The organism is Nocardiopsis sp. NPDC006198 (genome assembly GCF_040613895.1).
Classification (GTDB): Bacteria; Actinomycetota; Actinomycetes; order Streptosporangiales; family Streptosporangiaceae; genus Nocardiopsis; species Nocardiopsis tropica.
The window spans coordinates 57,244-113,672 of record NZ_JBEXSY010000014.1; the positions used below are offsets into that span (position 1 = coordinate 57,244).

49 protein-coding genes, 2 tRNA genes and 1 pseudogene (2 of these 52 only partly in view) are annotated in these 56,429 nt (G+C 73.5%); 22 read left to right on the forward strand and 30 right to left on the reverse strand.

Annotation, left to right across the window (positions count from 1 at the left end):
* The 3 genes from ABZ234_RS12355 to ABZ234_RS12365 all read right to left on the reverse strand — a co-directional run.
* Positions 1–99: the 5' portion of a Trm112 family protein gene (locus ABZ234_RS12355; protein WP_082376097.1), read on the reverse strand. The gene continues 78 nt to the left of window position 1, outside the view; 99 of the gene's 177 nt are visible here — the first part of the coding sequence; it begins with the start codon at positions 97–99; its stop codon lies beyond the left edge, outside the window.
* An 88-nt stretch (positions 100–187) separates the two neighbouring features.
* Positions 188–1,540, reverse strand: coding sequence for a phosphomannomutase/phosphoglucomutase (locus ABZ234_RS12360; RefSeq protein WP_355012043.1), 1,353 nt, complete (start codon positions 1,538–1,540; stop codon positions 188–190).
* A gap of 109 nt (positions 1,541–1,649) precedes the next feature.
* Positions 1,650–2,081 carry a DUF3499 domain-containing protein gene (locus ABZ234_RS12365; RefSeq protein WP_267948298.1) on the reverse strand — a complete coding sequence of 144 codons (432 nt, stop codon included), beginning with the start codon at positions 2,079–2,081 and terminating at the stop codon, positions 1,650–1,652.
* Between the two features lie 236 nt (positions 2,082–2,317).
* Here ABZ234_RS12365 and ABZ234_RS12370 point away from each other — a divergent pair, with 236 nt between their 5' ends.
* Positions 2,318–2,713: a metallopeptidase family protein gene (locus ABZ234_RS12370; protein ID WP_267948297.1), complete on the forward strand. Its 396-nt coding sequence runs from the start codon at positions 2,318–2,320 to the stop codon at positions 2,711–2,713.
* A 320-nt stretch (positions 2,714–3,033) separates the two neighbouring features.
* On the opposite strand, the gene ABZ234_RS12375 is transcribed toward ABZ234_RS12370, so the two are convergent.
* The 4 genes from ABZ234_RS12375 to ABZ234_RS12390 form a co-directional block, all read right to left on the reverse strand.
* The gene (locus tag ABZ234_RS12375; protein WP_355012044.1) at positions 3,034–4,602 is read right to left on the reverse strand and encodes a DUF5719 family protein; all 1,569 of its coding nucleotides are present in this window, start codon (positions 4,600–4,602) and stop codon (positions 3,034–3,036) included.
* 3 nt (positions 4,603–4,605) lie between these two features.
* Positions 4,606–8,049 carry a glycosyltransferase gene (locus tag ABZ234_RS12380; RefSeq protein WP_355012045.1) on the reverse strand — a complete coding sequence of 1,148 codons (3,444 nt, stop codon included), beginning with the start codon at positions 8,047–8,049 and terminating at the stop codon, positions 4,606–4,608.
* Between the two features lie 302 nt (positions 8,050–8,351).
* Complete coding sequence (locus ABZ234_RS12385) at positions 8,352–8,639, reverse strand: WhiB family transcriptional regulator (RefSeq protein ID WP_014908913.1); 288 nt, start codon at positions 8,637–8,639, stop codon at positions 8,352–8,354.
* Between the two features lie 239 nt (positions 8,640–8,878).
* Positions 8,879–10,246, reverse strand: coding sequence for a hypothetical protein (locus ABZ234_RS12390; RefSeq protein WP_267948294.1), 1,368 nt, complete (start codon positions 10,244–10,246; stop codon positions 8,879–8,881).
* A gap of 248 nt (positions 10,247–10,494) precedes the next feature.
* On the opposite strand from ABZ234_RS12390, the gene cofD reads away from it, so the two are divergent.
* The 4 genes from cofD (at position 10,495) to ABZ234_RS12410 (ending at position 16,120) form a co-directional block, all read left to right on the forward strand.
* Positions 10,495–11,496, forward strand: coding sequence for a 2-phospho-L-lactate transferase (cofD, locus tag ABZ234_RS12395; protein ID WP_355012046.1), 1,002 nt, complete (start codon positions 10,495–10,497; stop codon positions 11,494–11,496).
* Positions 11,493–12,788, forward strand: coding sequence for a coenzyme F420-0:L-glutamate ligase (locus ABZ234_RS12400; protein WP_355012047.1), 1,296 nt, complete (start codon positions 11,493–11,495; stop codon positions 12,786–12,788). Before cofD ends, ABZ234_RS12400 begins: the two co-directional genes overlap by 4 nt.
* Before the next feature lie 229 nt (positions 12,789–13,017).
* The gene (locus ABZ234_RS12405; RefSeq protein ID WP_355012048.1) at positions 13,018–14,601 is read left to right on the forward strand and encodes a Na+/H+ antiporter; all 1,584 of its coding nucleotides are present in this window, start codon (positions 13,018–13,020) and stop codon (positions 14,599–14,601) included.
* 247 nt (positions 14,602–14,848) lie between these two features.
* Positions 14,849–16,120 carry a glycosyl hydrolase family 18 protein gene (locus tag ABZ234_RS12410; protein ID WP_355012049.1) on the forward strand — a complete coding sequence of 424 codons (1,272 nt, stop codon included), beginning with the start codon at positions 14,849–14,851 and terminating at the stop codon, positions 16,118–16,120.
* Positions 16,121–16,295: 175 nt separating this feature from the next.
* Here the strand turns inward: ABZ234_RS12410 and ABZ234_RS12415 are convergent, their stop codons facing one another.
* Positions 16,296–18,944: a bifunctional FO biosynthesis protein CofGH gene (locus tag ABZ234_RS12415; RefSeq protein ID WP_355012050.1), complete on the reverse strand. Its 2,649-nt coding sequence runs from the start codon at positions 18,942–18,944 to the stop codon at positions 16,296–16,298.
* A 306-nt stretch (positions 18,945–19,250) separates the two neighbouring features.
* On the opposite strand from ABZ234_RS12415, the gene ABZ234_RS12420 reads away from it, so the two are divergent.
* Positions 19,251–20,216, forward strand: a complete 966-nt coding sequence (locus tag ABZ234_RS12420; RefSeq protein WP_355012051.1) for a lysylphosphatidylglycerol synthase domain-containing protein — start codon at positions 19,251–19,253, stop codon at positions 20,214–20,216.
* Between the two features lie 138 nt (positions 20,217–20,354).
* Here ABZ234_RS12420 and ABZ234_RS12425 read toward each other — a convergent pair whose 3' ends face one another.
* From ABZ234_RS12425 to ABZ234_RS12435, 3 genes are all read right to left on the reverse strand, one after another.
* Positions 20,355–21,482, reverse strand: coding sequence for a glycosyltransferase family 4 protein (locus ABZ234_RS12425; RefSeq protein WP_355012052.1), 1,128 nt, complete (start codon positions 21,480–21,482; stop codon positions 20,355–20,357).
* Positions 21,479–22,411 (reverse strand): glycosyltransferase family 2 protein, encoded by a 933-nt coding sequence (locus tag ABZ234_RS12430; RefSeq protein ID WP_267948286.1) that lies wholly within the window; start codon positions 22,409–22,411, stop codon positions 21,479–21,481. The genes ABZ234_RS12425 and ABZ234_RS12430 overlap by 4 nt, the downstream gene beginning before the upstream one ends.
* Before the next feature lie 64 nt (positions 22,412–22,475).
* A complete protein-coding gene (locus ABZ234_RS12435; protein WP_355012053.1) occupies positions 22,476–24,530 on the reverse strand; it encodes a hypothetical protein in 2,055 nt (684 codons plus the stop codon).
* A gap of 246 nt (positions 24,531–24,776) precedes the next feature.
* Here ABZ234_RS12435 and ABZ234_RS12440 point away from each other — a divergent pair, with 246 nt between their 5' ends.
* Positions 24,777–25,589 carry a TIGR03089 family protein gene (locus ABZ234_RS12440; protein WP_344186269.1) on the forward strand — a complete coding sequence of 271 codons (813 nt, stop codon included), beginning with the start codon at positions 24,777–24,779 and terminating at the stop codon, positions 25,587–25,589.
* 54 nt (positions 25,590–25,643) lie between these two features.
* Here the strand turns inward: ABZ234_RS12440 and ABZ234_RS12445 are convergent, their stop codons facing one another.
* The 3 genes from ABZ234_RS12445 to ABZ234_RS12455 form a co-directional block, all read right to left on the reverse strand.
* Positions 25,644–25,835 (reverse strand): hypothetical protein, encoded by a 192-nt coding sequence (locus ABZ234_RS12445; protein WP_267948283.1) that lies wholly within the window; start codon positions 25,833–25,835, stop codon positions 25,644–25,646.
* Positions 25,836–26,091: 256 nt separating this feature from the next.
* On the reverse strand, positions 26,092–27,306 hold the full coding sequence (locus ABZ234_RS12450) for an amidohydrolase (RefSeq protein ID WP_267948282.1): 1,215 nt from the start codon (positions 27,304–27,306) through the stop codon (positions 26,092–26,094).
* Positions 27,307–27,362: 56 nt separating this feature from the next.
* The gene (locus ABZ234_RS12455; protein WP_267948281.1) at positions 27,363–28,181 is read right to left on the reverse strand and encodes a helix-turn-helix transcriptional regulator; all 819 of its coding nucleotides are present in this window, start codon (positions 28,179–28,181) and stop codon (positions 27,363–27,365) included.
* 192 nt (positions 28,182–28,373) lie between these two features.
* On the opposite strand from ABZ234_RS12455, the gene ABZ234_RS12460 reads away from it, so the two are divergent.
* Together ABZ234_RS12460 and ABZ234_RS12465 are read left to right on the forward strand one after the other, a co-directional pair.
* Positions 28,374–28,802, forward strand: coding sequence for a PLD nuclease N-terminal domain-containing protein (locus ABZ234_RS12460; RefSeq protein WP_355012054.1), 429 nt, complete (start codon positions 28,374–28,376; stop codon positions 28,800–28,802).
* Positions 28,803–28,933: 131 nt separating this feature from the next.
* Positions 28,934–29,620: a peptidylprolyl isomerase gene (locus ABZ234_RS12465; protein ID WP_267948279.1), complete on the forward strand. Its 687-nt coding sequence runs from the start codon at positions 28,934–28,936 to the stop codon at positions 29,618–29,620.
* A gap of 128 nt (positions 29,621–29,748) precedes the next feature.
* Here ABZ234_RS12465 and ABZ234_RS12470 read toward each other — a convergent pair whose 3' ends face one another.
* On the reverse strand, positions 29,749–30,921 hold the full coding sequence (locus ABZ234_RS12470) for a cysteine desulfurase family protein (RefSeq protein WP_267948278.1): 1,173 nt from the start codon (positions 30,919–30,921) through the stop codon (positions 29,749–29,751).
* A 160-nt stretch (positions 30,922–31,081) separates the two neighbouring features.
* On the opposite strand from ABZ234_RS12470, the gene aroA reads away from it, so the two are divergent.
* Both aroA and rsgA read left to right on the forward strand, forming a co-directional pair.
* Positions 31,082–32,410 carry a 3-phosphoshikimate 1-carboxyvinyltransferase gene (aroA, locus tag ABZ234_RS12475; RefSeq protein WP_355012055.1) on the forward strand — a complete coding sequence of 443 codons (1,329 nt, stop codon included), beginning with the start codon at positions 31,082–31,084 and terminating at the stop codon, positions 32,408–32,410.
* The gene (gene rsgA, locus ABZ234_RS12480) at positions 32,407–33,414 is read left to right on the forward strand and encodes a ribosome small subunit-dependent GTPase A (protein ID WP_344180112.1); all 1,008 of its coding nucleotides are present in this window, start codon (positions 32,407–32,409) and stop codon (positions 33,412–33,414) included. Before aroA ends, rsgA begins: the two co-directional genes overlap by 4 nt.
* Positions 33,415–33,479: 65 nt before the next feature.
* On the opposite strand, the gene ABZ234_RS12485 is transcribed toward rsgA, so the two are convergent.
* A complete protein-coding gene (locus ABZ234_RS12485; RefSeq protein ID WP_355012056.1) occupies positions 33,480–33,860 on the reverse strand; it encodes a helix-turn-helix domain-containing protein in 381 nt (126 codons plus the stop codon).
* A gap of 169 nt (positions 33,861–34,029) precedes the next feature.
* Between ABZ234_RS12485 and ABZ234_RS12490 the strand changes: the two are divergent.
* Positions 34,030–34,868 (forward strand): annotated as a pseudogene (locus tag ABZ234_RS12490) (NAD(P)-binding domain-containing protein).
* Positions 34,869–34,920: 52 nt separating this feature from the next.
* Here the strand turns inward: ABZ234_RS12490 and ABZ234_RS12495 are convergent.
* Together ABZ234_RS12495 and ABZ234_RS12500 are read right to left on the reverse strand one after the other, a co-directional pair.
* Positions 34,921–35,211, reverse strand: coding sequence for a DUF2087 domain-containing protein (locus ABZ234_RS12495; RefSeq protein ID WP_355012057.1), 291 nt, complete (start codon positions 35,209–35,211; stop codon positions 34,921–34,923).
* A 14-nt stretch (positions 35,212–35,225) separates the two neighbouring features.
* Complete coding sequence (locus tag ABZ234_RS12500; protein WP_355012058.1) at positions 35,226–35,810, reverse strand: TetR family transcriptional regulator; 585 nt, start codon at positions 35,808–35,810, stop codon at positions 35,226–35,228.
* Between the two features lie 161 nt (positions 35,811–35,971).
* On the opposite strand from ABZ234_RS12500, the gene hisN reads away from it, so the two are divergent.
* The 5 genes from hisN (at position 35,972) to ABZ234_RS12525 (ending at position 40,566) form a co-directional block, all read left to right on the forward strand.
* Positions 35,972–36,778, forward strand: coding sequence for a histidinol-phosphatase (hisN, locus tag ABZ234_RS12505; RefSeq protein WP_267948271.1), 807 nt, complete (start codon positions 35,972–35,974; stop codon positions 36,776–36,778).
* A gap of 83 nt (positions 36,779–36,861) precedes the next feature.
* A complete protein-coding gene (locus ABZ234_RS12510) occupies positions 36,862–37,365 on the forward strand; it encodes a hypothetical protein (protein ID WP_355012074.1) in 504 nt (167 codons plus the stop codon).
* A 192-nt stretch (positions 37,366–37,557) separates the two neighbouring features.
* On the forward strand, positions 37,558–38,820 hold the full coding sequence (locus ABZ234_RS12515) for an ABC transporter permease (protein WP_355012059.1): 1,263 nt from the start codon (positions 37,558–37,560) through the stop codon (positions 38,818–38,820).
* A gap of 9 nt (positions 38,821–38,829) precedes the next feature.
* Positions 38,830–39,846 (forward strand): efflux RND transporter periplasmic adaptor subunit, encoded by a 1,017-nt coding sequence (locus ABZ234_RS12520; RefSeq protein ID WP_355012060.1) that lies wholly within the window; start codon positions 38,830–38,832, stop codon positions 39,844–39,846.
* Positions 39,847–40,566 carry an ABC transporter ATP-binding protein gene (locus tag ABZ234_RS12525; protein ID WP_267948268.1) on the forward strand — a complete coding sequence of 240 codons (720 nt, stop codon included), beginning with the start codon at positions 39,847–39,849 and terminating at the stop codon, positions 40,564–40,566.
* Positions 40,567–40,670: 104 nt separating this feature from the next.
* Here ABZ234_RS12525 and ABZ234_RS12530 read toward each other — a convergent pair.
* The 3 genes from ABZ234_RS12530 to ABZ234_RS12540 form a co-directional block, all read right to left on the reverse strand.
* Positions 40,671–40,744 (reverse strand) — tRNA-Met (locus tag ABZ234_RS12530).
* A 240-nt stretch (positions 40,745–40,984) separates the two neighbouring features.
* Positions 40,985–41,061: transfer RNA gene (locus ABZ234_RS12535), tRNA-Met, on the reverse strand.
* Between the two features lie 168 nt (positions 41,062–41,229).
* Positions 41,230–44,223, reverse strand: a complete 2,994-nt coding sequence (locus tag ABZ234_RS12540) for a UPF0182 family protein (protein WP_352984351.1) — start codon at positions 44,221–44,223, stop codon at positions 41,230–41,232.
* Positions 44,224–44,477: 254 nt separating this feature from the next.
* Between ABZ234_RS12540 and ABZ234_RS12545 the strand changes: the two genes are divergently transcribed.
* On the forward strand, positions 44,478–44,999 hold the full coding sequence (locus tag ABZ234_RS12545) for a PPA1309 family protein (protein ID WP_267948266.1): 522 nt from the start codon (positions 44,478–44,480) through the stop codon (positions 44,997–44,999).
* 133 nt (positions 45,000–45,132) lie between these two features.
* On the opposite strand, the gene ABZ234_RS12550 is transcribed toward ABZ234_RS12545, so the two are convergent.
* From ABZ234_RS12550 to ABZ234_RS12560, 3 genes are all read right to left on the reverse strand, one after another.
* Positions 45,133–46,194: a S16 family serine protease gene (locus ABZ234_RS12550; protein ID WP_355012075.1), complete on the reverse strand. Its 1,062-nt coding sequence runs from the start codon at positions 46,192–46,194 to the stop codon at positions 45,133–45,135.
* A 166-nt stretch (positions 46,195–46,360) separates the two neighbouring features.
* The gene (locus ABZ234_RS12555; protein WP_355012061.1) at positions 46,361–46,804 is read right to left on the reverse strand and encodes a molybdenum cofactor biosynthesis protein MoaE; all 444 of its coding nucleotides are present in this window, start codon (positions 46,802–46,804) and stop codon (positions 46,361–46,363) included.
* Between the two features lie 89 nt (positions 46,805–46,893).
* Positions 46,894–47,961: an NAD-dependent epimerase/dehydratase family protein gene (locus tag ABZ234_RS12560; RefSeq protein ID WP_355012062.1), complete on the reverse strand. Its 1,068-nt coding sequence runs from the start codon at positions 47,959–47,961 to the stop codon at positions 46,894–46,896.
* Positions 47,962–48,083: 122 nt separating this feature from the next.
* On the opposite strand from ABZ234_RS12560, the gene ABZ234_RS12565 reads away from it, so the two are divergent.
* Entirely contained in the window at positions 48,084–49,541 is a 1,458-nt protein-coding gene (locus tag ABZ234_RS12565; protein ID WP_355012063.1) for a zinc-dependent metalloprotease, read from the forward strand.
* Positions 49,542–50,114 (forward strand): NUDIX hydrolase, encoded by a 573-nt coding sequence (locus ABZ234_RS12570; protein ID WP_267948262.1) that lies wholly within the window; start codon positions 49,542–49,544, stop codon positions 50,112–50,114. It abuts the gene before it with no gap.
* 169 nt (positions 50,115–50,283) lie between these two features.
* Here ABZ234_RS12570 and ABZ234_RS12575 read toward each other — a convergent pair whose 3' ends face one another.
* From ABZ234_RS12575 to ABZ234_RS12600, 6 genes are all read right to left on the reverse strand, one after another.
* Positions 50,284–50,865, reverse strand: coding sequence for a M48 family metallopeptidase (locus ABZ234_RS12575; protein WP_267948261.1), 582 nt, complete (start codon positions 50,863–50,865; stop codon positions 50,284–50,286).
* Positions 50,866–51,180: 315 nt separating this feature from the next.
* On the reverse strand, positions 51,181–51,342 hold the full coding sequence (locus tag ABZ234_RS12580) for a hypothetical protein (protein ID WP_330160711.1): 162 nt from the start codon (positions 51,340–51,342) through the stop codon (positions 51,181–51,183).
* A 54-nt stretch (positions 51,343–51,396) separates the two neighbouring features.
* Positions 51,397–51,675, reverse strand: a complete 279-nt coding sequence (locus tag ABZ234_RS12585) for a WhiB family transcriptional regulator (protein WP_267948260.1) — start codon at positions 51,673–51,675, stop codon at positions 51,397–51,399.
* A gap of 205 nt (positions 51,676–51,880) precedes the next feature.
* The gene (locus ABZ234_RS12590) at positions 51,881–52,249 is read right to left on the reverse strand and encodes a hypothetical protein (RefSeq protein WP_267948259.1); all 369 of its coding nucleotides are present in this window, start codon (positions 52,247–52,249) and stop codon (positions 51,881–51,883) included.
* 279 nt (positions 52,250–52,528) lie between these two features.
* Complete coding sequence (gene tesB / locus ABZ234_RS12595) at positions 52,529–53,437, reverse strand: acyl-CoA thioesterase II (RefSeq protein WP_267948258.1); 909 nt, start codon at positions 53,435–53,437, stop codon at positions 52,529–52,531.
* Positions 53,430–55,556 (reverse strand): ATP-dependent DNA helicase UvrD2, encoded by a 2,127-nt coding sequence (locus tag ABZ234_RS12600; RefSeq protein WP_355012064.1) that lies wholly within the window; start codon positions 55,554–55,556, stop codon positions 53,430–53,432. Before ABZ234_RS12600 ends, tesB begins: the two co-directional genes overlap by 8 nt.
* A gap of 266 nt (positions 55,557–55,822) precedes the next feature.
* On the opposite strand from ABZ234_RS12600, the gene ABZ234_RS12605 reads away from it, so the two are divergent.
* Together ABZ234_RS12605 and ABZ234_RS12610 are read left to right on the forward strand one after the other, a co-directional pair.
* Positions 55,823–56,083: a mycoredoxin gene (locus tag ABZ234_RS12605; RefSeq protein WP_267950259.1), complete on the forward strand. Its 261-nt coding sequence runs from the start codon at positions 55,823–55,825 to the stop codon at positions 56,081–56,083.
* Positions 56,084–56,235: 152 nt separating this feature from the next.
* Positions 56,236–56,429: the start of an ANTAR domain-containing protein gene (locus ABZ234_RS12610; RefSeq protein ID WP_330161767.1), read on the forward strand. 262 nt of this gene lie beyond the right edge of the window; 194 of the gene's 456 nt are visible here — the first part of the coding sequence; the start codon lies at positions 56,236–56,238; the stop codon falls past the right edge of the window.

The following is a 56,429-nucleotide window of genomic DNA, read 5'->3' on the forward strand; positions in this document are numbered from 1 at the left end:
GCAGACCAGCTCGTCCGTCTCGGGGTCGTGGCGCAGCGGGGCCTGGCTCTGGGGGCAGGCCAGGATCTCCAGCAGCCAGTCGTCGATCTTCGTGCTCATGGTCCTCGTTCCTCGTGTGTGTGCGGGGGCGGGGCGGCCGCCGCGCCGGACGGCGGTGCGGCCGGCCCCTCCCCACCATGATGCCTGTTCAGGCGCGGATGACGGCCAGCACCTCGTCGCGGAGCCCGGCCATGGACGCCTCGTCGGGGGCCTCGACGTTGAGCCGCAGCAGCGGTTCGGTGTTGGAGGCGCGCACGTTGAACCACGATCCGCCGGGGAGGGAGACGGTCAGTCCGTCGAGCTCGTCGACGGTGGCGCCGTCCCTGCCTGCGAACTCGGCGCGCACGGCCGCCAGGCGCCCGGGTGCGTCGGCGACCTTCGAGTTGACCTCGCCCGATCCGGCGTAGCGGGAGTACTCCTCGGTGATCCGGGAGAGCGGACGGTCGTCCGTCCCCAGGACCCGCAGGACGTGCATCGCCGCGAGCATACCGGTGTCGGCCCGCCAGAAGTCGCGGAAGTAGTAGTGGGCGGAGTGCTCCCCGCCGAAGATCGCGTCGGTCTCGGCCATGGTGGCCTTGATGAAGGAGTGCCCGACCCGGGTGCGGACGGGGACGCCGCCCCGTTCGCGCACGATCTCGGGGACGGCCTGCGAGGTGATCAGGTTGTGGATGATCGTGGACCCGGGCTCGCGCGCGAGCTCCTCGCCCGCGACCAGCGCGGTGACGGCGGAGGGCGGCACCGCGTCGCCCCGCTCGTCGACGACGAAGCAGCGGTCGGCGTCGCCGTCGAAGGCCAGGCCGATGTCGGCGCCCGTCTCGCGCACCTTGGCCTGGAGGTCGACCAGGTTGGCCGGGTCGAGGGGGTTGGCGGGGTGGTTGGGGAAGGTGCCGTCCAGCTCGAAGTAGAGGGGCACGATCTCCAGCGGGAGGCCCTGTTCGAGGACGGCGGGGACGGTGTGGCCGCCCATGCCGTTGCCCGCGTCCACGACGACCTTCAGCGGGCGGATGCCCGACAGGTCCACGAGGCCGCGGAGGTAGTCGGCGTAGCCGGGGAGGAGGTCCTGCTCGGTGACGTTCCCGGAGGGCCCGCCGTGGGCGGGGACGCCCTCCTCGGCCAGGCGCCGGACCTCGTCCAGGCCCGTGTCGGCGCTGATGGGCGCGGCCCCGGCCCGGCACATCTTGATGCCGTTGTACTCGGCGGGGTTGTGGCTGGCCGTGAACATGGCGCCGGGCAGGCCGAGGTGGCCCGAACCGTAGTAGAGCAGGTCGGTGGAGCCCAGCCCGGTGAACACCACGTCGAGCCCCTGGCCGGTGACCCCTTCCGCGAAGGCGGCGGCCAGTTCCGGCGAGGAGGGGCGCATGTCGTGCGCGACGACGACGGCCTCACCGCCGACGACACGGGCGAAGGCCGCGCCGATCGCGCGCGCGATGTCCGCGTTCAGGGTGTCCGGGATCACACCGCGCACATCGTATGCCTTGAAGATGCTTCCGAGATCAGCCACGTCTTCTCCGGACGGTCGGTCCTGCTCCACGTTCGTTCCCGCGCGTGTCCTTCCGCGCGGTACCAAGCTAGCAAGCGGCGGCGCGGCGACCCCACCGGCACCGCGGTGTCTAGCGGGGTTCGGACGGACCCGTGTACGGCCGGCCGGCGGGGCCGCCCGGCCGCTGCTGGTCGCCCCGGCCGGGGTCGGACCTGACCACGCGCAGATGACCTCTGCGCAGCGTCTCGGCGCCCTCGCCGACCTCGTCGGGGGGTGTGCTCCGGGCAGGGGGGCGGGCCGCCTCACGCACGGCGTCGGCGAGGGCCTCCAGGTCGTCGCTGCCGGGGCCGCCTCCCGCCGTCTCGACGGGGAGTCGGACGACCTCCCAGCCGCGCGGCGCCGTCAGGCGGTCGGCGTGCATGGCGCAGAGGTCGTAGCAGTGCGGTTCCACGTAGGCGGCGAGAGGACCGAGGACGGCCGTCGAGTCGGCGTAGACGTACGTGAGCGTGAAGACGGCAGGCTGCCGGCAGGCGGTACGGGAGCAGCGGCGAACAGGGCTCACAGCGTTCGACTGTATGCCTTTACTGAGGGACACGCCAGCATCGTTCCACGAGCTGGTCTGTTCGCGCTCCATCCACGGCCCCGCGCGCCGCCCCGGGCGGTCCACGGGAGGGGCCGGGAGGCCCGGGATCCGGGAGTCGGCCACCTTCGCCGCGGAGGGGACTACGCGCGGGGCCCCTGATGGCTTAGTCTCGAAGTGTGCGACGAGTGCGCCTTTCCAGTGGCCAACCAGACCGAATGCGGCGCCGGGACCGCCGCGGCCGAGGCATCCGCGGTCCTCTCGTGCCCTCTGACCTGCCGGTGTTCCGCAGCCGGGCGCAGGCTTTCGACGATCTCGTCCTGGACGCCGTCGAACGCCTCGAACGTCTGTGGGCGCGCGAGCTGGCCAATGTCGACTTCCTCGTGGAGGACGTCCCGCCCATCCCGCGCCACGGGCCCCTCTCCGAGGCAATCCCCTTCTCCCGCCTGGAGACCGACCCCTCGGGCCGGTCCCGCATCGTGGTGTACCGGCGCCCGGTGGAGATCCGGACCAAGGATCCCGAGGAGATGGCCCTCCTGGTCCACGAGACGGTGGTCGAGGAGGTCGCCAACCTGCTCGGCGTCGAACCGGAGTCGGTCGACCCCGAGAGCTGACGCCCCGTGCCCGCGGGGCGCCGCCGGCGTCCGTGCGGTCCGCGAGCCCCGGCCGGACCCGCGACGGGGACGGGGCCACGGCGAAGCGGCCATCCGTCCTCGACCATGCGGCAGGCCGGCGCCAGGCGCCCGGCGGGTTCGGCGTCGGCGTGGGCGGTGGTGGAGCGGGCGTGCACGTCCAGTCCGACGGTCGTAGGCTCGAAAGACACCGGGACCTCCCACACATGTGGGCACTACCTTCCAGGTTCTACCTGGTCGGCAACCCACGGCGACGTGTGAGCGAGGTCCCGGCCTTTCAGCGAACCCTCCCTGCACACCGTCTAGGGGACGATCCCCACCATGCTGTCGCGCACCACCGGGAGCGGGATCTCGACCGGGGCGGGGCGTACCGGCAGCACGCTCACGCCGTCCCCGTCGCGCAGCACACGGGCGACGTGGAGGGAGGAGCCCTCCACGAGTTCCAGGCGGACCGCGTACCCGTCCTCCGGGTCGGCGCCCGGCGGGGCCTCCCACGGGTCCTCCTCCGCGCCGAAGACGACGGTGGTCCCCGCGGCGACCGCGACGCGCACGGCGTCCCCCTGGGTGCCGTCGGCGGTGACCGGCGTGGCCATCAGCGAGGCGTCGCCCTCCACGGCGCTCAGGACGAGCTCCGTGTCCGTGCCCTCGGGGACGTCGGGCAGGACGGCCGTGGCGTCCAGCGGCGGGCCGAGCGGCGGCACGGCGGACGTGTAGGCGGTCTCGACGACGTCGTCGCCGTCCATCGCCTCGGCGGCCACGCCCGCGACCACGGGCACGTCCGACTCCACGACGACCGCCCCCGCCTCGCCCCCCAGGACGCTCTCCAGGGTCACCCAGGCGGCTGCGGCCGGGGGCACGGCGACGACAAGCGGGTCCTCCGCCGTCCCGGAGCCGCCGACGCCGGAGGCGTCCTCCTCCCCGCCGTCCCCGGACGGGGCGACCGCGTGGACGCGCACCTCGGCGGGCTCGTCCCCCGGGGCGGCCAGGACCAGGTGGCGGCGCCCGTCCCCGCCGAGGATCCCCGGCACGACGTGGTGCACGGCGGGCGCCGCCGTGGGCGGCACCCAGTCGGCCCCGCCGGAGGCGTGCTCGGCGAGGAGGGACGCGGCGACCCGGCCGGTGCTGGTGCGGACGTGGACGCCGACGGCCCCCGTGCTCCGGACCAGCTCGGTCAGGTCGAGCTCGGTCGACTCCCCGGCCGACAGGGAGATGCCCCGGCTCTCGGAGGAGTAGGAGGGGCCGCCCTCGGTGTAGACGTCCACGCTGACCGTCGCCCGGGAGTCCTCGGGGTTGGCCAGGAGGGCGGTGATCGCGTCGACCTCCACGGCCTCGCCCCCGCCGGCGCCGGGCAGGGCGAACCACGTGCCGATGGAGGGCTCGACGCAGCGCACCTCGGTGACGGAGCCGCCGGAGAGGGTGGTCTGGGCGGCGTCGAGGCCCGATGCCAGGGAGCCCTCGGCCCGGACCGCGGTGGGGTCGGAGGCGTCGGAGGCGTCGGCGCTCCACACCCGGCCGGGCTCGGTCAGCTCGTCGCCGAGGAGGTCGCGTCCCGCGGCGTCCTCCGAGTCCCCGGAACCGCTCCCGCCCTCCTCGTCCCCGTCCTCCTCGGGGGCGGCCGGAACGGACTCCGCCCACAGCTCCCCCTCGTCGTCGCGGCCCACCCGGGGGGCGAACGCGGCGACGGTGCTGTCGCCCTCCTCGTGCGGGGCCGGACAGACCCGCACCGCGTGGTCGGGGCGCACGGCGCCCGGCTCGGTGACCCCCAGTTCGGCGGTCACGGGCCGGGTGGCGAAGGCCACGCCGAACAGCGCGGCCAGGGCCAGCGCGACCAGGCCGAACAGCGCGAAACGGTTCTCCACGATCAGTCGCACGGACTACTCCTCCCGCTCGGTCCGGGACGCTCCGGCGCCCCCGTCGTCGGCCCCGCGCCGGCCGCCCGCGCGGCGCCTGCCGGGGGCCTTCCTCCGGACCCCGCGGGCGCCACGCGTCCCACGGCGGTGTCCCCCCTCGGGGGTGACGGGCACGGAGCCCGTGCCCGGTCCGGCTCCGGGCTCCGGCGCGGACGCGGCCGCGCCCTCCTCCGGCCCGTCGGCGTCCTCCGTCCCGGCCGGGGGGCGTCCCGGGCCCGGGACGGGGCCTCCGCGCCGGGAGCGCCCCCTCCGGCGCGAGTTCACGCGCAGCCGCTCCGGCCGGCGCGGGCGCGGGGCCGGGGTCGACTCGATCAGGCGCACCTCCTCCTCCGTGCGCACGCCCGGCGCGGCGAGGACCGCGGCCGCCAGGAGCAGGATCCCCTGGGTGGCCAGCCAGGCGACGTGGACGGGGTCGGTGTGCCACACGCGCAGCTCGCCGCCGTCCACCGGGAGCTCCCACGCCTGGGTCCCGCCCTCGGTCGCGACCGGGGGCAGTTCGGCCCCGTCGAGGGTGGCGTGCCAGCCGGGGTCCGCGGCCTCGGCGAGGGCGAGGCGCCGCCCGGTGCGGCCCTGGGGCACCTCCGCGGTCCGCTCGTCCCCCGAGCCGCTCACCCGGAGCGGCTCGGAGCCGGCGCCGTCCTCGGAGACGACGCGCAGGGTGCCGGTGGGGACTCCCACCTCCCAGAGCGCGTAGTGCTGGGACAGCGACTGCCTGCCGAGCCCCGGGGTGCCGTCCAGGGTGTCGACCATGGTCGCGTCGGCGGGGCCGCTCACCTCCGGGCGCGGGTAGAGCACGTACTGGACGCCGTGGTCGGCCAGGGTGTGGACCTGGTCGCTGCCCTGGCCCGCGGCGAGCCCGGCGACGGCGCGGTCCATGGCCGCGCGCGCCCCGGCCGGGGGGACGATGCGCTCCTCTCCGAGGCGGGGCTCGCGCCCGCGCACCACGACGTAGTCCACACCGCCCTCCCCGTCCGGGGTGACCACGAGGGTGCGCGGCTCGGTGCCGCCGCCGTCGGCGCCGGTCAGCGTCCCGGGGACGACGGGGGTCGCGCGGGCGGTGAGCGGCCCCTCCACCCCGTTCCACATCCACAGGGCGGCCGCGGAGGCGGGAGTGGCCAGGGCGAGCACCGCCACGGCCACGGCGAAGACCCGGCGCGCGCCGCCCAGGCGCACCATGTCGCCGAAGGAGCGGGCGGCGGTCGCCGCCGACAGCAGGACCGCCGTCGCGGCGAAGGCGAGGGCGACGCCGGGCCAGACCGGGGCGGGCGGCCCCCCGTAGTAGGGCTCGATGACGACGCGGGCGGTCAGGACGGCCACGAGGACGCCGAAGAGCGCCAGCGACCACCCCGCGGCGACCAGGACGCGGTTGCGGAGCAGGAGCAGTGAGCACAGGGCGGCGACGACCAGCCCCGCCGTCACCCAGAACGGAGGGGTGCCGGGGCCGCCCGGGGAGAGCAGGAGGAGCTCCTGCGGGGCGGCGCCCGGGGCGGACAGCTCGGGGCGGTGCAGCCCGGCCTCCAGCAGCCACAGGGTGGGGTGCAGGAACAGTTCGAGCGACCACGGGAGCAGGACCACGACGGGGAGCCCGAGGCCGATCGCGATGCTGACGTAGACGCGGCGGCCCAGGTGCCCGAAGGCCAGGGCCACGAGGACCCCGGTCACCAGGGACAGCAGCCACACCATGGGCACGAACGCGGTCGCGGCCGCCAGGACCAGGCCGAGGGCCCACGCGGCCCGGCGCGAGGGCCGCGGGGGCATGGCGACGAGCCGCACCAGCAGCAGGCCGAGCACGGGCATCAGGACGTGGACCAGGGCGGTCCCGATCCGGCCCTGGGCGACGGCGCCGGTTGCGACCGGCAGCAGGGCGTACGCGGCCGCCATCCACAGGCGGGCCGGGCGGAAGCCCAGCACCTGCCGGGCGAGGGCGTACGCGGTCGCGCCCGCCAGGGGCACACAGCCCAGGAGGACGACGGTGACGGCCAGCCACGGCTTGCCGAGGGTGACGGTGGACAGCAGGGCGAGGAGCCCGACATAGGGCGGGACGGGCCCGTCGGAGCCCAGTCCGCTGTCGGGGCTGCCGGACAGGTAGAGGGCCCACATGTCGCCGGCGGTGCCCGCGACCGGGGGCAGCGCGCCTCCGGCGAGGAGGTCGCCGAACAGCAGGGAGCGCTCGGCGACGAGCGTGACCGCGGTGAGCCCGAGGAACAGCAGCGCCCCCGGCCGGAGGAGGACCCTGCGCACGAAGCCGTTGCTGTCGGTCGGGGCCTCGTCCTCGTCCTCGGCCGCGGGCGGCGCGGTGACGGCCTGGTGGCGGCCGGGGGTGTTGCGGACGGGCTCACCGGACAGCAGGCCGGTGACGACGTCGTAGAACTGGCGCACCGCCACCCCGTGCGCGAGGAACGGGCGGATGGCGCTGTAGGTGCGGCGGCGGTCGCGGCGGCGCCGGAAGCGGGCCCGCGCGAGCTGGAGGGGCCGCACGTACACCAGTGTGATCGCCGCGGCCTCGTCCAGCGCGTTGGCGGGCTGCTTGATGAGCAGGTAGGTCACGACGCGCAGCAGCGACGCCACGGAGTTGCGGACCAGGGCGCCCACCATGCCGCCGAAGGGCAGGTTGGCCAGGAGGACGAAGACCGCGTGGCGGCGGTCCACCCTGCGCGGGTGGTTGCGTGTGGCGGTGATGGGTCTGCGCCTGCGCGCGGAGGCCTCGGCGTGGTAGGCCACCGCGTCCGTGACGAGCAGGGCGCGCAGTCCGGCCCCGCCCACCCTCCAGCAGAAGTCGATGTCGTCGCGGAACAGGGGGAGCGCCGGGTCGAAGCCCCCGAGCCGGTCCCACACGTCGCGGCGGATGAGCATGCCCGCGCTGGAGACGGCGAGGACCTGGCGGTTGCCGTCGTGCTGCCCGTGGTCGAACTCGCGCTGTTCGAGGCCTGTCTCGCGGCGGCCGGCCCCGTCGATGGTGACGCCGACCTCCACGAGGAGGCGGCGGTCGAACCAGTCGCGGAGCTTGGGCCCGAGGACAGCGGCGCGCGGGTCCCGGTCGGCGGCGGCCAGCAGGTGCGCGAGGGTGTCCTCCTCCGGGGTGAGGTCGTCGTGGACGAGCCAGATCCACTCCGTGGCGTCCTCGTCGGCCCCGCGCACGGCGGTGCTCGCGCGGGGCAGCTCCAGTGCGGCGCGGACGGCGTCGCCGTACCCGGTGCGCGCGGGCAGGTCGACGACCGCGCCGGACGGCAGGTGCTCACCGAGGATGTCGGCGCTGCCGTCCGCGCTTCCGGTGTCGGCGGCCACGACGCGCTGGACGGGGCGGGACTGGGCGCGCAGGGCCGACAGCGTCTCGGGCAGCCAGCGGGCGCCGTCGTGGGACACGATGACCGCGGTGACGACGTGTCGGTCGGAATCGGGGTCGAGCACGGCTGTGGTGGGATCTCTCCGGGAGAAGGGGGCAGAACCCCGTTCGGGTCCGCGTGGGTCCGGCCGTGGGGCCGGCGGGCGCGTGGGTGCGCCGGGGGCGGCTCGCGCGCGCGGGACATCACGATACGCCACCCGGCGCCATTACGGGTCTATTCGTCTCGCCCCGCCCCGGACCGCCATATCGGCTTATTCACTACCCGGGGGTGTGCGCGGCAATCGTCACCCGGTCGCCCGGAACGGCCGGGAACACGAAAGACGCGCGCCCGGGCCCGTGGCCCGGACGCGCGTCGTGGACGCGTGCCCTAGAGCATGTCCGCCAGGAAATCGAAATCTCCCCCGGCGGCTTTCTTCAGCCTACGGCGCTCGCGTTCGGAGAGTCCCCCCCAGATGCCGAAGCGCTCATCGTGCTCCAGCGCGTATTCCAGGCACTCCGCACGTACCTCGCACGACTGGCAGACCTTCTTGGCCTCCCGTGTCGAGCCGCCCTTCTCGGGGAAGAACGCCTCCGGGTCCGTCTGCGCGCACAGGGCACGTTCCTGCCAGCCCAGATCTTCGTCCGAGCCGTGCGCCAGCGGGATGACCTCGCTCATGCGCACCTCCTGTTGCCCCCCATAGATGTCCCCGACCCATTTTCGTCCCCCGGGCCGGGTGGAATCCCACCTTGAAATTACACGCGCGCCGCTTGCTTCGAGTCAAGCGCCCTGCGTGGTAATCCACTGAATATCATGTAACGAACCGCCAACGGCGACTCGGAGATGTCCGTTCTGTGGATTACCACGCAATTCACGGCCTTCCAGGGCGGTGGAGTGCGTGGAGCCCCGCTCGGGGATCAGCGCTTGTCCTCGCTGCCGTACCAGCCCTGCTGGCCACCGGTACCGCCCTGTCCTTGCTGGTCAGAGCCGTATCCGGCGCCGGAGCCGTACTGGCCTCCGTACGATCCGCCGCCCTGTCCGGACGCGTCCGTACCGTTGTTCTCGCCCGAGTTAAAGAATGGATCAACTTTACCCTCGGACTGGGCGTCCTGCGCGGGCCGGCCCTGGTCGGCGCCCTGGTACCAGCCGTACTGGATGGCGTCCTGGGCGGCCTGCTCGCCGACGACGGGCATCTGCTCGGTGCTCTGCGGGGCGTACTGGGCCGGGTCGTAGGCCTGGCCGTACTCGGCCTGCTGGGCGGCGGCGTCGGCCTGCTGGCCGTACTGCTGCGAGGCGTCGTACCCCTGCTGGGCGTAGCCCTGCTGCGCGCCGGTCCCGTACTGCTGCTGGGCGGCGTCGGCCGCGTACTGCTGACCGTACTGCTGCGAGGCGTCGTAGGCCTGCTGCTGCCCGGAGGCGTCCGCCTGCTGGCCGTACTGCTGCGAGGCGTCGTACCCCTGTTGGGCGTAGCCCTGCTGCGCGCCGGTCCCGTACTGCTGCTGGGCGGCGTCGGCCGCGTACTGCTGACCGTACTGCTGGGAAGCGTCGTAGGCCTGCTGCTGCCCGGAGGCGTCCGCCTGCTGGCCGTACTGGGCGTAGCCCTGCTGCGCACCCGTCCCGTACTGCTGCTGGGCGGCGTCGGCCGCGTACTGCTGACCGTACTGCTGCGAGGCGTCGTACCCCTGCTGGATCCCGGACCCGGTCTGCGCGGGGTCGGCCGCGGCCGGGAAGCCCGCGTCCTGCACCGGGTACGCGGGCTGCGCGAAGGACTGCTGCGCGCCGGTCGCGGGCGGGTACTGCTGCGGCGGGTACTGGTACTGCTGCTGCGGCGCGGGCCGGGGCACCAGCGTCGGGTCCCCGAAGACCTTGAGCAGGGCGAAGCCGACGATGCCGAGCACCGCGGCGGAGCCGAGCGTGGACACGAAGCCCGCGAAGCCCAGGCCGATGTTCCCGGCGTCGGCCGCGCCGACGAACTCGGTGATGAGGTTGACCGCGGCGAACAGCAGGCCGACCGCGCTCATGATCATGCCGATGAGCACGATCGGCGACGCCGCCTGGCGCGTGCGCTCGCTCGTCAGCACGAGTGCGGCCGCGGCGGCCAGCAGCAGCGGGACGTGGAGGCCGAAGAACGACCCGCTCGCCCCGCCCATCGCGCCGGTGAAGGTGCCCGGGAAGACGGAGCCCGCGATCAGTCGGATGAGGCCCGAGAGCATGGACGCTCCCACCGCGCCGACCAGGACCCAGGCCCCGGGAAGGCGCAGGCGTTCTAGTGTTTCGTTGTTCAAGAGAGGTTCCCCTCTGCTGCTTCTTCGCCGTCGCGTCGGTGGAAGCTTGGCATATCGTCGGACTGTCGGGTGAATCGGCCGCGTCCAGGTGGAGGTGCGGGGGACACCGGAGCGGACCGAAGGGGTGAGACGGCGACCTTCGCCCCGGGGTTCACGGACTCCCGGTACCGGAACGGTCACACGAGGGGCGCGAGCCCACGGCGGGGCAGACGACCCATACACGCCCCCAGCCTGCCAGACTTGGACGCATGCGGATAGTCGTACCGGCCGGCGGTATCGGCGGTGCGCGTTTCCTCCGCGGCCTCAAGGCCGCGCTCGGAATCGGCGCACCGGCCACCGACGAGCAGACCACGGTCAACACCATCACCGTCATCGGGAACACCGGTGACGACATCACCCTCTTCGGTCTGAGGATCTGTCCGGACCTGGACACCGTGATGTACACCCTCGGCGGGGGGATCGACGAGGAACAGGGCTGGGGCAGGGCCGACGAGACCTTCACCGTCAAGGAGGAGCTCGCCGCCTACGGGATGAAGCCCACCTGGTTCGGCCTGGGCGACCGGGACACCGCCACCCACATCGTGCGCGCCCAGATGATCGCGGCCGGGTACCCCCTCTCCGCGATCACCGAGGCGCTCTGCGACCGCTGGCGGCCGGGCGTACGCCTGATCCCCATGACCGACGACCAGGTCGAGACGCACGTGGTCGTCGACGACGGCGGCGGGCGCCGGGCGATCCACTTCCAGGAGTGGTGGATCAGGCACCGGGCCGCCCTGCCCGCCGAGCAGATCATCAGCGTCGGCGCCGACGCGGCCGAGCCCGCCCCCGGTGTGCTGGCCGCCGTCGCCGAGGCCGACGCCGTCATCATCCCCCCGTCCAACCCCGTGGTCAGCGTCGGGTCGATCCTCAACGTGCCCGGCATCCGCGAGGCCATGGTCGGCAAGACCGTCGTGGGCGTCTCCCCCATCATCGGCGGGGCGCCGGTGCGCGGCATGGCCGACGCCTGCCTGACCGCGATCGGTGTGGAGACCGGCGCGGGCGCGGTCGCCGAGCACCTGGGCCCCGACCTCCTGGACGGCTGGCTGGTGGACGACGCCGACGCCGGCACCGTGGTCGAGGGCGTGGAGGTGCGCTCGCGCCCCCTGTACATGAGCGATCCCGCCGCCACCGAGGCCATCGCCCGGGCCGCGGTCGACCTGGCCGTGGAGCTGGCGGGGCGCGGCACCGCGGACGGGGGGACCGGGGGTTGAGCGCCGAACTGCGGGTGCGCGGCCTCGGCGGCATCCCCGAGGTGCGCGAGGGCGACGACCTGGCCGCCCTGGTCGCCGAGGCGGCGGAGGCCTCCGGGACCCCCCTGGCCGACGGCGACATCGTCGTGGTCACCTCCAAGGTGGTCAGCAAGGCCGAGGGGCGCTCCCGGCGGATGGGCCGGGACGAGGCCGTGGACGCCGAGACCGTCCGGGTGGTCGCCCGCGCGGGCCGCACCCGGATCGTGCAGACGCGGCAGGGCCTGGTCATGGCCGCGGCCGGGGTGGACGCCTCCAACGTCGAGCCCGGCACCGTCCTGCTGCTGCCCGAGGACTCCGACGCCTCCGCCCGGGCGATCCGCGCCGGTCTGCGCGCGCGCCGGGGTGTGAACGTGGGCGTGATCGTCTCCGACACCTTCGGGCGCCCGTGGCGGGTCGGTCAGACCGACGTCGCCATCGGCGCGGCCGGGCTCCCGGCCGTCCAGGACCTGCGCGGCACCGAGGACACCCACGGCAACCTGATGGAGGCGACCGTCAACGCGGTCGCCGACGAGATCGCCGCGGCGGGCGAACTGGTCAAGGGCAAGACGAGCGGCGTCCCGGTCGCGGTCGTCACCGGCCTGGGCGCGCTGGTCACCGAGGAGGACGGGCCGGGTGCGGCCACGCTGGTCCGCGCCGCCGACGACGACCTCTTCCGGTACGGGTCGCGGGACGTGGTCCCGGCCCGGCGGACGGTGCGCTCGTTCACCGACGAGCCCGTGGACCCCGCCGCCGTGCGGCGCGCGGTGGCCACGGCGGTGACGGCCCCCGCTCCCCACCACACGACCCCGTGGCGGTTCGTGCTGGTGGAGTCGGCGCAGACGAGGAAGAAGCTGCTCGACGCCATGCTGCAGGCGTGGGTGGCCGACCTGCGCGGCGACGGTTTCACCGAGGAGCAGATCGCCCGGCGGACGCGGCGCGGCGACGTGCTGCGCGGTGCGCCGTACCTGGTGGTGCCCTTCCTGGTGGCCGACGGCGCGCACCCCTACCCCGACGCGCGCCGGGCGGACGCCGAGCGGTCGATGTTCCAGGTGGCGATGGGCGCCGGGGTGCAGAGCCTGCTGGTGGGGCTGGCCATGGAGGGGCTGGGCTCGGCCTGGATCTCCTCGACCATGTTCTGCGCGGACGTGGTACGCGAGGTGCTGGACGTGCCCCGGGACTGGCAGCCGATGGGGTCGGTGGCCGTGGGGCACGCGGCCGAGCCCCCGCGGGACCGCCCGCCGCGCGACCCGGAGGACTTCGTCACGGTGCGGTAGGGGGCGCGGCGGCCCCGGGCGGGGCCCGTGTCCACCGCCCCAGGACGCCGGCTCCCGCACCGCGGGGCCGGCGTCCGTCCTTTCCGGGACCCGCCCGCGGCGAAGGCCCCGCGGCGGACGGCGCGGGCCCGGGTCCGGCTCCTCCCGTCGGTCCCCCGGCGCGTCCGGAGGCGCCGGGGGACCGACGGCGCGATCCTGGTCCGGCCGGGAGTCGAGCGGGGGGCGCGGGATGGACGTCGAGGAGTACGTGGTCGCCACGCTGGTGATCGTGGTCGCGGTGATCTGCGGCCGACTGGTCGCGGGACGGCTCCGGGTGCCGGGCGCGGTCGTGCTGGTGCTGCTCGGCATGGCCCTGGGGGTCGTGCCGTGGATGCACTCGCTGTCGGTCTCCCCCGAGGTCATCCTCCTCGTGTTCCTGCCGCCGCTGATCTACAACGCGGCGTTCTTCTCCTCGCCCCGCGACATGCGCGACCTGATGCGGCCCATCGCCGTGATGGCGGTGGGGGTGACCCTGGCCACCGCGTTCGGCCTGGCCGCGGTCCTCCACCTGCTGCTGCCCTCGGTGGGGTGGCCCGCCGCGATCGCCCTGGGCGCGGCGATCGCGCCGACGGACGCCGTGGCCGCGTCGGCCATCCTCAAGCGGGTGGGCACCCCGCGCAGGGTGCTGACGATCCTGGAGGGCGAGTCCCTGATCAACGACGGGGTGGCGCTGACCCTGTTCAGCCTGGCCGTCACCGCGATGGCGCGTCCGCTCACGCCGCAGGAGGGCGTGGTGGAGCTGGTGAAGGTCGTGGTGGGCGGCCTCCTCTACGGGGCCGTGGTGGCCGCGGCGGTCGCGTGGTCGCGTACGCGCATGCGGGACCCGTCCCTCCAGCTGATGGTGGTGCTGGTCACGCCGTTCGTCGCGTACATCCCGGCGGAGATGGCCGGGTTCTCCGGCGTTCTGGCAGCGGTGGTCGCCGGTTTCTACCTGGGCACGCGGGGCGAGGGCCTGCTGCCGCCGAGGGTGCGGGTGAACGGGCAGACGATCTGGTCGACGCTGGTGAGCCTGCTGGAGTCGATGCTGTTCGTGGTGCTGGGGCTCCAGCTGGACGCGGTGGCGGCGGCCGTGCGGGACCACTTCGCCCTCCTGGGGCTGCTCGGGGTCGCCCTGGCGACGACGGCCGCGGCGGTCGTCCTGCGCATGGCGCTGATGCTGGCCGTCATCCCGGTGCAGCGGGTGGTGCGGCTCCTCAACCTGGAGGTCTCGTCCTTCCGGGAGCGGATCGTCATCGGGTGGAGCGGGATGCGCGGGGCGGTGTCGCTGGCGATCGCCCTGTCCCTGCCCGCCACTCTGGGCGGGGAGCCCTTCACCGACCGGGGCGCGCTGGTGTTCGTGGCGGGCGCGGTGGTGCTGGGGACACTGGTGGGCCAGGGGATGACGCTGCCGCTGGTGCTGCGGCGGCTGGGCCTCGCCGAGGAGGGCGCGCGGCAGCGGGAGTTCCTGCGGGCGGACGAGCAGATGAGCTGTGCGGCGCTGGGCAAGGTGGACGAGCTCCTCCGCGAGGGGGAGCTGGACGAGAGGACCGCCGACTCCCTGCGCGGCGTGTACGTCCGCCGGGTGAGCCAGGTGCGGGGGCTGCTCGACGCGGGGGACGGCCGGGCCCGGCAGCGGGTGGACAGCGGCAAGGCGGTGCACGCCCAGATCACGCAGGCGCGGCGGGACATGCTGATGTCGATGTACCGGGAGGGCGACATCGACCACGAGGTGTTCCGGGCGATGAGCCGCGACCTGGACATCCGGGACACGGGGACCGGTCCGTACGGCGCGTGAGCGGGGCCGCGCCCGGAGCGCCGCGGAGCCGGCGGGGCCGCCGCGCGGACGCCCGAACGGCGACGCCCCGGGCCGTCGCGCGGTACGCGGCCCCGAAGAGAGTGGTACGCGATCCCAAAGAAAACTGCAAACTTTCCTTACCATTTCCATTGACGGGACCGGAAGCCAACTTTAAAGTTTCCTAACAATTAAGCGGCTCCCCCGGGAGCCCCCTTCGTCTCCCCCGCTCGACGAAAGGAGCACCCCCATGCTCAGGACTCATCGCCACAGCCGGTCCAAGGGACGCAAAGCCGCTCTCGCCGGTACCTTCGCGGTTCTGGCGGCCGCACTCGTGGCGGGCTTCACCCAGATCGCCCCCTCTCCCACCGAGGCGGAGACCGTGGCCGACGGCGAAACCGTCCAGACCCAGCAGACCGGGCAGTGGCTCACCGGTTACTGGCACAACTTCGAGAACGGCTCCGGGGTGATGCCGCTGACGGAGATCCCCGCCGAGTACAACATGGTGGCCGTCGCCTTCGCCGACAACCACGCCACCCTCGACGGCGGCATCACCTTCAACCTCGCGAGCAGCGAACTGGGCGGCTACACCGACGCGCAGTTCCGGAGCGACATCGCGGCCGTCCAGGCCCAGGGGCGCAAGGTCATCATCTCCGTGGGCGGCGAGCTCGGCCACGTGAACGTCACCAACCCGACCCAGGCGCGGAACTTCGCCGACACCGCCCACCAGCTGATGCAGGACTACGGGTTCGACGGGGTCGACATCGACCTGGAGCACGGCATCAACGCCCAGCACATGTCCGACGCCCTGCACGACCTCGGCTCCCGGGTCGGTCCGGGCCTGATCGTCACCATGGCCCCGCAGACCATCGACTTCCAGAGCCCCGACCGCGAGTACTACAAGCTCGCGACGGACATCGCCGACATCCTCACCATCGTGAACATGCAGTACTACAACTCCGGGTCGATGCTCGGCTGCGACGGCCAGGTGTACAGCCAGGGCACCCCGGACTTCGTCGCGGCGCTCGCCTGCATCCAGCTGGAGATGGGACTGCGCCCCGACCAGGTCGGCCTGGGCCTGCCCGCGGTGCGGTCCGCGGCCGGCGGCGGCTACATGGCGCCGAGCCAGGTGGTGCGCGCACTCGACTGCCTGGAGACCGGCGCCAACTGCGGCTCGTTCTCCCCCCAGACGCCGTACGGTCCCATCGGCGGCGTGATGACCTGGTCGATCAACTGGGACGCCACCAGCGGTTACGCCTTCGCGAACACCGTCTCCGCCCGCCTGGACAACCCGGGCGGCGGCGGACAGCCGACGGAGCAGCCCACCGAGCAGCCGACGGAGCAGCCCACCCAGCAGCCCGGCGAGTGCACCGCCTCCGCCTGGTCGTCCGGCTCCACCTACACCCAGGGCGACCGCGTGGCCCACGGCGGCCGCGAGTACCAGGCCCGCTGGTGGACCCGGGGCGAGGAGCCGGGCACGACCGGCGAGTGGGGCGTCTGGACCGACGTCGGCGCCTGCTAGGGCCATAGCCGCGCGGAGCCCCTCCCCTCCCGCTGCGCGCGGTTCCCGCGGACCCCCTCCCACCACTCCCATCCCGGTGGGGGTCCGCCTCCCAGGAGAAGGGGCGGAGCGCCATCACCCGGCGTTCCGCCCCTTCGTGCTCCCCCGGTCCCGGGCGCGCCCGCCGGCGGACCCCTCAGACCAGGGGGAGGGACGGGCGCAGGACGCTCGGCGCCACGCCGTCGCTGGCCTCCGCGACGCGCTGCCGCTCCCGCGGCACCTCCCCGTAGAGGGTGGTGCGCTGCCGGACCGGCCGGCCGGTCGGCTCGACCATGGAGCGGATGTCGGTGATCGTCTTGTACGACCCCTGCCCCGAGCCGGCCATGCGGCTGATGGTCTCCTCCATCAGGGTGCCGCCCACGTCGTTCACGCCGCCCGCCAGCAGTTGGCGGCAGGTGTCCTCCTCCAGCTTCACCCACGAGCACTGGATGTTGTCGATGTGGCCGTGCAGCAGCAGGCGGGCCAGGGCGTGCACCGCGCGGTTCTCCCTGACGGTCGGCCCCGTGCGGGCCAGCCCGGCCAGGTAGATGGGCGAGTTGGTGTGCACGAACGGCAGCGGCACGAACTCGGTGAACCCGCGGCGCCCGTTGCGCTCCACCGACCGCTCCTGGAGGGAGCGCAGCAGCTTGATGTGCGCCACCCAGTGCCTCGGCGAGTCCACGTGGCCGTACATCATCGTCGACGTGGTCGGGATGCCCAGGTCGTGCGCGGCCGTGATCACGTCGATCCACTCGCTCGCGGGCAGCTTGCCCTTGGTGAGGATCCAGCGGACCTCGTCGTCGAGGATCTCCGCGGCCGTGCCGGGGAGGGACCCCAGCCCCGCCTCGCGGGCCCGGGTCAGCCACTCGCGCACCGGCAGGTCGGTGCGGGCGGCCCCGTTGACCACCTCCATCGGGCTGAACGCGTGGACGTGCATGTCCGGGACGCGCTCGCGCACGGCCGACGCGATGTCGAAGTAGGCGGTGCCGGGCAGGTCCGGGTGGATGCCGCCCTGCATGCACACCTCGGTCGCCCCGGCCTTCCAGGCCTCCTCGGCCCGGTCGGCCACCTGGTCGAGCGAGAGCGTGTACGCGTCGGCGTCGGTGCGGCGCTGCGCGAACGCGCAGAACCGGCAGCCGGTGTAGCAGACGTTGGTGAAGTTGATGTTCCTGGTCACGACGTACGTGACGTCGTCACCGACGACGTCGCGCCGTACGCGGTCGGCCAGGTCCGCGAGGGCTTCGAGCTCGGGGCCGTCCGCGTGCAGCAGGGCGAGCGCCTCGTCGTCGTCCAGCCCGGCGGGGTCGGCCTCCGCGCTGCGCAGCGCCGCGGCGATGTCCGGGTCGAACCTGCGGGGCACCGCGCCTTCCCGGTCCACTCCGGAGCGCAGTTCGTCCCAGTCGCCGTAGACGGAGTCGAAGTCGCTCCGGCGGTCGCCGGTGCGCCCCTCGGTGTCGATGCCCGTGTGCAGGTCGGTGCGGCCGGAGGAGACCAGGACGGCCTCGCGCTCCTGCCAGGGCCGCCCCTCGATGACCGCGTCCTCGCGGGCCAGGCCGGTCTCCGGGTCGGCGAGCGCGGCGACGTGCCCGGCCAGGCGGGGGTCGAGCCACGGCTCACCCGCGCGGATGTACTCGGGGTAGACGGTGAGCCGCTCGCGGAGCGTGAACCCCTGGCCGGCGGTGCGCGCGGCCAGGTCGTCGATCTGGGGCCAGGGGCGCTCGGGGTTGACGTGGTCGGCGGTGAGCGGCGAGACGCCGCCCCAGTCGTCGATGCCCGCGCGCAGCATCAGCGCGTACTCGTCCACGCCGCCCGACTCCGCCCCGATGAGGTTCGGGGGCGCCTGGATGTGCGCCTTGGGGCCCATGACCAGGCGGGTGACCGCGATCGTGGCGGCCATCTCCTCGCGTTCGGCGTCGGGCCGGTGCATCATCGCGGTGCCGGGCTTGGCGCGGAAGTTCTGCACGATGACCTCCTGGACGCCGCCGTGGCGGCGGGAGACCCCGCGTATCGCGAAGACGGACTCGGCGCGGTCGGCGACCGTCTCGCCGATGCCCAGGAGGATGCCGGTGGTGAAGGGGACGCTGGAGCGGCCCGCGTCCTCCAGCGCCCGCAGCCGCACCGCGGGGTCCTTGTCGGGACTGCCGTAGTGCGCCTGGCCCTTCTCGGTGAAGAGCCGGGTGGAGGTGGTCTCCAGCATCATCCCCATCGACGGGGAGACCGGCTTGAGCCGCTGGAAGTCCGACCAGGTCATGACGCCCGGGTTGAGGTGCGGGAGGAGCCCTGTCTCCTCCAGGACCATGATCGCCACGGCCCGCACGTAGGACAGGGTGTCGTCGTAGCCGTGCGCGTCGAGCCACTCTGCGGCCTGCTTCCACCGGTCCTCGGGCCGGTCCCCGAGGGTGATGAGCACCTCCTTGCAGCCCGCCTCGGCGCCCTTGCGGGCGATCTCCAGGACCTCGTCGGGCGACATGAAGGGCGAGTCCAGGCGGCCGGGGACCGTCGCGAACGTGCAGTAGTGGCAGCGGTCGCGGCACAGGCGGCTCAGGGGGACGAACACCTTGCGGCTGTAGGTGATGACGCCGGGGCGGCCCGCGGCCTCCAGCCCGGCGTCGCGCACCCTGCCGGCGTGTTCGAGCAGGGTCTCCAGGTCCTCCCCCCTCGCGTGCAGGAGGACCTCCGCCTCGGCGACGTCGAGCGTCTTGCCGTCCCGGGCCCTCGCCAGGGCCCGGCGCATCGCGGAGGGGGTCGGCGGCCGGGAGGCCGGGGCCTGGGAGGACACGGGGAAGGGGTCGTTCGCACCACTCATAGAGCGCACCCTACGCCCCGGCCGTTCCGCCCACGCGGACGCATCGCCGCTCGCGGAGGGGCCGGGGCCGCGCCGGCGGTGACCGGGCCCCGGCCCCTCCCCCGCCGCCCGTGCCGCCCGTGCGGGGACACGGGCGCGGCCCCGGGCGGGCCGGACCACCGGTGCGACCCCGGACCTACCGGACCACCGGCGCGACCCCGGGCGGGCCGGACCACCGGTGCGACCCCGGGCGGGGCGGACCACCGGTGCGACCCAGGGCGGGTCGGAAGAGACATAGGGTCGGCAGGTGAGCGAAGGAGGAGTTGCGTGCTGAGTCGGCTGCGCGGCAACCCGTGGGTCCGGTTGGCGCTCTTCCTCGCGGTGTGCGCGTGCGCGGGCGCGGCCCTGCACGCGAACTGGGCGCAGGCCCGGGACGCCGCCGCCGAGCTCCCGCTGTGGGTGCTCCCGGCCGCGGTCCTCTCGGGCATGGCGGGGCTGACCGCCCAGATGCTCGCCTGGAGGGCCCTGCTGGCCGGGCTCGGCTCACCGCTGCCGCGCCGGGTGGCGTCCCGCGTGATGTTCGTGGGCCAGCTCGGCAAGTACCTCCCGGGCTCGGTGTGGGCGTTCGTCGCCCAGGTCGAGCTGGCCCGTGACCGGGCCGTGCCGCGGTCCCGCGGCGCCGCCGCGACCCTGCTCGCCGTCGGCGTGACGGTCGCGGTGAGCCTGGCCGTCGCCGCGGTCGCCCTGCCCCTGTCGTCGGCGGAGGCCGCCCGGCGCTGGTGGTGGGCGCTGGCGCTGACGCCGCTCCTGCTCGCCGCCCTGCACCCCCGCGTGGTCGGCCTGGGCATCCGGCTGGCCGCCCGCCCGTTCGCGCGCTTCCGGGAGGTGGCGGAGGCCGGTCCGCTCGGTCTCGGCGGGAGGGCGATGGCCTCGGCCGCGGGGTGGACCCTGGTGGCGTGGGTTCCCCTGGGGGCCCACGTGTGGTTGCTGACCTGGGCCGTCGGCGGCGACGCGGTGCGCTCTCTGGGCCCGGCCGTCGGCGCGTACGCGCTGGCCTGGACGCTGGGCCTGCTGGTCGTGTTCGCCCCCGCCGGGCTGGGCGTGCGCGAGGCGGTCCTGGTGGTGGCGCTGGCCCCGGTGGTGGACGCCGGGGCGGCCCTGGTGGTGGCGGTGCTGTCGCGGCTGGTGATGACCGCCGCGGACCTGGCCTGGGCGGGGCTGGCGGTCGTGTTGTCGCCCGCGCCGGAACCGGGCGCCGACGCGTCGCACGGCGGCCCCGCACGGGCGCGCTGAGCCCACCGGCCGCAGCCGCCGCCCGCGCAGGCGGTGGCCCCGCACGGGCGCGCCGAGCCCGGATCCGCGTCCTCGCCGACCGGGCGCGCACGGGCGCGCCGAGCGCCGGAGCCCGCCCTCCCCCCGGCGCCCCGCGCCTCAGGCCCCGAGCAGGCGCTCGGTGTAGGCACGCCAGTAGGGGTCGGCGTCCACCGGGCGGACCCCTGCGCGCAGCCGCGCCGGCTCCCCCGGGGCGTAGAACTCGCCGAGCGCGCGGGCCAGGTCTGCCGCGTCGCCCGGCTCGCACAGCAGGCCGTCGACCCCCTCGCGCACGTGGTCGGCGAGCGTCCCGGCGCGGGTCGCCACGACCGGCAGCCCGTGCTCGTGGGCCAGCCACACGTTCTGGGTGGCGGTGGCGGTCCGGTAGGGCAGGACGACGGCGTCGGCGGAGCCGAACAGGCCGGGGAGGTCCTCCGCGGGCACGTACCCGTCGAGGAGCCGGACCCGGTCGGCGATCCCGAGCGCGGCGGCCCGGGCCTCCAGCTCGGCCGTCCCGCCCCAGAACTCCCCCGCGACGGTCAGCGTCACGTCCGGCGGCGCTCCCTCGGCCAGGGCGCGCAGCAGCAGGTCGACGCCCTTGTAGGGACGGACGATGCCGAGGAACAGCAGGTGCCTGCGCTCGCCGCCCGGGGGCACGCCGTCCGCGGCCGCGGCTCCCCCCGTCTCGGGCAGGTGCGGCGGCATCTCGGCGACCACGGGCACGGCGCGGCCCGGGCCGAGCAGGCCCTCGGCGAGGAGGGCCTGTCCGGGCGAGTGCGTGACCACGCCGTCGGTCCGGCGCAGCAGGGCGCGGACCAGGGACACGTCGACCGGCCGCCGCTCGTGCGGCAGCACGTTGTGGCACAGCGCCACCACCCTGGTGGCGCCGCGACGGGACCTCACCCCGGCGATGATGCCGAGGTAGGCGGGCACCTGGACCGGCGAGAACACGGTGAGGACCACGAGGTCGGCCTCGCGCGCCAGCCGCCGCCCCGCCCGCCACCACCCGTCCGGCCGGTACCAGGCCAGGTCTCGGCGGGTGTCCGGGTACGGCTCCCCCTCGGGGTCGGCTATGGTCTGCCGCCCCGGGTACAGGGCGGCGGGGTACTGGGCGCGCCAGGACTCGATCGCCGTGGGGTGGCCGAGCGCGCTCAGCCGGTGGGCGAGCTCGGTGGTGTGCCTGGCCCCGCCGCCCTTGTACGGGTGGGCGGGTCCCACGAGCGCGACCCGGGCCGGAGCGCCGGTCACGGGTTCTCCCGGGAGCGCACGATCAGGTCGGCCAGCAGGGCGATCGCCGCGATGATCAGGCCCGTCATCAGGATCATGACGGTGTTGTTGGGGATGTACAGCGGGTTGCGCACCTGGTCGAACACGAACTTGGCCGTGCCGAGGCCCAGCAGCACCAGCGCGGGCGGCATGAGGACCTTGAGCGGGTTGAAGTACATGACCATGCGCAGCACCTGCAGGATGTACCGGTAGGCGTCGCTGACGAAGTGGAACTTGGACTTGCCCGCCCGCTTCGCGTACTCGATGGGCACGTACCTCACCGGGTGCTGGTTGGACAGGAACGCCAGTGTGATGGTGGTGACGCAGGAGAACCCGGGCGGCAGCAGCCTCAGGTAGGGGCGGGCGACGTCGCGCCGGAAGACGCGCAGCCCGGAGTTGAGGTCGGGGATGCGGGTGTTGGTGAGCCGCTCGGCGATCTTGCGGATCATCCACTTGGCGGGGACCCGCAGCGCCTTGTGCGAGCCCATCTCCTGGGTGCGGGCGCCCACGACCTGGTCCAGCTCGGGGTCGGCGTCGAGCATGGCGACGAGTTCGGGAATGCGCTCGTTGGGGTAGCTCATGTCCGCGTCGGTCCACACCACGAACTCGCCCCGCGCCCGCTGGCTGCCGAGCCGGCGCACGGTGCCGGATCCGCCGTTGTGCCCGAACGCGATGACGCGCATGTGCGGGTAGAGGCCCTGCACGTCGCGCAGGCGCTCCAGGGTGCGGTCGGTGGAGGCGTCGTCCACCGCGAGCAGCTCGTAGCCGTAGCCGGAGCCGTCCATGGCGGCACAGATCCGTTTGACCTCGTCGACGACGTGGTCTTCCTCGTTGTAGCAGGGCAGCACGATGGTGACCCGCACGGGCGGGGTCTCGGCGGGCCGGCGGATGTCGTCGCTCGTCTGGCTCATGGGTTCTTCTCAGCGGGTGCGGGTGCGGGCGGGGGCGTTGTGGGACCGGTCCGCGGGGGCGGGGTCATCCCCCGGCGGGGAGCACGGTCACCCACACGCTCTCGTTGAAGGTCCAGTGGCCTGTCGGGGGTTCCATGAGGGTACTCGGATCCATCTGCGCCAGGACGTGGAACGGCCGCTCGACGTTCTCCGTGCTCCCGGTCAGGCCCTCCAGCACCTGCCAGTCCGAGGCGGCCAGGACGGCGTCGCGCCCGCGGCCGTGGATCTCGGCGACCACCCGGTCGAGGTCCTCCGGCGTCGGCTCGTCCATCGCCGCGGTGGGGACGCCGCAGACGTTCCGCAGGAGCGGCATGTAGTTCCCGGCCATGCCGGGGTCGACCACGACCACCGACGCGTCCTCCGGCAGCGACGCGCACAGCTCCTCGGTGGCCGCGACCGAGCCCACGTCCTGCCTGTACCCCATGATCCCGGCGGCCGAGGTGGCCGCGGCGGGGAGGAACACCGCCAGGGAGGCGCTCGCGGCGACCGCGGCGGGGAGGACCTGAAAGGCCGCCCCGCGCCTCCCCGGGGCCCCGGTGACCGTGCAGCGGCGGGTGAGCCACGCCAGGAACCAGACCGCGAACAGGATGAACGCCGGGATGACCAGCACGATCAGCCGCCTGCTCGCCCAGGGGTGGTCGGGGGTGATGGCGGGGCGCAGGAGCGTGGTCGTGACGGTCCACACCAGCAGCATGGCGGGCAGCAGCCACTGGGGGTCCCGGCGCAGGACGAGGCGGCGCAGCACCAGCGCCACGCCGAGGGAGGCGAAGAGGACGGTGCCCAGGCCCACGTACCAGCCCACCCAGTACAGGCTCATGTCGTAGTAGGTGCGGCTGCCCTCGATGGGCCACAGCCCCTCCCGCTCCTGGACCGAGGCCACCCAGGCGTCGGTGAAGTCGCTGCCGTGGCCGTAGTCGGGCCAGAACAGGGGGCGGATCGCGAACCCGACCATGGTGAGGAGGGCGAGCGCGGTCACCGCGTGGGGGAGCCAGCGGACGCGCTCCACGCGGGGGATCCCGAAGCGCCACAGGGCGGCCGTGGCCGCGGCCGTGACCGCGATGACCGCCGCGCTGATCAGCAGGAGGGGGTTGAGGGAGTCGGACAGGTACTCCAGATAGGGCAGGGACAGCCCGTACCCGGCGTACAGGCCCAGGCCGACGCCGAGCGCGAGCCCTCCGAGCAGGGGCAGCGCCTGCCCCCGCCGGGCCAGGAGCAGGAGGCCGATGAACCCGACCACGGGGAGCAGGTCGCGGATCGCGTCGATCCGCACCACCAGGGCGAGGCCGAACGCCAGCCCCGCCGCGGCGGCGAGGGTGTGGGAGGCCGACCAGCGGTCGGTGAGGGCGGTGCGGCGGACGAGCGCGTCGTAGGCCAGGACCATCCCGCCGATCAGGAGGATCTGGGTCAGGGGCTCGCTGTAGGTGAAGCGGCTCACCCACTGCTGGGGCAGGCACACGGCCAGCACGAGGGCGCCCAGGGGGGCCCAGCGCGCGCCGACCAGGCGCGCGGTGAGCCCGGCGAAGGCGAGCACGCCGAGCGCGCCGAGGAAGGGCGTGGTCACGAGCATCCCGTCGAGCCCGCCCAGCCAGTAGCCGATGGAGGTGACCAGCGGCGCGCCCGCCATGAACTGGGGCCAGATCGCCCCGTCCCGGTCGTAGTGGGCGAGGCTCTGGTAGCTGAGCGCCGGATCGTCGCCCGCGATGAGCTCGCGCTGCTGCGGGATGGGGAGGTGGCCGTTCTCCGCGATCCACACGGTGTACATGGCGTAGGAGGCGGGGTCGCGGCGGATGACCAGGGCCTCGGCGTGGTAGGCGACCTGCACGACGGCGAAGCCGACCGTGATCACCGCGACGAGCACGAGGGGCCACCAGGGGACGGCCTCGTCCTCGGGCGGGTCCGGGACGAACCGCGGCACGAGCACGCAGGCCGCGATCACGGCGGGCGTCCCCAGGACGGCCGCCGCCACAGGGGTGAAGGAGCCGAGGGCCAGGAGGGGGAAGGCCACCAGGAGCCAGGCCGACGCGGCGATCGCGGGGAGCGCGGTGACACGGGCGAGGAGTCGACCGGGGAGCAAGCGCATGGGGCAACTCTGGCAGTTCCCGGCGGGCTACGCACACCGTGCGGCGGTTCTCGTCGGACGTTCCGGTTCCGGAGGACCCGCCGTGTCCGGGCGGAGCGGGACCCGGGCACGGCGGGCGGGGCCGGACGCGGGACGGTGTGCCGGGCGGGGCCGCTCCGGCCGGCGGTGGATTGGCCCCGGCGGTGGTGGGACCGGCGCCCTCGAACGCCGGGAAGGGCGGAGGGCGGACGCCCTAGAGTGGCGGTCATGTCCGAAACTCCCGCGCAGCTGTGGCGCGCACTCGTCTCCGCCGACCCGTCCCGTCCGTTCGTGACCTCCTACGACTCCTCCGGCGGCCGTGTGGAGCTGTCCCGGGCCACGTTCGACAACTGGGTGTCCAAGACCTCGAACATGCTGGTGGACGGCCTGGGCGTGCAGCCGGGCGACCGGGTCGTGATCGCCCTTCCGGTGCACTGGCAGTCGCTGGCGTGGCTCCTCTCGTGCTGGTCGGTGGGCGCGGTGGCGGAGTTCGTCCCGGACGGCGGGGACGTCCCGGCGGGCGCGCAGGTCGCGGTCGCCGGCGCCGGACTCCTGGAGAGCGCGCTGGACAGCGGCGCCGACGAGGTCGTCGGCACCTCGCTGCACCCGCTGGGCCTGCCGCTGTCCGAGGTCCCGCCGATGGTGCTCGACTACTCCGTCGAGGTCCGGGGGTACGGCGACCGCTTCCCGGCCTACCCGGTCGACCCGGACGGCCCGGCGCTCCGGAGCGCCGGCGCACGCACGGGCGCGGACCTGGCGGCCGGGGCCCGGGAGCGGGCCGCGGCCTGGGGACTGTCGGCCGACGACCGCCTGGGCCTGTTCCTGGAGCCGGACGCGCCGATGACGGCGCTGGGCGGGGGCGCGGAGCTCCTGCTCGCCCCGGTCGCGGCGGGCTCCCCGATCGTGGTGACCCCGGTGGACCCCGCGGCCCCGGCGAAGGTCGTCGAGCGGGCGGAGATGGAGAAGGTCACGGTGGTGGGGACCGCCGCCGGGACGGCGCCCCTCGACGGGATGCCCTTCCGGTCGGTCGGTCGGGTCTGAGACGGCCGGGGGCGCCCGGCGCGTCCCCCGGGATCCCCCGGCCGCCGGCCCGCCTCAGACGGCCAGGGCGTGCGTCCCGCCGCTCCCGTGGTCCGGCGGCTCCGGCCGCCGGGCGCGGTCGGCCCGGCGCCGCTCCGCCCGCTCCCGGCGGCTCGCCCCGCGCACGAGGCGCTCCCGGGCCGCCTCGCGCTCCCTCTCGGCCCGGTAGGCCGCGGCGGCCTCGGCTGCGGCGTCGTGGTGGTTCATGGGGCCTCCCTGGGGTCCGTGCGCCGGGAGTCCTCCTCCCGACAGGCTCCAGAGTCGGCCTGAGGCGGCCCCGTCCGCCATCGGGACATCACCCCGAATACGGCGCGGGCCCCGCCTCAGAGGCGGGCGCCACCGCGCACCGCGGCCTAAGAGGGCCTCAGGGCCCGGGGCCCCGGAACCCTCCCGGCGCTCCGCGGGCGGCACGGGCCGCGGCCCCGGCCGGCCCTCGCCGCACCCGGGACCGCGCCCCTGCGTCCTAGTCCTCCCGGTAGAAGGCGTCCAGGGCCGAGCCCGAGCGCTTCTCCTCGTCGTAGGTGTAGACCTCGCGCCCCTCCACGAACACCCTCAGGGCCCGGCTCATCACGTCGAGCGGGTCGCCGGACCAGACGACCACGTCGCCGTCCAGCCCCGGCTTGAGCGAGCCGACGCGGTCGGAGATGCCCATGATCTCGGCCGGGTTGACCGTGAGGGCGCGGATCGCGGACTCGGGCGCCATGCCCTCCTTCACGCACAGGGTGGCCTGGTGGACGAGGAACTCGATCGGGACGACGGGGTGGTCGGTGGTCAGGGCGACCTTCACCCCCGCCCGGTCCAGGATGCCGGGGTTGGCCAGCGTCTTGTTCTTGACCTCGACCTTGGAGCGGCTGGTCATCAGGGGGCCGGTGATGACGGGGATGCCCCGTGCGGCGATCTCGTCGGCGAGGAGGTGGCCCTCCGTGCAGTGGTTGATGATGAGGCGGTAGCCGAACTCGTCCGCCAGGCGCATCGCCGTGTGGATGTCGTCGGCACGGTGCGTGTGCTGGCACCACGGGAGCTCGCGGTCCAGGACCCTGGTCAGCACCTCCAGGGTGTTGTCCCGGTCGAACGGGGTGCCCTCGCTCGCGGCGTGGTCGCGCTTGGCCTTGTAGTCCTGGGCCTTGGTGAAGGCGTCCCGGATGACCGCGGCCACGCCCTGGCGGGTGGAGGGGATCTGGTCCTTCTTGCCGTACACCCGCTTCGGGTTCTCGCCCAGGGCGCTCTTGACGCTGGCCGGCTGCTTGATCAGGCGGTCCTCCATGCTGCGGCCCCAGCACTTGACGGCCACGGTCTGCCCGCCGATGGGGTTGCCCGAGCCCGGCTTGACGACCGAGGAGGTGACTCCGCCGGACAGGGCGTCGACGAAGCCCCGGTCCGCGGGGTTGATGGCGTCGAGCGCGCGCATGCGGGCGCCGTTGGGGTCGGTCATCTCGTTGGTGTCGTCGCCGGCCCAGCCGACGCCCTCCTCGTCGATGCCGAGGTGGCCGTGGGCCTCGACGAAACCGGGGAGCACCCACTTGCCGGAGGCGTCGACGACGGTGGCGCCCTCCGGGACGGGGGTGTCCGCGTCCGCTCCGACCGCGGTGATCCTGCCGTCGGAGATGACGACGGTGCCGCCGTCGATGGGGTCGCCGTCCACGGGGACGACGTATCCGGATGTGATCGCGATATCCATGGCGGGCAACCTAGCCCATGACGGGACGTCGGCCCAAGGGCGGGAGCCCGCGCCCGTCAGCCGGCGGGCCAGCGGGCCGTCAGCAGCTCCGAGCGGGGCGTGAGTTCCACGGTGGCCTCCTCGATGGCCTCGCGGACCATCGCGCAGCGCCCCACCTGCTCGGACTCCGCGGTCAGGTCGCCGCCCTCGGCGGCGAACGCGTACACCATCGTGGGCCGGTCGGCGAACTCCATCATCCGGAACGCGCCGCCCAGGCCGGGGTGGTGCGCGGTCTGCTCGGGGATCACGCCCACGGTGACGATGCCGGCCTCGATCAGGTCGGCGAGGAAGTCCCGCTGGGCGTTGAGGACCTCCGCGCCGCCCTGGGGGCGCTGGAGGACGGACTCGTTGAGCACGACCCGCAGCACGGGGCCGTCCGGACCCGTCATCGCGGCCCGGTTGGCCATCTCCTCCTCCACCATCAGCTCCACCTCGTCCGGGGACAGGGCGGGGTGGCCGGGGCCGAGGACGGCGCGGGAGTACTCGCGCGTGCGCAGGAACACCGGGACGGCCATGGGCTGGTGCTCCCACAGGTCGGTCGCGTGCACGGCCAGCTCGCGCTCGTCGCCGAACTCGTTGGGGAAGGCCTCCGCCTGGAGGGTGATGGCCCATGCCTCGACCAGCTGGTGGTCGGTGCCGAGGACGTTGTCGACCCGCTCCACCAGCGAACGGGCCGGTCTGCAGTGGGCGTCCTCGACCTCCCGGAGCTTGTCGTCGGTCACGCCGACCGTGGCGGCGAGCTCGGCCCGCGAGAGCCCCCGGTCGGAGCGGGCGCGCAGGATCCGCGCGCCGAAGGGGAGCCACATCGCAGACGGCAACGCACTGTTCACACCCATGTCCCCTCCCGTCGCCTGGCGGGGCCGGCCTCGCATACCCTCGGGTCGACGCCCCGACCTCGTTCCCCGACCCTCTCTCGCGCCGGGGGCGCTGGTCAAGCGACCGTGCGGGTGCGGCGATCCGTGATAAGTCATCACAAGGACTGATAATGCCGCCCGCCGTTCGCGCGATCCCCCGATTGGAAACCCCCGTTGTCCCACCTCGCCCTCCTGCTGTTCGTCGTCGCCCTCGGCGTCTGGATCTACGCCCTGTTCGACGTTGTCGGCTCCGACGCCGGCGCGGTGCGGCTGCTGCCCAAACCCGCCTGGACCGTCGTCGTTCTGCTCTTGCCCAAGATCGGGGCAATACTCTGGTTCGCCCTGGGCCGGCCCCGACGCGCCCCGTCGGCCGCGCCCGCCGGGCCGCCCCCGCCCTTCCCTGAGTACGACCACCCCCACCGGGCGCGCGCCGCGACCCCGGAGGAGGACGAGGAGTTCCTCCGCCGCTGCCGTGAGCGGGCCGACGCCCAGCGGCGGCGTGCCCGCGAGGCCCAGGAGTCGGCCGGGGGCGAGGAGGCCGGACGGGGTGACGGCGACGGCGGGGAGGGCCGCGACGGGGACGGTGATCCCCGCCCCTCCTGACCCGCACGCCCCCGGAGCCGCATCGTGGTCGAAGCATGACGGACCGTGCGATACCCCAAGACAGGGGTGCTCCACGGTGCGGAGTACGCTATGTGCCGCCCGACCGCGACACTCACCCCGGAAGTGAACCGATGAAGCCTTTCACCCTGTCGGCGACAGCCGTACTCGCCTGCACCGCGCTGCTCGCCACCACAGCCTGCGGCGGCGACGGGGCCCCGGCCGACCAGGGGGAGCCCGCCGGCGGGGACTCCGCGGCGCCCGAGCAGGAGCAGACCGGCAGCCCCGCCGAGGTGGACGTCACCGACGTCGAGGGCGCCACCCTGCACACCAGTGAGGGCGACATCGAACTGGAGCTGTTCCCCGAGGACGCCCCGGTCACGGTGTCCAACTTCGTCGGCCTGGCCGAGGGCGAGGGCGTGCCCAACCCGGTGACGGGCGAGGCCGAGTTCTACGACGGCACCGTCTTCCACCGCGTCATCGCCGACTTCATGCTCCAGGGGGGCGACCCGCAGGGCACCGGCCAGGGCGGTCCCGGCTACACCTTCGAGGACGAGGTCGGGTCCGGCCGGGAGTTCTCCGAGCCCGGAGTCCTCGCCATGGCCAACCGGGGAGGGGGCACCAGCACGAACGGCTCCCAGTTCTTCATCACCGTCGCGGCGACCCCCCACCTGAACGGCCAGCACACCATCTTCGGCCGGGTCGCCGACGAGGAGTCCATGGAGATCGTGAACTCCATCTCCGTCACGGAGACCGACGCGAACGACCGCCCCACCCAGGACGTGGTCATCGAATCCGTCACCGTCAACCGCGCCGGCTAGCCGTACCGGCCCGGGAGGCCGGGTGCACGGGACCCGGCCGCCCCCGCTCCCCCTGCCGTCCCTCCCGGGCCGCCGGGGGCGCGGGGGCGGCGCGGAGCGGTCTGCGCGGCCCAGGGCCGGCCCGTGCCTCAGCGTCGGCGCTTGGCGCGGGCGGCCCGTGCCCGCTCGACGGCCGGGCCGATCGCCTCCACCAGGGCCCTCACGTCCTCGCGCGTGGAGGTGCGCCCCAGGGACAGCCGCAGACTGCTCAGGGCGGTGTCGGGGTCCGCCCCCATCGCCAGGAGCACGTGGCTCGGCTGGGCGACGCCCGCGGAGCAGGCGGAGCCGGTGGAGCAGGAGATGCCCCGGGCGTCGAGGAGCATCAGCAGGGCGTCGCCCTCGCAGCCGGGGAACGACAGGTGGGAGATGCCGGGCAGCCGGCGCTCGCGGTCGCCGTTGACGACCACGTCCGGGACCACGGCGCGGACGCCCTCCTCCAGTTCGTCGCGCAGGCACTCGAGGTGCTTGGCGTGCTCCTCGCGTTCGGCGACGGCGCGGTCGACGGCCGTGGCCAGCCCCCTCAGCAGGGGGGTCGACAGGGTCCCGGAACGGATGTCGCGCTCCTGGCCGCCGCCGTGGAGGACGGGGGTCGGGGCGGTGCCGCGGGCGATCAGCAGCGCCCCGGCGCCGACGGGGCCGCCGAGCTTGTGCCCGCTGACGGTGAGGGCGGTGACGCCTGCGGCGGCGAAGTCGACCGGCTCCGCCCCGACCGCCTGGACGGCGTCGGTGTGGAAGGGGATGCCGTACCGGGCGGCGACGGCGGCGAGCTCCTCGACGGGCTGGACCGTGCCGACCTCGTTGTTGGCCCACATGACGGAGACCAGCGCGACCGACCCGGGGTCCCGCTCGACGGCCTCGCGGAGGGTCTCCGGGTCGAGCCCGCCCAGGGCGTCCACGGGCAGCGCCTCGTGGACGGCGCCCTGGTGCTCGGCCATCCAGTGGGCCGGGTCGAGGGCGGCATGGTGTTCGACGGCGCTGGTGAGGATGCGCCGCCGGGCGGGGTCCTCGGCGTTGCGCGCCCAGTAGAGGCCCTTGACGGCGATGTTGTCGGACTCGGTCCCGCCTCCGGTGAAGACCACCTCGTGCGGGGTGGAGCCGAGCGCCCGGGCGATCCTCTCGCGGGACTCCTCGACGGTGCGGCGGGCGGCACGGCCGTGGCCGTGCAGGGACGAGGGGTTGCCGAGGGAGCCGAGCTCGGCCGCGATGTCGGCGACCACCTCGGGACGGACCTCGGTCGTGGCAGCGTGATCCAGATACACCATGGCGTCACCAAGGATACGTCCGTCCCGGGCCGCCCACGGCCCCGCGGGGCGGCTCCCCCGCCCGGCCGAGCCGTGGAGGGTGCGTGCCGCCCGTCCCTGGCCGTCCACAGCCCCGCGGCCACAGCTCCCCGCCCTTTTCCGGTCCCGATAACCTTGGGTCATGCCCGACTCCATGTCCTCGCAGCCCGCCCAGACCGACACGACCCCCCGGACCGCCGCCGGCGACGGCGGCCCCCACTGGCCCGCGCCCGTGGCCGAGCGGCCGGTGCGCGCCCGGCTGGCCCTGCCCGGCTCCAAGTCGGTCACCAACCGCGCCCTGATCCTGGCGGCGCTGTCCGAGACGCCGTCGGTGGTGCGCCGGCCCCTGGCGAGCCGGGACAGCGAGCTGATGGTGGGCGCCCTGCGGGCGCTGGGCGTGGGGGTCTCGCAGGTCGGCGGCGACCTGGAGGTCACGCCCGCCGCGCTGCGCGGCCCGGCCTCGGTCGACGTCGGCAACGCGGGCACGGTGATGCGGTTCGTGCCCCCTCTGGCGGCCCTGGCCTCGGGCGAGGTGCGCTTCGACGGGGACCCGCGCGCCCGCGAGCGGCCCGTGGGCGAGCTCCTCGGCGCCCTGCGGGCGCTGGGCGCCGACATCGACGACGGCGGCCGGGGGGCGCTGCCCATGACCATCCGCGGCACAGGCGGTGTGCGCGGTGGCGAGGTGGTCCTGGACGCGTCGGGCTCGTCCCAGTTCGTGTCGGCCCTGCTGTTGAGCGGGGCGCGCTTCGCCGAGGGCGTGCACGTACGCCACTCGGGACCGCCGGTGCCGTCCCGGCCGCACCTGGACATGACGGTGGAGATGCTGCGCGCCGCCGGGGTGTCCGTGTCGGTGGAGGAGAACTCCTGGAGGGTCGAGCCGGGACCCGTCCGGGTCTCCGACACCACGGTGGAACCGGACCTGTCCAACGCCGCGCCGTTCCTGGCTGCCGCGCTGGTCAGCGGGGGCGAGGTGACGGTCGAGGGGTGGCCCGGGCGCACGACCCAGCCCGGTGACGCGCTCCGTTCGCTGTTCACGCGGATGGGCGGGGAGGTGACCTGGTCCGAGGGCGGCCTGACCCTGCGCGGCACCGGGGAGGTCCGCGGCATCGAGGCCGACCTGCGCGACGTCGGCGAGCTCACCCCCACCGTCGCGGCGGTGGCCGCGCTCGCCTCCACGCCCTCCCGGCTGACCGGCATCGCGCACCTGCGCCGCCACGAGACCGACCGGATCGCCGCCCTGGCCGCCGAGGTCAACCGGCTGGGCGGCGACGTCGAGGAACTGCCCGACGGCCTGGTCATCCGGCCGCGCCCCCTGCACGGCGGGGTGTTCCACTCCTACGACGACCACCGGATGGCCACGTCCGGCGCGGTCATCGGGCTCGCGGTGCCCGGGGTGGAGGTGGAGAACATCGCCACCACGCGCAAGACGCTGCCCGACTTCCCGGGCCTGTGGGCGGAGGCCCTGGCATGAGCCGCACGCGGGGCGGGGGACGCCACCTGGACGAGGACGACATCCGCGTGCGCGCCCGGGGCGGCTCCAAGCCCCGTACCCGCAACCGGCCCAAGCACGAGGGCGCCGTGGAGGGCATGGTCACCGCCGTCGACAGGGGCCGGTACCGGTGCCTGGTCGACGGCGTCCCCGTGGTCGCCATGAAGGCCCGCGAGCTGGGCCGGGGCTCCATCGTCGTCGGCGACCGCGTGGACGTGGTCGGCGACCTGTCCGGCCGGGCGGACACGCTGGCCCGGGTGGTGAGGGTCCGCGACCGCGGGTCGGTGCTGCGCCGCACCGCCGACGACACCGACCCGGTGGAGCGGGTGATCGTCGCCAACGCGGACCAGTTGGCCATCGTCTGCGCCCTCGCCGACCCGGCCCCGCAGCCGCGCTTCGTGGACCGCTGCCTGGTGGCCGCGTACGACGCCGGGCTCTCCCCCCTGCTCTGCCTGACCAAGGCCGACCTCGCCGCACCGGACGAGCTCGTGCGCGTGTACGAGCCCCTGGGGGTGCCCTTCGAGGTCCTCAGCCCCGAGGGCGGTCTGGAGGGGCTGCGGGAGCGCCTCTCCGGCCGGACCACGGTCCTGGTGGGCTCCTCCGGTGTGGGCAAGTCCACCCTGGTCAACCGGCTGGTTCCGGGCACCGACCGGGCGGTGGGCCACGTCAACGCGGTGACGGGGCGGGGCCGCCACACGTCCACGTCGGCCGCGGCCCTGCCCTTCGAGGGCGGCTGGCTGATCGACACCCCCGGCGTGCGCAGCTTCGGCCTGGCGCACATCTCCCCGGAGGACATCGTGGCGGGCTTCGCGGACCTGGCCGAGGCGGCCGAGGGCTGCCCGCCCGGGTGCGCGCACCAGCCCGACGCCGTCGACTGCGCGGTCGGCGCGGCGCTGGAGCGCGGCGAGCTCGACCCCGCCCGTGTGGCGTCCCTGCGCCGCCTGCTCGCAAGCCGCGAGGGGGACACCGACGAGCCGGAGGCCTGAGCCGGCCCGTTCGCGGCGGCGGTTCCCCGCCCCTGCCGTTCCGGGCTCCCTTCCTCGGCGCCGCGTCAGCGGCCGACCGGCTGCCCGTGGTCCCGAACCGGCTCCCCGGGTTCGGGCGGGACCCCTCCGATGTTGGCGCGCCCCCAGTCGCCCAGCGGGGCGAGCGCGTCGTTCAGGGAGCGGCCGAGCGGGGTCAGGGAGTACTCGACCCGGGGCGGCACCTCGCCGAAGTCCTCGCGGTGCACGATGCCGTCGTCCTCCAGCTCCCTCAGGTGGGAGGCGAGGACCTTCTCGGTGACGCCGTCGAGCGCGCGGCGCAGCTCCCCGAAGCGGTGGGCCCGCTCCTCCAGGGCCCAGAGGATGAGCACCTTCCACTTGCCGCCGATCACGTCCATCGCCGCGTCGATACCGCAGTGGTAGGCGTCCGCCCCTCGTCTGGTGACCATCCCCGCACCCCTTCCGCCTGCACGCTTACCCCGGGGTGAGCACCCACTTCACAGTGCGTACTTGTCGGTCCCCACGCCGTGGACGAGCCTAGTCGACATGACGAAGACCACCGCGGGAACCTCCGCGACCACCACCGAACCACGTATCGCCCTGCTCGGACTCGGAGCCATGGGCACCGCCTTCGCCCGTGCCTGGCTCGCCGCCGGGTACCCGCTGACCGTGTGGAACCGCACGCCGTCCCGCGCCGAGCCCCTCGCCGCAGAGGGGGCCGAGGTCGCCGCCACCGCCGCGGAGGCGGCCGCCTCCGCCCGCCTCGTGGTGACCTGCCTGCTCGACGACGCCTCCGTGGGCGAGGCCCTGGAGGGCGCCGACCTCTCCGGCAGGGACCTGGTGGACGTCACGACGGGGACACCGCCCAGGCCCGCGCCCGCGCGGAGTGGGCCCGGGAGCGCGGAGCCCGGTTCCTGAGCGGCGGCATCATGGCGATCCCGCCCATGGTGGGCGTCCCCGAGGCAGGCGGCTACGTGTTCTACAGCGGCCCGGCCGGGGTGTTCGAGGAACACCGGGCGGCCCTGGAGGTGCCCGTCGGCGCCCGCCACGCGGGGGAGGACGCCGGTCTGGCCTCCCTCCAGGACGTGGCCCTGCTCAGCGCGATGAACGGCATGTTCGCCGGGGTCGCGCACGCCTTCGCCCTGGTGCGCCACGAGGACGTGTCCCTGCGGGAGTTCGCGGTGCTCCTCTCCGACTGGCTCGCCTCGATGGCCCACGCGGGCGTCCCCGCCGTGGCCGGGCACCTGGAGAGCGGCGACTACACCGAGGGCGTGGTCTCCAACCTCGCCATGCAGGTGGAGGGCAACGCGACCCTGCTGCGCACCGCGGAGGAGCAGGGGGTGAGCACCGAGCTCCTGACCCCGTACACGGACCTCATGGCGCGGCGGCTGGCCGACGGCCACCGGGAGGAGGACGGAACCGGGGTCGTCGACCTCCTCGCGGTGCCCCGCCGCTGAGGACCCCGTCCCGTGACCGCGCGGCCGGGTGCCGGGGCGCCCGGCCGCGCGGTCAGAGGTCGACCGTGCCGCCGCACCGCCAGTACCGGGTGCGGTCGCACTCCATGAACCCCTCGTCGACCAGCCCCCTCCGGAGGGCGGACACGTCGGCGCTGAAGCCGCGCAGGACCGTGTTGACCTCGTCCCCGCTGTAGCGGACCCCCGGCTCGAAGGCGCGCGCGACCCGGTCGAGCAGGACCAGCCGGGCGGAGCGGCGGACGGGGATCGCGGTGATCCGCCCGTCCTTCATGCAGGAGCGCAGCACCTCCAGGCGCTCGTGCTCCGGCAGGGGTCCGTCCAGCACGCCACGGGCTCCTCTCAGCGGCCGACCAGCAGCATTCCGTGCACCACCGTCTCGACCCGGCGCGCCGCCTCGTCGGGGTCGATCGGCTGGAGGGCGTAGGAGACGGTGAGCCGCACGTTGACGTCGGCGACCGCGTCGGCCACGGACGGGTCCAGGTCCGGGAGCCGCCCGTTCAGCATGGCGGCGATCCGCTCCCCCAGGACGTCCAGCAGCGGGGCCGAGCGGGTGGTGAGCACCGGCAGGAGGTCGCGGTCCCCGGTCACGACGGCGTGCAGCAGGGGGCTGTCCCGGGCCGCCCCCAGCACCAGCCGGGTGGCCCGGCTGACCACGTGGGCGGGGTCCCCGTCCTCGGCGTCCAGCAGGAGCACCACGCGGTCCAGCAGTGCGTTGACCTCACGTACCACGATGGCCTGGAGCAGGCCCTCCTTGCTGCCGAACACGTTGTACAGGGTCTGCCGGGACACCCCGGCCGCCGTGGCGATGTCCGCCATGCGGCGCTCGGCCCAGCCGCCGGAGACGACCTCGGCGCAGGCGGCGTCCATCAGCCGCTCCCGCGCCGGGGCGCCCTCGGCCCGCGTCCGTCCGCTCACCGTGTCCATCCCCCCATCCTCCCACCCGCGGCGGTGCGCGCCCGTCCCCCGGAGGGCACGGCGGCGGCCGGAACGCCGGGTTTCGCCCCCGCGGGGCTCCGCTAACACTCTGATCACGCGCGTGTGCCGCTTTGGCCATGTTCGTGCCGGGGAGGGTAGCGTTACCGGCCATGGCGTCCTTTGACGATGATCTGCGGCTGGCCCACGTGCTCGCCGATGCTGCCGACGACCTCGCGCTCAAGCGCTTCCGAGCGCTCGACCTCGTCGTCGACACCAAACCCGACCTCACCCCGGTCACCGAGGCCGACCGGATGGTGGAGGAGACCCTCCGCGGCGTCCTCTCGCGCGCCCGGCCCCGGGACGCCGTGGTCGGTGAGGAGTACGGCCGCACGGGCAACAGCAACCGGGTGTGGGTCATCGACCCCATCGACGGCACCAAGAACTACGTGCGCGGGGTCCCCGTGTGGGCGACCATGATCGCCCTCCTGGAGGGCGACCGGCCGGTGGTGGGCGTGGTGTCCGCGCCCGCGCTGTACCGCCGCTGGTGGGCGTCCAAGGGCGCCGGAACGTGGCAGGGCCGCAGCCTGTCCAAGGCGACGCGCTGCCACGTGTCGAAGGTGCCGGACCTGGCGGACGCCTCCCTGAGCTTCTCGTCGCTGACCGGCTGGGAGGAGCAGGGCCGGCTCGAATCGTTCCTCGGGCTGACCCGCTCGGTGTGGCGCACCCGCGCCTACGGCGACTTCTGGTCGCACGTGATGGTCGCCGAGGGCGTCGTGGACATCTCCGCCGAGCCGGAGCTCTCGCTGTGGGACGCGGCCCCGCTGCCGATCATCCTGGAGGAGGCGGGCGGCCGGGCCACCGACCTGCGGGGCGAGGGCTTCGAGGACGGCGGTCCCCTGGTGTGCACCAACGGTGCGATCCACGACCAGGTGCTGACCTGGCTGAACGGCGGACCCACACCGCTGCGCCGGAGCTGAGCCCCCTCCCCGCACCGCCCACCACAATCACATAATGCACTCACTCGAACACGTTCCGTAGTAACGTGCGTCGTGTGCTGACCATGAAAACCCTCGGGACGGCCCTGTGCGGGGCCGCCGTCCTGCTGGTCACCGCCTGCGGCGGCGGCCACGGGTACAGCCCCGAGGAGCTCAACGAGATGATCGCCGACGCCGTGCGCACCTCGGCCCGGGACGGCGTGGGCGGCCTGGGCGTGCCCGACACGTCCTTCGACCCGACGACGTACATGTGCGCCCCCGCGGTGGACGCCCCGGACGCGGGCTCCTGGCGGACCGAGGCGCCCCGCTCCCCGGCGGACCGCGGGGAGGCGGTCGAGCTGGGCGTCCTGGTGCCCGCGGACGCGGGGGCCTCCTCCCTGACCGCCTCCGTGATCGGGCCGGGCGGCGAGTCCTCCACGGCCGGGGCTGAGGCCGTGCCCGGGGAGTGGAGCCGCCTCCGCTACCCCGACGACTTCGACGCGAGGGCCGAGAGCGGCGTCCACACCGTGGTCTGGTCCGACACGGGGTCGGGGACACCGCTCACCTGCGACGGCTTCGAGGTGGACTGACCCCGGGGCCGCGTTCTGAGGCCGCGGTTCCGGTCATACCAAACGAAAAACCGCAACAATCCGAAATTACCGCCGTTCGGGGTGAACCGAACCCGCCCTTCCCTGCGATGGCTCTGATGAAACCCCGCTGAACGCGGGCATCCCGGTGCCGCCGTCGCGGCGCCGGCCCACAGACACCACGGAAGGGGCCGAATGCTGCGTTCCCTCATGGCCGGGATCGTGCTGGCCTTCGCCGGTTCTCGGGCCAACGTGGCCAGGACCATCCTCTCCTGCACGGGCATCGTCGTCGGCGTGGGCGCTCTGGTCCTCGTGGTCAGCGCCAGCGACTTCGGCCAGCGGTTCGCCACCGCCTACAGCGAGGCCAACGCCGGCCGGCCGGCGACCCTCGAGGTCAGCGTGTTCGAGGAGACCATCACCGACCGCGCGGCCTTCGAGGAGGACCTCGTCCGCGCGGGCGGCCAGGACGTCTCGCTCTACCAGTCCCCCGTGGAACCGCCCTCGATCCGCTCGGGCGACACGGTGGTCACCGAGGCGAGCTTCACGGGGGTCGACCCGTCCCTGGGCGACATCCGGCGGATGAACATGCTGGAGGGCCGCTGGTTCACCGACGCCGACACCGGCTCCCTCGCCCCCGTGATGATCGTCAACGAGGAGCTGGCCGCCGCGATCGGCGACCTCGCCCGGGTCCAGGTCGGCACCGACCACTGGATGGACGTGCGCGTCATCGGCGTCCTGGAGAGCTCCGCCCTCGACTCCGGCTGGTACAGCGCGTACATCCTGCGCTCCCCCGCGTCCGAGGAACTGATCTTCGGCTCCGGCTCCTCCGACGAGGAGGAGGAGTCGGAGGCCGAGGCGATGTACGCGATGGGCGTCCCCACCACGTACCAGGTGCGCATCGACCCGGAGGACCCCGCCGCGGACGACCCCTGGGGGGAGATCTTCACCGAGCGGCTCGGGTCGGCGTCGTGGCGCTGGGGCGTCGAGAACCGCGAGTCGCTCTCGTCCTACCGCTCGGACTACGCGGAGATGACGAACGAGGCCATCACCTACCTGTCGCTGGCCCTCATGGGCATCGCCGCCATCACCCTCACCACCGGCCTGCTCGGCGTGCTCAACGTCGGCCTGGTCACCGTGCGCGAGCGCCGCCGCGAGCTGGCCACCTACCGGGCCCTGGGCGCGAGCCGGTTCACCCTGTTCGTGGCCGTGGTCATGGAGTCGGTCGTCGTGTCGCTGGTCGCCGGGATCATCGCCATCGCCGGGTGCTGGGCGGTGCTGGCGGTCGGCGGGGCGGTCCTGGGCTCCTTCGTCCAGCTGCCGGACGACATCCCGCTGAACATCCCCCCGGCCGGGGTACTCGTCGGACTGGGCAGCGCCGCGCTGGTCGGGTTGCTGGCCGGGATCATCCCCGCGATGCGGGCGCTCGGCGCGTCCGTCGTCGCCGGACTCCGGGAATAGGAGACACACGTGAAGAAGTGGATCATCATCGGTGCGGTGCTGGTCGTCCTCGGAGGGCTGGCCGGCACCGGCTATTTCCTGCTGGGCCGCCTGGGAGACCCCTCCGACGAGATGCTCATGGACCCGAGCGCCATGGACGTCGGCGGGGCGCCGGTCGAGGTCGTGATGGGCGAGATCAGCTCCGTGATGGTGCTGGACGCCGTCGTCGAGGCCGAGCCCGGTGAGGCGGTGAAGGCGCGCGGCGGCGGGACCGTCACCCACCTGTGGGTGGCGGACGGCGCCGAGGTCGAGGAGGGCGCGCCGATCGTCAACGTGAGGGTGCAGGCCGAGGCGGCGCCCGAGGACGGCGAGGGGGCCTCCGACGCCCCGGCGGCCACGGAGACCACCCTGTACGCGCCGACCAGCGGCACGGTGTCCGGGCTGGACGACGTCCTCGTCGGCGACGTGCTGGAGCCCGGGGCCGCGGTCGCCGAGGTCGCCCCCGACCGGTTCCGCGCGGTCGCGTCGATCCCCGCCAACGACCTCTACAGGTTCTACGAGGACCCCGAGGACATCATGCTCAAGATCGACAAGGGCCCGCCGGCCGACGTCTGCGAGTTCCTGTCCCTCGGCGCGGACGGCGGCGGTGGAGGCGGCGGCGAGGACGCCGGCGGCGAGACCGGCGAGGAGGGGGCCGGCGGTGGCGGCGGCAGCCGGCTCACCTGCCGTGTCCCCTCCGACCTCCAGGTGTTCGACGGGGTGCAGGGCCAGCTGTCCGTCACCACCGGCGAGGCGGAGAACGTGCTGGTCGTGCCCGTGACCTCCGTGCGCGGCACCTCGGAGGAGGGCGAGGTCGTGGTGGTCGCCGGCGACGGCTCCGAGGAGGTCCGCGAGGTCCGGCTCGGTATGTCCGACGGCTCCCTCGTCGAGGTCACCGAGGGGCTGGGCGTCGGGGACATGATCATGGACCCGGTGCCCCTCGACCCCCGGTTCGACGTCCCCGGCGCCGGGGACGCCGAGGAGGACCTGATGGGCGAGGAGGGCTAGATGTCGGTCCACGTACCGGCCCCGGAGGCCGGATCGGCCCCGCCGGACTCCGCCCCTCTGCTGAGCGTGGAGGGGGTGACCCGGCACTTCACCGTGTCGGGGGACCGCATCGACGTCCTGCACGACTGCACGTTCCAGGTGCGGCGGGGGGAGGTCGTCGCGATCGTCGGGCAGTCCGGCTCGGGCAAGTCCACCCTGCTGAACATCCTGGGGCTCCTCGACAAGCCCAGCGGCGGCTCCTACACGTTCGACGGCGTGGACACCACCGCGCTCGGCGAGGGCCGCAGGTCCTGGCTCCGGGGCGAGGGCATCGGCTTCGTCTTCCAGCAGTTCCACCTTCTGGAGCGGCGCACCGCCCTGGCGAACGTGGCGGTGCCCCTGGTGATCGCCGGGGTCCCCCTGCTGCGCCGCCGCGCCCGTGCACGCGAGCTCCTGGAGTCCGTGGGCCTGGGGCACCGGCTGAACTCCGAGCCGCACCAGCTGTCCGGCGGTGAGCAGCAGCGTGTGGCCCTGGCGCGCGCGCTGAGCCGCGACCCCGGGCTGGTCCTCGCAGACGAGCCCACGGGCGCCCTGGACGCCGCCAGCAGCACCATGATCATGGACCAGCTGCTGGAGCAGGCGAGGATCCGCGACTCGGCCGTGGTCGTGGTGACCCACGACCCCAAGGTGGCCGCTCGGGCGGACCGCGTCGTCGAGCTGGTGGAGGGTCGTACCCGCTGACCGCGCGGGAGCCCGGGCGGGATTCCGCCCGGGCTCCACCGCACACGGTGACGGCCGACATACGAGAAAACACCGGGTGGAATTCCACCCGGTGTTTTCCTCGGTAGCGGGGACAGGATTTGAACCTGCGACCTCTGGGTTATGAGCCCAGCGAGCTACCGAACTGCTCCACCCCGCGTCGTGATCTCTATTTTAGGGCTTGTGACCCCGGGTGGCAAATCGGTTTTCCGTGAGGACGACCGGTGAGATCCCACCCTGTGGCCTTCCGGTTTCCCGTCTGGCCTGTGACCACTCTACCAGGCTTCTCTTCCCGGTCGAGCCACTCAAGCGCGCCCTTTCGAGCGTGTTCCCCGAAATCAACCGAAACGGTAATTCCGAGAAAAGCACCGGACCCGGGATTTCTCCCGGGTCCGGGTCTTGGTAGCGGGGACAGGATTTGAACCTGCGACCTCTGGGTTATGAGCCCAGCGAGCTACCGAACTGCTCCACCCCGCGTCGTTGTGTTCACAGACTAGCGTGCCCCGGCCGATAACCCAAATCAGCGTTCCGGGACGCGGGCGACCGGCGTCCTCCGCGTCCCGCGGGGCCTTCCGCACGAGGACGGGGCGGGACCCGAAGGCCCCGCCCCGCCGGTGCGCCCCCGGGAAGGGGGCGGACCCGGTCCTACTCGTTCATCTGCTCCTCGATGGCTTCCAGGGCCTCGCGCAGGCGGTCGTTCGCCTGCTCGTTCGACTCCTGTGCCTCCTCCCAGGCCTCCACGGCCTCGTTGAGGGCGTCGGTGAGCTCCTGGTCGGAACCACCGCCGCCGCCGGCCTCGTTCTCCTCAGGGGTCTCCTCGGGCGCCTCCTCGGGCGTCTCCTCGGGAGTGCCCTCGGCGCCCTCGAAGAGGTTGCTGAGCGCGTCCGGCAGGTTGCTGCCGATCGCGACCTCCTCACCGAAGCCGACCATGACCTGCTGGAGCAGCGGGAAGGAGGCGCTACCGCCTCCGCCGGCCTGCACGTAGAGGGGCTCCACGTAGAGCAGGCCGCCCGCGAACGGCAGGGTGAGCAGGTTGCCGCGCGTCACCTCGGCGTTGGACTGCTCCAGGGGCAGCAGGACCTCCCGGACGTCGGCGTCCGCGTCGAAGGCGTTCTGCACCTGTCCCGGACCGAAGATCACCGTGCTCCGCGGCAGCTCCAGCAGCTTCAGCTGCCCGTAGTCCTCGGAGCGCGGATCGCTGTCCACCGCCATGAAGGCCGCCAGGTTCTCACGGCCGCGAGGCACGAACGTGCTGGTCAGCGAGAAGCTGGCCTCCTCGGCGCCCGGGTACTGGATCGTCTGCCGGTAGGGCGGCTCCGGGGCCTCGGTACCGCCGGTCGGGTCGTTGGGCACGGCCCAGAAGTCCTGACCGCCGTAGTAGGCCGCGGCGTCCGTGACGTGGTACTCGCGCATGATCTCGCGCTGCACCTTGAACAGGTCGTCCGGGTAGCGGACGTGGTCGATGAGCTCATCGCTCATCTCGTCCCGGCTCGTCACCGTGCCCGGGAAGGAGTCCATCCAGGTCTGGAGGACCGGGTCCTCCTCGTCCCACGCGTACAGGGTGACGGTCCCGTCGTAGGCGTCGACGGTGGCCTTCACCGAGTTCCGGATGTAGTTGACCTCGTTGCCCGGCAGGGCGCCGACCTGCTGCGCCGACCCGTCCGTGAACGTGTCGGTCACCGCCTGGGTGAAGTCGATCCGGTTGGCGTACGGGTAGCCGTCGGAGGTGGTGTAGGCGTCGACGATCCAGACCACCTTGCCGTCGACGACCGCCGGGTAGGGGCGGCTGTCCACGGTGAGGTAGGGGGCGACCTTCTCCACGCGGTCCAGCGGGTCGCGCTCGTAGAGGATGCGCGAGTCGCCGGTGATGGCGCTGTTGAGCAGGATGTTCGGTTCCTGGTACTTGATCGCGTACAGGATCCGGTCGAAGAAGTTGCTCAGCTGGACGCCGCCGCTGCCGTCGTAGCGGTTGTAGGCCTGCGAACCGCTGGGGTCGGCCTCCTCCTCGGTGCCCTCGGTCCCGTCGCCGCCCTCGGCGGGCGGGTCCTCGTTCGTGGGCTCCGGGCTCTCCTGGGCGTCCGCGTCGCCCGGCGCCCGGGCCTCGTCGGGGGCGGGGCTGACCTCGGGATCGACAGCGTCGTCCAGGGTCGGGACGTCCGCGGTGTCCTCCTCCGAGTCGAGGGGGTAGTCGTACTCCTCCTCGGCCTGGACGATGACGTACTCGGCGCCCTCGCGGCCGTAGTAGATCCGCGGCTGGTACTCGCCGGTGACCTCGCTCAGCTCGCCCCGCGGCGGGATGTTGTACTCGGTGAAGACCGGGCGTCCCTCGGCATCGATGTCGCTGCCGGTGGCGGCGACCATGCCGTAGCCGTGGGTGTAGATGAGGTGCCGGTTCAGCCAGTTGTCCTGGTCGTCGGGCGGACCGTCCAGCTCGCGGACGGCCACGATCGTGTCGATCAGGTTGCCCTCGGCGTCCGGGTAGCGGTCGACCTCCAGGACGTCCGGGAACTGGTAGAAGCCGCGGACCTGCTGCATCTGCTGGAAGGTCTGGGAGACCACCGAGGGGTCGGCCAGGCGCACCTTGGTGCCCTGGGACTCCTCGACCAGGTCCTGCGCGCTGAGCTCGGTGGTGGCGTCGTAGGCCTCGACCTCGGCGTCCGCGATGTCGTACGCGTCGCGCGTGTACTCGATGTTGCGCTCGATGTACGGGCTCTCCAGGCGCTGCTCGTTGGGGTTGACCTGGAAGCGCTGGACGATCTCGGGGTAGGCGACGCCGACCAGGACGGCGGACAGCACCAGGAGCCCGAGGCTGGCCATGGGGACCATGGTGTTCTTGAAGTAGATGTTCGCGAAGAACAGCACCGCGCAGATCACCGAGATGACGGTGAGGATCATGAGGGCGGTCTTGACGGCGTTGACGTCGGTGTAGGACGCGCCGAAGGTGTAGCCGCGCTCGGAGAAGACCAGCCCGTAGCGGTCCAGCCAGTAGGAGCCCGCGCGCAGCAGCACGAAGAGCCCCAGGAGCACCGAGAGGTGTACGCGGGCGGCCGGGGTGGCGCGCTGGCCGGTGTCGTTCTGGAGCCGGACCCCGCCGTACAGGTAGTGCACGATCACCGCGGCGATGAACGCCAGGATGACGGCCGCGTACAGGTAGCCGAGCAGGATGCGCAGGAACGGGTAGGTGAACGCGAAGAACGCGACGTCCATCCCGAACTCGGGGTCGTTCACACCGAAGTCGGTGCTGTTCGTGAACTGGAGGTACGCGCGCCAGTCACCGCTGGCGGCGACCCCGGCCAGGAGCGCCAGGGCCCCGACGGCGATCCAGAAGAAGAGCTTGCGGTGCGGGTCGATGGACTGCCGGTAGCGGTCCAGGCCCTGCTGCTCCAGGCTCATCGGCCGGATGCCCGGCCGGGAGCGGTACGCGAAGTAGACGCTGGCGCCGACGATGACGGCCATCACCAGGCCGGCGACGGCGAACAGGAGCACACGGGTCCACAGCTCGGTCAGGAAGACCGAGGTGTAGCCGACGGAGCTGAACCACTTGTAGTCGGTCCAGAAGTTCGCGGCGAGCATCAGCCCCGCGATGATGACGACCACGGTCGCCGCGACTGGCGCGAGCAACCTTGATCGGCGAGGCATACGCGCAGGTGGTGCGCCGGGCGATCGGAAGCTCACGCCTCCCCCTCGTTCTGGCTTGGTAGGTGCGTTGGGTGCGCGTGTGGCGCCTTGTTACTGAAAACTTAAATGGTGGGTGCCGGGTTCCCGAAATCACCCTCACGCGGGTGACAAGGCTGCATCGTTGCTGTATCGGAGTCGCATCCGGGAGGCTCCGTTGCGACCCTACTGTCCGGGAACGGGAGCCGTGGGGTTCCCACATCGGTCACTATGGAAACGTGTCGAACATTCGCGAAGCCGTCATGGACCTCGAACGCCACACCGCCGAGCAGGGCTGGGACCGACCTCTGGGGCTGTACGCCCTGGTGCCGACCGCCGAACTGCTGCGGGCGGAGCCGGCGCTGGCCGATCTGCTGGGGATCGGCTCCCCTGCCGATCCCGACGAGTTGACCCCGGTCGAGCAGGAGCCGCTGCCCGACGACCTCCCCCTGGAGGAGGCGCTGGGGCGCATCCTCTGGCCCGAGGGCGTGGCGGGGTGCGCCCTGGTCATGGAGCGCCTGGTGGTGAAGGGTTCGGACGAGACCCTGGCCGCCGGCGAGGACCCGAGCGCGTCCGGCCGGGAGACCGAGGAGATCCGCATGGTCGCGGGTGTGATGCGGGACGGTTCGCGGCACTGCGCGATGCGCATGCGCAGCCACGACAGCGAGTCCGAGGTGCTCAACGGCGCAGACCTGATCCCGGCGCTGACCTCCGCCCTGGCGCTGACCCTGGACCTGGAGGAGGAGCCGGGCGGGGAATGACCCCGGCCGGTCCGCGAGAGCGCACGGGAGGCCCCCGCCGTGACGGCGGGGGCCTCCCGTGCCTTCTCGTCCGTCGTCCGGCCGTGGAGGGCCGGGGCGCGGGGCGGCTCCGGCCGCGCCCGGCCCTCGGCCCCTACTCGCAGCGGGGGAGGTCGTCGCCGCCGCCGCGGATGGTCTCCAGGGCGTCGACCGCGTCCGTGAGGGTCTCGACGCGCACGACGTCCAGCTCGCCGTAGGCGGCCGACTGCGCGACCTGGGAGCAGCTGTCCGCGGCCACGAAGAAGTACTCGGCGCCGGCGCGCTGGGCGCTGACCATCTTCTGCGGGATGCCGCTGATGCCGCCGACCCGGCCGTCGGAGGTGATGGTTCCGGACCCGGCGACGTCGACGCCTCCGGTGAGGCCCTCCTCGCTGAGCCGGTCCATGATCCCCAGGGCGAACATCATGCCCGCGCTGGGGCCGCCGATGTCGCCGATCGTGATGTCCACGTCCACGGGGAAGTCCATCTGGTCGGAGATGAGCACGCCGACCGCGGCGCCGCCCTCCTCGCCCTCCTCGGTGGGGATCTCCACGTCGACCGTCTCCCCGTCGCGCTCCAGGGTGAGCCCGACCGGTTCTCCGGGCTCCCGGTCACCGACCCGGTCCACGACCGCCGAACTGCCGACGGCCTCCTCGGAGCCGTCGCCGCTCACGGTGGGGACGGCCGTGCCGTCCACGGCGAGGATGACGTCGCCCTCCTCGACCTCCCCGTGCGCGGGCATGCCCTCGACGGTCCCGTTGACCACGGGGACCGCCTCGTACTCCATGCCGAGCTCGTTGAGGGCGGCGGCCGTGGCGCTGGTCTGGGAGTCGTTCATCTGCACGGTCTGGCGCTCGCTGACCTCCTCGGGCGTGCGCCCCGCCGGGAACAGCAGCTCCTCGGGGAGGACGGCCTCGGTGGGCGAGAGCCACGCGGTCACGACGCCGAAGAAGTTGAGCCGGTGCTGGGGCCCGCCCGCGTACTGGACGGTCACCATCGACAGGGAGCCCTCGTGCTCGTAGCTCTCGGCCCCGCCGATCTCGATCACGGGCCCCTCCTCGGTCTCCCCGACCGTGTTCACGGTGAGGCCCGGGGCTGCCACCAGGTAGGGCAGCGGGAGGAGGAGGCTGCCTGCTCCGAGCCCGACGAGAAGGGCGAGAGCGACAACAAGGGTCATGACACGACGAACCATGCGCACAGCTTATTGCCGCCGGAGGGCCCGGTGCGCTCGTCCCCGCCCCGGTCCGTCCGGGCCGGACCCGGGCGCCGCCGGGGCGTGTTCCGCGGACGCCTCCGGCGGGCCCGGCGCCCGCGCCGACCCGGGGCTGCCCGCGGAACACCGCCTACGGCCGGGGCTCGCCCACCCACTCGCCGTCGCCGTCGCCGAAGGCCTGCTGCTTCCAGATGGGCACCTGGGCCTTGAGGTCGTCGATGAGCCTGCGGCAGGCGGCGAAGGCCTCCTGCCGGTGCTCGGCGGCGGCGGCCACGACCACGGCGAGGTCGCCGATCTCCAGGTCGCCCACGCGGTGCGTCGCGGCCATCCGCACGACCGGACGGCCGGGCGCGGACGTGTCCGCCAGGACCTTCTCCATGACGGAGCGCAGCTTGGCCTCCACCGTGGGGTGCGCGGTGTAGGACAGCGCCGCGACGTCACGGCCGTGGTCGTGGTCGCGGACGGTCCCGATGAACACGGCGGTGCCGCCCGCGCGCGGGTCGGACACCGCGGCGAGCACCTCGTCCACCGACAGGGGGGTGTCGCGTACAGACGCCAGAGTGATCTCTTCCACGGTCCGACCGTACCAATCGGGCGTTCCCCCATGTCGCGGCGGGAGTGCGCGTTCCGGGCACGTGTGCGCCCGTACGTGCACCGCCCGCCTCACCCGCCCTTGCGTTTGCGCAGGTGGCGGATGGCGGCGGCTGTGCCTATGGCCGCGGCCGCGGCGCCGGCCGCCCCGGCCGCGGTGATGGTGACCTCCTTGCGGCCCAGGCTGCGCCCCACGAGGGCGTGCTTGCCGCTCCTGGACTCCAGGAGGGCCCTCAGGGCCGCCTCGTTGTCGTGGCCGGGCTTCCAGCCCGCGTCGCGCAGCGCGGCGCAGTCCACCACGCACGGGTAGACGAGGAACTTGAGCTCCCCCTCCGCGGCGGGGGTGATCCTGGCCTGGTGGAGGCGCCGTATCGCTCCGAAGGCCAGGTTGGCGGGCACCTCGAAGTGCTTCATCCCGGCGGCGGCCTCCACGTCCTCCTGGGTGAGGGAGCCCTCGCTCGCCACGGCGACGACGCCGTCGGAGCCCTCCACGCCGTGCAGGGCGCAGAAGGCCAGGGCGTCGGCGAGGTCGTCCTCGTGGCAGAACTGCCAGTGCTGCCTGTGCCCCTTGACGGTGAGCAGGCGGGGGGCGGAGAAGTGGCGGCTGAGCAGGGTGTCGAGCTCGGGGCCGACGAGCGGGGCGGGCCTCACCACGGTGACCGCGAGGCTGGGGTGGGCCCGGCGCGCGCGCTCGGCCAGGGCCTCGATCTCCGCGAAGTCGCCCATCAGCCCGTCGCTGTTGTCGGAGACGCGGGTGGCGTTCTCCGGGAGCGGCACGGGGTTGTCGGCGGCGGCGCCGTAGACCATGGTGCTGGTGACGAGGATGACACGGGGGACCCCCGAGGCGGCCGCGGCGGTGAGGACCGTCTGGGCCGCGCGGATGTTGTGCGCCCGGCGCTGGGCCGGCCTGGTCTCCAGGGAGCGGTCGTCCGCGGTGTGCACGAGCACGTCGACCCCGTCGAGGCGGGACACCAGTCCCGGGTCGCACACGTCGGCGATACGCCATGTCACACCGCGCAGGTCGGCGAACTGATCGTCGATCGCGACGATCTCCCGGGGGGCCGTGGAACCTTCCGGCGTGGCCAGGCGTTGCACGAGGAGCCGGCCCACTCCGGACGCGGCACCGGTGACAGCGACCACCGTGCCCGCTCCTCCGGAACGGCTGTGCTCTGGGCGAACCTGGCTGCTTTCGGTATTCACTCCGGGCGACTCCCAGCTAACGTGACAGTGGAGACCAAACCTAATCCTGCCTGAGGTCTGATGTGAGCGACCTGCCTTTCGGTTTCAGCATGCCGAACGATCCCGATGACGAGTCCGGACGCCGATCTGGCGACTCCGGCTCGGGTGCCGGCAGCGGCCGCCCGGGCGGAGGGGACTCCGGAACGCCGGACGGATTTCCGTTCGGCGACCCGCAGCAGATGGCCAACATGCTGCGCCAGTTCGCCGACATGATGTCGGCACAGCCCAGCCCCGGCCCCGGGGGCGGCGGCAGCACGCCGTCGTCCGGGGTCAACTGGGAGATGGCCAAGGACGTGGCACGGCAGACGGTCGCCCAGGAGGGCGACCCGAGCGTGCCGGTGTCCGACTACGCCAAGGTCGAGGAGGCCCTGCGCCTCGCTGACCTGTGGCTCGACCAGGCTACCGACCTTCCTTCCGGTGTCCAGACCGCCCAGGCCTGGAGCAGGTCGGAGTGGGTCGAGAAGACGATGGAGTCGTGGGTCCAGCTGTGCGACCCGCTGACGAGCAGGACCGTGCACTCCATGGGGCAGAACCTGCCCGAGGAGATGCAGTCCGTGGCCGGCCCGCTGCTGGGCATGATCCAGCAGATGGGCAGCATGATGGTCGGCCGCCAGGCCGGCCAGGCGGTCGGCGAGCTGTCCCGCGAGGTCGTCGGCACCGCCGACATCGGGCTGCCGCTGGCCGGGGAGGGCAACGCCGCGCTCCTGCCGGGCGGGGTCGAGCGCTTCAGCGAGGGCCTGCAGGTCCCCGCCGACGAGGTGCGCCTGTACCTGGCCGCGCGCGAGGCCGCGGTGCACCGCCTCTACGCCCACGTGCCGTGGCTGCGCTCGCACGTGTACCGGCTCGTCAGCGAGTACGCGGACGGGATGTCCTTCGACGTCAGCGGCCTGGAGGACCGGCTCGGTGAGATCGATCTCACCAACCCCGAGGCACTCCAGGAGGTCCTGGGCGGCGCGGGCGGCGAGAGCCTGCTCCAGCCCGAGGACACCCCTCAGCAGAAGGCGGCCCTGGGCCGCCTGGAGACCACCCTGGCCCTCATCGAGGGTTGGGTGGCGACCGTGGTGTCGTCGGCGGTGTCCGGGCGCCTGCCCCAGTCGGACGCGCTCTCCGAGGCCACCCGCCGCCGCCGGGCGACCGGCGGTCCCGCGGAGCACACCTTCGCGGCGCTGGTCGGCCTCGAACTGCGCCCGCGCCGCCTGCGCGAGGCGTCGGCCCTGTGGTCCGCACTGGAGGAGGCGCGCGGGATCGAGGGGCGGGACGCCGTGTGGCAGCACCCCGACCTGATGCCGACCGGCGAGGACCTGGACGACCCGGACGCGTTCGTCAGCGGCGGCGGGGACTTCGGCGGCGCCGACTTCGACATCTCCTCGCTGACGGGCGACGCGCCGGGGGCGGGGCCCGACCGCGGGGGCGCCCCGGAGGCGGACGGCTCCGAGGACGACGGGGACGACGGGGACGACACCCGCGGGAAGGACTCGTAGGTGTCACTGCACGACGACGCCAGGGCGGTGCTGGGCGCGTGGACCGCGCCCGACGCCCGGCAGGAGGAGCTGCGCCGCTCCTACGTGGAGCACCTGGACGGGCACCCGGACGGCATGTGGCGCACCTGTCTGCCCGGCCACGTGACGGCGAGCGCCGCCATCATCTCCGCCGACGGCTCGCGGGTGGTCCTCACCCTGCACCGGATCCACCGGATGTGGTTGCAGACCGGGGGCCACTGCGAGCCGGACGACACGACGCTGGGGGCGGCCGCCCTCCGGGAGGCCGTCGAGGAGTCGGGCCTGCGGGACGTGACGCTCCTCCCCTCCCCGGTCCGGCTGGACCGGCACCGGGTGCCCTGCGGCGGGGGCAGCTTCCACCTGGACGTGCAGTACGCGGCGGTCGCCCCGGCCGATTCCGTGCTGGTGTGCGACCCCGACGAGTCGGCCGACCTGGGATGGTTCCCTGTCGGCGGCCTGCCGGAGCCCACCGACGACTCCGTGCGCGACCTGGTGCGCGCCGCCGCCGGGGCGGTGGCCGCGTACCGCGGCGCCGCGAGGGCCGCGGACGCCTGAGTCGGCGGACATCCGGGGCCGTGCCTGACGGGTCCGTGCCCCGCGGACGCCTGCGTCCGCGGGATCCGGGCGGCGGGGGCCGTGCGACGGGGGCGTCGACCGGACGACGGGCATGACGCGGGTTCCGGGCGCTCCGGGGCCGGGCCGCGGCCCGGCCGGGCCGCGGGGGCTACTCCTCCAGGGCGACCTCGGCGATGCCCAGTTCCTCCACCTCGTCCTCTTCCCCGTCCTCGTCGTGGTCGCAGGCCTCGGTCCGCGAGGCGGCGCTGAACCCCTCCAGGTACCCGCGCGCGCGTTCGGCCCGGGGATAGCGGCGTACCAGGGCCCAGAAGTCCCGTCCGTGGTGGGGGATGGACAGGTGCGCCAGCTCGTGGACGAGGACGTAGTCGACCACCCAGGACGGCATCCCGGCGAGGCGGCGGGAGATGCGGATCGTACGGGTGTCAGGGGTGCACGAGCCCCAGCGCGCGTTCTGGTTGTCGACCCAGCGGACGCTGTCGGGGAGTTCGGCGCCGCCGAGGTAGCGGCGGGCCAGTTCCAGCGCCCGGTCGCGGAGTTCGGTGTCGCCGGGGTGCCGGCGCCCCTCCCGGGCCTCCAGCCGTTGCAGCATGCGACCCACCCAGCGCTTTTCCTCTGCGCGGGAGAACGTCGCGGGCACGAGGACGACCGTGGTGTCCCCGTCCCTGTAGGCCGACACCGTGCGTCGGCGACGAGGACTGCGTCGTACCTCGACTTTGGTGTTCGAGGGCACGAACTTTACGGTAGCCGAGAGGAGAGCTTCCGCACAGATATGACTTGTCCTGTTATGTCATTGATTTCCCACGATCCCCGGAAGGCGGGATCCCACCGGAAATCACGGTCCCGTCGCGCGTTCTGCCCTGACCAGCACGGTCCGGGCTTCGTCCGAGAGCACATCGTCGGGACCCGCGAAGCCCTCCCTTTTCCCGATCGAGATACAAATGAGACCGGGCGGTCGCCCCTCTCGGGGGTCCCGCCCGGCCTCCGACCGGCTCCGTGATCACCACGGGACGCTCAGCGCCCCGTCATCCCGCCGTACCGCCGCGGGTCAACACAGGCGTGACCACGCGAGATCCATGAGTGCCTGTTCGGCACGGCGCTCCTCCCGCTGGCGGGCGCGCATCACGCGGGCCGTGAGCCTTCTGCTCTGCATCTCACGGGTCTCGACGTCGCTCTGTTCGGCAAGGCGCAGGAGTTCCATCAACATCATCTGTCTTCGTCCTTCGGGAGTTCTCGGGGTTGCGGGTGGAGTTCGGGCGAGGCCTCAGGCCGCGACCGGGGCGGGGTTCTTCCGGGGGCGGCCCCTCGGGCGCTTGCGCGCCACGACCTGACCGGAGACGAGCAGCTGCCCGCCCCACACACCCCACGGCTCACGCCGCTCCAGGGCGTCCGTCAGGCACTGCTCCCTCACGGGACAGGCGCCGCAGACGGCCTTCGCGGCCTCGACGTCGGCGGGCGCCTCGGCGAAGAACAGGTCGGGCTCGAGGCGGCAGGGAACTTCGGTGTCGCCCATCCAGGGCGTCTCCAGGACCGACGCAAGCATCGGTGCCCTCCAAGATCTTTGATCGTTTCGTACAACGCGGTCGGTGATGGTCACCGGAACCGGTCCGGTGAGGGACCTGGACTTGCGATGCCGCCGTCCTCTTCCCTCGTCCCTGGGGGACGGGGATCGGACGGAGATACAAAGAAAGCCGCGGCCCCTGTGTCGGGGTCCGCGGCCACGGTCGAAACTCTCGGCCCGTGTAGCTCTAGGCCGGAATCCTCCGTGGACACTCCCCCGATGCGCCATAGAGGCGCCGGGTAGCTTCAGCGTGTTCCGTCATGCGCTTGCCTCGATCAAGGGCGAGCTCAGGGTTGGCGGGCACACCACTGCCGTTGCCGACACCGGTCGGGACGACCGGGGACACCATCGACAGGTCGCGGGACGTGAAGGTCCCCCACCCGTCGCGGTGGTCCTTGGCGCCGTGACCGGCACCGGTGGTGATGAACTCGCCGAATCCGGCGAGGACGCCCGCGTGACCGCTCTCGGCGGTGCCCAGGACAGTCGTCAGGGACTGCTGACGGGACGACACGGCGAAGCCAGCGATGAATCCGGTGGTCTGCGTGGAGTTCGTCATTTGATGGGGCACCTCCTTCTGAGTCGGGCGGCAGGGTCTTCCACCTGCGCCTGGCGCGGTCATTGCGACGGAGTACAGACTATGGGGTGCCCAGCGAAGACGGCAACCTATTTTTGACCAGGGAAAACGTCCGCATCCGGCCACGGGGGGCGGGGAATTGCGCGGGGCCCGGGAGCGTTACCGGACGGCCCCGCGGGGCCGTTCCCCGAGGGGTCCGGGAGACGGCGCGGGCCCCGCCCCCGGTCGGGAGCGGGGCCCGCGCAGGGCGGTTCCGCGGTGTCAGGAACCCGGAAGCGCGTCGGACCCGCCCTCGGCGTCCACGACGCGGATCAGCCCCTCCTGGACGACGGAGCAGACGAGCCGGCCGTCGCGCGTGTACACGAGCCCCCGGGCGAGGCCCCGGGCGCCCTGCGCGCTCGGGGCCTCCTGCGCGTAGAGCAGCCACTCGTCGGCGCGGAAGGGCCGGTGGAACCACATCGCGTGGTCGAGGCTGGCCATGGAGATGCCCGCGAACGAGCGGCCGTGCCTGAGCAGGACCGTGTCCAGCAGGGTCATGTCCGAGGCGTAGGTCATCAGGCACACCTGGGTGAGGCGGTCGTCGGGCAGCTTGCCGTCCACCTTGAGCCACACCGGGTTGGTGGCGGTCCGCAGCCGCGGGTCGCGTTCGGCCTCGAAGGACAGCGGACCCACCGGGCGCAGTTCGATGGGGTGCCAGCGCACGAACCCCGGCACCTTGCCGAAGGCGGCCTGCAGGCGCTCGCGCGCGCTCGGGAGGTCCTCCGGCGGCGGCACGTCGGGCATCGGGATCTGGTGGTCGAGCCCGGGCTCCTCCTTGTGGAAGGAGGCCGACAGGGTGAATATCGGCTTTCCGTGCTGGACGGCCACCACCCTGCGCGTGGTGAACGAGCGGCCGTCGCGGACCCGGTCCACCTCGTAGACGATCGGCACCTCGGGGTCCCCGGGGCGTATGAAGTACGCGTGGAGGGAGTGCACGTGGCGCTCCGTGGGAACGGTGCGTCCCGCCGCGACCAGCGCCTGGCCCGCGACCAGTCCGCCGAAGACGCGCTGCGGTCCCTCCGCGGGGCTGCTCCCCCGGAAGATGTTCACCTCGATCTGCTCCAGGTCGAGGACGGCCAGCAGACCCTCCAGGGACTGGCCCCGCGTCTGCTCGTCGGCGCTCTCAGTCATCCGCTGCTTCCTCCCCGTTGTCACCGGCCGGGTCGCCCATGACGTCCGCCGGCTCCGCGCCCGAGACCAGCGCGAGTACCGCCTCACCGTAGCGATCGAGCTTGACGGCGCCCACCCCGGACACGGCGGAGAGCTGGGAGACGCTCGTGGGCTCCTGCTCGGCGATGGCCTGGAGGGTGGCGTCGGTGAAGACGACGTAGGCGGGGACCTTCTGCTCCTGCGCGTTGGCGCGGCGCCAGTCGCGCAACCGCTCCAGCAGGGCCTCGTCGTAGCTGGACGGGCAGTCGAGGCAGCGCCCCAGCTTGCGCTCGGCGGTCTCCCCCAGGGCGTTCCCGCACACGCGGCAGCGGGCCACGCCGCCCTTGCGGCGTTCGGCGCGCCTGGCGGACGTGGACGGCGAGGCGGGCCGGAGCCCGTTCAGGAACCGGGAGGGCTTGCGGCTCTTGCGCCCGCCGGGCGAGCGCGCCAGCGACCAGGACATCGCCAGGTGCTCGCGGGCGCGGGTGACCCCCACGTAGAACAGGCGGCGCTCCTCCTCCACCTGCTCGTCGGTCTCCGCGTAGATGATCGGCATCATGCCCTCGGTGAGGCCGACCAGGAAGACGGCGTCCCACTCCAGGCCCTTGGCCGAGTGCAGGGAGGCGAGGGTGACGCCCTCGAAGCCGGGCGCGTGCTCGGTGGCCATGCGCACCTCCAGCTCGTCCACGAGGTCGGCCATGGTGACCGCGCGGCCGTCGGGGGCGGGCTTGGCGGCCATGTCCTCCGCGAGCTGGGCGAGCGCCGCGAGCGACTCCCAGCGCTCGCGGGCCTGGCGGCCCTCGGGGGCCTGGTCGGTCAGCCCGAGTTGTCCGAGCAGCTGCCGGACCGTGTGCACCAGGGGCTCGGGGGCCTCCCCCGCGGCCTCGTGCCGGGCGCCGCGCAGGGTGTGCACGGCCTGCTTGATCTCGGGCCGCTCGAAGAACCGCTTGGTGCCGCGCACCGTGAACGGCACGCCCTCGTCGGCCAGCGCCTGCTCGTAGGCGGCCGACTGCGAGTTGGTGCGCACCAGGATCGCGATCTCGCCGGCGGGCGTCCCGTTCTCCAGGAGGACGCTGATCTTGCGGGCGACCCCGGTGGCCTCGGCGGGCTCGTCCTCGTACTCCTGGTACATGGGGTCGGGCCCGTCGGGCCGCTGCGCCTGCAGGGTCAGGTGGCCGGCCGAGGTGGTGCCGCGGGCCTGGGCGATGACGTGGTTGGCGACCCGCACCACCTGGGGCGTGGAGCGGTAGTCGCGGACCAGCCGGACCACGGTGGCGTGGGGGTAGCGCGCGGCGAACCCGGTGAGGTAGCCCGGGGTGGCGCCCGCGAACGAGTAGATGGTCTGGCTCGGGTCGCCGACCACGCACAGGTCGTCGCGGTCGCCCAGCCAGGCGTCGAGGAGGAGCTTCTGGAGCGGGTTGACGTCCTGGAACTCGTCGACGACGAAGTAGCGGTACTGGTCCCGCACGCGCTGGGCGATGGCCGGGTACTCGTTGATCATCCCGGCGGTGAGCTCGAGCATGGACTCGAAGTCGAGCAGGTTGCGCTCGCGGCACAGCGCCTCGTAGGCCTCGAAGACCCGGGCGATCTCGCCGGGGGGCATGGGGGCCTGGCGGCTCGTCTTGGCGACCGTCTTCTCGTAGTCGGTGGGCCGCACCTGGGTGACCTTGGCCCACTCGATCTCGCTGGCCAGGTCGCGCAGCCCGGTGCGGTCGGGCTGCACGCCCACGGAGTTGGCGGCGCGGGCGACCGCCTGGAGCTTGCTCTCGATCAGGGTGGGCTTCTCGCCGCCGATGACCTGCGGCCAGAAGAACGACAGCTGCCTCAGTGCGGCGGCGTGGAAGGTGCGGGCCTGCACGCGGGGGGCTCCGAGCCCGCGCAGCCGCCCGCGCATCTCACCGGCGGCGCGTGCGGTGAAGGTGACCGCGAGCACCTGCTGCTCGGAGACCACCCCGCTGGAGACCGCGTGGGCGATCCGGTGGGTGATGGCCCTGGTCTTCCCTGTTCCGGCGCCGGCCAGGATGCACACGGGGCCGCGCAGCGCACGCGCCGCCTCGGTCTGCTCCGGGTCCAGTCCCTCCAGGACGCGGTCGGGGTCCATGGTGCTCCTGCTGTGGTCGGGGCGGCTGTTCGGGTGCGGGGACGGGGATGATGTCCGGGGGCACAGTCTCTCAAGTATCGGTTGTGGCGGCGAGCGGATCGGCACTCTGCCCCGATCGAGCGGAATGACACATTCCAGAACCAGTTGGGCCTGTGAGGCGTCCCACGTTGTGTCGCACGGTCGCGGGAAGCGGGCCGGACCACTCGGTGTTGAGATGTTGGACCGGACGAAATACCAGCGATCGTAGACAGAAGGACGTGAGCGAGATGACGAGTACGGCGACCGAACAGTTCACGATGTACACCACCCCCTGGTGCGGGTACTGCAAGCGGCTCAAGAGCCAGCTCTCCCGCGAGGGGATCACCGGCGGTGAGGTGAACATCGAGGAGCACCCGGAGGCCGCCGACCTCGTCATGAAGGTCAACGGCGGCAACCAGACGGTGCCGACGCTGGTCTTCAGCGACGGGTCGGCGATGACGAACCCGTCGCTCGCTCAGGTGAAGAAGAAGCTGGCCGAGCTGTCGTAGGACGGTACGCGTGCCGCGGTCGCACCCCGGGGTGTGACCGCGTTCCGTGTCATGGGCCCCGATCGTGACCGACGACGGGACTCCTCCGACGGCGCTCGGGCGCTACCAGGGCTCGGACGAGGACGACGGGGAGTGTTGAGTTGGGGGACGACATGAGGTCTCATGACATAGCGGTCGCCGACACGGTGGACACCGGCGTGGTGCGCCGCACCCCGAACGGGTGGCGCGTGGGCAGCGGACAGGAGGTGCCCGACCTGGTGAGCGCGATGGTCCTCGCGGACCTGCTGACCGGTGAGTCGGGGACCGGCCGCCCGCGGTCGCAGGCGCCCGGCCGGGCCCCCGAGGG

Coding starts and splice junctions, on each gene's coding strand:
- ABZ234_RS12370 (WP_267948297.1), top strand. CDS start 2,318: ATGCGGCGCCGGGACCGCCGCGGCCGAGGCATCCGCGGTCCTCTCGTG.
- ABZ234_RS12580 (WP_330160711.1), bottom strand. CDS start 51,342: ATGATGTTGATGGAACTCCTGCGCCTTGCCGAACAGAGCGACGTCGAG.
- ABZ234_RS12405 (WP_355012048.1), top strand. CDS start 13,018: ATGGACGTCGAGGAGTACGTGGTCGCCACGCTGGTGATCGTGGTCGCG.
- rsgA (WP_344180112.1), top strand. CDS start 32,407: ATGAGCCGCACGCGGGGCGGGGGACGCCACCTGGACGAGGACGACATC.
- tesB (WP_267948258.1), bottom strand. CDS start 53,437: ATGACTGAGAGCGCCGACGAGCAGACGCGGGGCCAGTCCCTGGAGGGT.
- ABZ234_RS12510 (WP_355012074.1), top strand. CDS start 36,862: ATGAAAACCCTCGGGACGGCCCTGTGCGGGGCCGCCGTCCTGCTGGTC.
- ABZ234_RS12485 (WP_355012056.1), bottom strand. CDS start 33,860: ATGGTCACCAGACGAGGGGCGGACGCCTACCACTGCGGTATCGACGCG.
- ABZ234_RS12435 (WP_355012053.1), bottom strand. CDS start 24,530: ATGCGCTTGCTCCCCGGTCGACTCCTCGCCCGTGTCACCGCGCTCCCC.
- ABZ234_RS12415 (WP_355012050.1), bottom strand. CDS start 18,944: ATGAGTGGTGCGAACGACCCCTTCCCCGTGTCCTCCCAGGCCCCGGCC.
- ABZ234_RS12465 (WP_267948279.1), top strand. CDS start 28,934: ATGAAGCCTTTCACCCTGTCGGCGACAGCCGTACTCGCCTGCACCGCG.
- ABZ234_RS12605 (WP_267950259.1), top strand. CDS start 55,823: ATGACGAGTACGGCGACCGAACAGTTCACGATGTACACCACCCCCTGG.
- ABZ234_RS12500 (WP_355012058.1), bottom strand. CDS start 35,810: ATGGACACGGTGAGCGGACGGACGCGGGCCGAGGGCGCCCCGGCGCGG.
- ABZ234_RS12450 (WP_267948282.1), bottom strand. CDS start 27,306: ATGGATATCGCGATCACATCCGGATACGTCGTCCCCGTGGACGGCGAC.
- ABZ234_RS12550 (WP_355012075.1), bottom strand. CDS start 46,194: ATGACCCTTGTTGTCGCTCTCGCCCTTCTCGTCGGGCTCGGAGCAGGC.
- ABZ234_RS12455 (WP_267948281.1), bottom strand. CDS start 28,181: ATGGGTGTGAACAGTGCGTTGCCGTCTGCGATGTGGCTCCCCTTCGGC.
- ABZ234_RS12470 (WP_267948278.1), bottom strand. CDS start 30,921: ATGGTGTATCTGGATCACGCTGCCACGACCGAGGTCCGTCCCGAGGTG.
- cofD (WP_355012046.1), top strand. CDS start 10,495: ATGCGGATAGTCGTACCGGCCGGCGGTATCGGCGGTGCGCGTTTCCTC.
- ABZ234_RS12540 (WP_352984351.1), bottom strand. CDS start 44,223: ATGCCTCGCCGATCAAGGTTGCTCGCGCCAGTCGCGGCGACCGTGGTC.
- ABZ234_RS12385 (WP_014908913.1), bottom strand. CDS start 8,639: ATGAGCGAGGTCATCCCGCTGGCGCACGGCTCGGACGAAGATCTGGGC.
- ABZ234_RS12440 (WP_344186269.1), top strand. CDS start 24,777: ATGTCCGAAACTCCCGCGCAGCTGTGGCGCGCACTCGTCTCCGCCGAC.
- ABZ234_RS12445 (WP_267948283.1), bottom strand. CDS start 25,835: ATGAACCACCACGACGCCGCAGCCGAGGCCGCCGCGGCCTACCGGGCC.
- hisN (WP_267948271.1), top strand. CDS start 35,972: ATGGCGTCCTTTGACGATGATCTGCGGCTGGCCCACGTGCTCGCCGAT.
- ABZ234_RS12525 (WP_267948268.1), top strand. CDS start 39,847: ATGTCGGTCCACGTACCGGCCCCGGAGGCCGGATCGGCCCCGCCGGAC.
- ABZ234_RS12515 (WP_355012059.1), top strand. CDS start 37,558: ATGCTGCGTTCCCTCATGGCCGGGATCGTGCTGGCCTTCGCCGGTTCT.
- ABZ234_RS12410 (WP_355012049.1), top strand. CDS start 14,849: ATGCTCAGGACTCATCGCCACAGCCGGTCCAAGGGACGCAAAGCCGCT.
- ABZ234_RS12585 (WP_267948260.1), bottom strand. CDS start 51,675: ATGCTTGCGTCGGTCCTGGAGACGCCCTGGATGGGCGACACCGAAGTT.
- aroA (WP_355012055.1), top strand. CDS start 31,082: ATGCCCGACTCCATGTCCTCGCAGCCCGCCCAGACCGACACGACCCCC.
- ABZ234_RS12590 (WP_267948259.1), bottom strand. CDS start 52,249: ATGACGAACTCCACGCAGACCACCGGATTCATCGCTGGCTTCGCCGTG.
- ABZ234_RS12430 (WP_267948286.1), bottom strand. CDS start 22,411: ATGAGCCAGACGAGCGACGACATCCGCCGGCCCGCCGAGACCCCGCCC.
- ABZ234_RS12600 (WP_355012064.1), bottom strand. CDS start 55,556: ATGGACCCCGACCGCGTCCTGGAGGGACTGGACCCGGAGCAGACCGAG.